This window comes from Streptomyces sp. AB3(2024) (assembly GCF_041862025.1).
Classification (GTDB): domain Bacteria; phylum Actinomycetota; class Actinomycetes; order Streptomycetales; family Streptomycetaceae; genus Streptomyces.
Window position 1 is genome coordinate 1 of record NZ_JBGWAB010000043.1, and the last position, 54,356, is coordinate 54,356.

47 protein-coding genes are annotated in these 54,356 nt (G+C 73.5%); 22 read left to right on the forward strand and 25 right to left on the reverse strand.

The window, feature by feature from the left end:
• Nucleotides 1-137: 137 nt before the first annotated feature.
• Together ACEPPI_RS18655 and ACEPPI_RS18660 are read right to left on the reverse strand one after the other, a co-directional pair.
• Nucleotides 138-1,010 (reverse strand): alpha/beta fold hydrolase, encoded by an 873-nt coding sequence (locus tag ACEPPI_RS18655; RefSeq protein WP_373916351.1) that lies wholly within the window; start codon nt 1,008-1,010, stop codon nt 138-140.
• A 276-nt stretch (nt 1,011-1,286) separates the two neighbouring features.
• Nucleotides 1,287-1,979, reverse strand: coding sequence for a metal-dependent transcriptional regulator (locus tag ACEPPI_RS18660; protein WP_266840832.1), 693 nt, complete (start codon nt 1,977-1,979; stop codon nt 1,287-1,289).
• A 267-nt stretch (nt 1,980-2,246) separates the two neighbouring features.
• On the opposite strand from ACEPPI_RS18660, the gene ACEPPI_RS18665 reads away from it, so the two are divergent.
• Together ACEPPI_RS18665 and ACEPPI_RS18670 are read left to right on the forward strand one after the other, a co-directional pair.
• Nucleotides 2,247-3,002, forward strand: a complete 756-nt coding sequence (locus tag ACEPPI_RS18665) for an SIS domain-containing protein (RefSeq protein ID WP_373916352.1) — start codon at nt 2,247-2,249, stop codon at nt 3,000-3,002.
• 129 nt (nt 3,003-3,131) lie between these two features.
• A complete protein-coding gene (locus tag ACEPPI_RS18670; protein ID WP_373916353.1) occupies nt 3,132-4,391 on the forward strand; it encodes a serine hydrolase domain-containing protein in 1,260 nt (419 codons plus the stop codon).
• Here ACEPPI_RS18670 and ACEPPI_RS18675 read toward each other — a convergent pair.
• The 3 genes from ACEPPI_RS18675 to pdxH form a co-directional block, all read right to left on the reverse strand.
• Nucleotides 4,388-5,716, reverse strand: a complete 1,329-nt coding sequence (locus ACEPPI_RS18675; RefSeq protein ID WP_373916354.1) for a PAS domain-containing protein — start codon at nt 5,714-5,716, stop codon at nt 4,388-4,390. The genes ACEPPI_RS18670 and ACEPPI_RS18675 overlap by 4 nt on opposite strands.
• A gap of 131 nt (nt 5,717-5,847) precedes the next feature.
• The gene (locus tag ACEPPI_RS18680) at nt 5,848-6,453 is read right to left on the reverse strand and encodes a PH domain-containing protein (protein WP_373916355.1); all 606 of its coding nucleotides are present in this window, start codon (nt 6,451-6,453) and stop codon (nt 5,848-5,850) included.
• Nucleotides 6,454-6,857: 404 nt separating this feature from the next.
• Nucleotides 6,858-7,520, reverse strand: a complete 663-nt coding sequence (gene pdxH / locus ACEPPI_RS18685) for a pyridoxamine 5'-phosphate oxidase (RefSeq protein ID WP_266840823.1) — start codon at nt 7,518-7,520, stop codon at nt 6,858-6,860.
• 200 nt (nt 7,521-7,720) lie between these two features.
• Here pdxH and ACEPPI_RS18690 point away from each other — a divergent pair, with 200 nt between their 5' ends.
• Nucleotides 7,721-8,827 (forward strand): citrate synthase 2, encoded by a 1,107-nt coding sequence (locus ACEPPI_RS18690; protein ID WP_030241373.1) that lies wholly within the window; start codon nt 7,721-7,723, stop codon nt 8,825-8,827.
• A gap of 58 nt (nt 8,828-8,885) precedes the next feature.
• Here the strand turns inward: ACEPPI_RS18690 and ACEPPI_RS18695 are convergent, their stop codons facing one another.
• From ACEPPI_RS18695 to ACEPPI_RS18725, 7 genes are all read right to left on the reverse strand, one after another.
• Nucleotides 8,886-9,509, reverse strand: a complete 624-nt coding sequence (locus ACEPPI_RS18695) for a TetR/AcrR family transcriptional regulator (protein WP_373916356.1) — start codon at nt 9,507-9,509, stop codon at nt 8,886-8,888.
• Entirely contained in the window at nt 9,497-10,237 is a 741-nt protein-coding gene (locus ACEPPI_RS18700) for an enoyl-CoA hydratase family protein (RefSeq protein ID WP_373916357.1), read from the reverse strand. The genes ACEPPI_RS18695 and ACEPPI_RS18700 overlap by 13 nt, the downstream gene beginning before the upstream one ends.
• Before the next feature lie 216 nt (nt 10,238-10,453).
• Nucleotides 10,454-11,614, reverse strand: coding sequence for an acyl-CoA dehydrogenase family protein (locus ACEPPI_RS18705; RefSeq protein WP_373916358.1), 1,161 nt, complete (start codon nt 11,612-11,614; stop codon nt 10,454-10,456).
• A complete protein-coding gene (locus ACEPPI_RS18710) occupies nt 11,611-13,512 on the reverse strand; it encodes a biotin carboxylase N-terminal domain-containing protein (protein ID WP_373916359.1) in 1,902 nt (633 codons plus the stop codon). Before ACEPPI_RS18710 ends, ACEPPI_RS18705 begins: the two co-directional genes overlap by 4 nt.
• An 8-nt stretch (nt 13,513-13,520) precedes the next feature.
• Nucleotides 13,521-15,119: an acyl-CoA carboxylase subunit beta gene (locus ACEPPI_RS18715; RefSeq protein ID WP_373916360.1), complete on the reverse strand. Its 1,599-nt coding sequence runs from the start codon at nt 15,117-15,119 to the stop codon at nt 13,521-13,523.
• Nucleotides 15,116-16,846 carry an acyclic terpene utilization AtuA family protein gene (locus ACEPPI_RS18720; RefSeq protein ID WP_373916388.1) on the reverse strand — a complete coding sequence of 577 codons (1,731 nt, stop codon included), beginning with the start codon at nt 16,844-16,846 and terminating at the stop codon, nt 15,116-15,118. The genes ACEPPI_RS18715 and ACEPPI_RS18720 overlap by 4 nt, the downstream gene beginning before the upstream one ends.
• A 68-nt stretch (nt 16,847-16,914) precedes the next feature.
• On the reverse strand, nt 16,915-17,715 hold the full coding sequence (locus ACEPPI_RS18725) for a TIGR03084 family metal-binding protein (protein WP_373916361.1): 801 nt from the start codon (nt 17,713-17,715) through the stop codon (nt 16,915-16,917).
• A 336-nt stretch (nt 17,716-18,051) separates the two neighbouring features.
• On the opposite strand from ACEPPI_RS18725, the gene ACEPPI_RS18730 reads away from it, so the two are divergent.
• A complete protein-coding gene (locus ACEPPI_RS18730) occupies nt 18,052-19,665 on the forward strand; it encodes a CocE/NonD family hydrolase (RefSeq protein ID WP_373916362.1) in 1,614 nt (537 codons plus the stop codon).
• 12 nt (nt 19,666-19,677) lie between these two features.
• Here ACEPPI_RS18730 and ACEPPI_RS18735 read toward each other — a convergent pair whose 3' ends face one another.
• The 4 genes from ACEPPI_RS18735 to ACEPPI_RS18750 all read right to left on the reverse strand — a co-directional run bounded on the left by ACEPPI_RS18735 (nt 19,678) and on the right by ACEPPI_RS18750 (nt 25,210).
• Nucleotides 19,678-20,265 carry an isochorismatase family protein gene (locus tag ACEPPI_RS18735; protein ID WP_373916363.1) on the reverse strand — a complete coding sequence of 196 codons (588 nt, stop codon included), beginning with the start codon at nt 20,263-20,265 and terminating at the stop codon, nt 19,678-19,680.
• 63 nt (nt 20,266-20,328) lie between these two features.
• Complete coding sequence (locus tag ACEPPI_RS18740; protein ID WP_373916364.1) at nt 20,329-21,312, reverse strand: GlxA family transcriptional regulator; 984 nt, start codon at nt 21,310-21,312, stop codon at nt 20,329-20,331.
• Nucleotides 21,313-21,414: 102 nt separating this feature from the next.
• Nucleotides 21,415-22,407: a DMT family transporter gene (locus ACEPPI_RS18745; RefSeq protein WP_373916365.1), complete on the reverse strand. Its 993-nt coding sequence runs from the start codon at nt 22,405-22,407 to the stop codon at nt 21,415-21,417.
• A gap of 91 nt (nt 22,408-22,498) precedes the next feature.
• A complete protein-coding gene (locus tag ACEPPI_RS18750; protein WP_373916366.1) occupies nt 22,499-25,210 on the reverse strand; it encodes an FAD-binding and (Fe-S)-binding domain-containing protein in 2,712 nt (903 codons plus the stop codon).
• An 85-nt stretch (nt 25,211-25,295) separates the two neighbouring features.
• On the opposite strand from ACEPPI_RS18750, the gene serC reads away from it, so the two are divergent.
• The 3 genes from serC to ACEPPI_RS18765 all read left to right on the forward strand — a co-directional run bounded on the left by serC (nt 25,296) and on the right by ACEPPI_RS18765 (nt 30,810).
• On the forward strand, nt 25,296-26,414 hold the full coding sequence (gene serC, locus ACEPPI_RS18755) for a phosphoserine transaminase (RefSeq protein WP_373916367.1): 1,119 nt from the start codon (nt 25,296-25,298) through the stop codon (nt 26,412-26,414).
• 305 nt (nt 26,415-26,719) lie between these two features.
• Complete coding sequence (locus ACEPPI_RS18760; RefSeq protein ID WP_373916368.1) at nt 26,720-27,541, forward strand: hypothetical protein; 822 nt, start codon at nt 26,720-26,722, stop codon at nt 27,539-27,541.
• Nucleotides 27,542-27,726: 185 nt separating this feature from the next.
• Nucleotides 27,727-30,810, forward strand: a complete 3,084-nt coding sequence (locus ACEPPI_RS18765; protein ID WP_373916389.1) for a sacsin N-terminal ATP-binding-like domain-containing protein — start codon at nt 27,727-27,729, stop codon at nt 30,808-30,810.
• Between the two features lie 36 nt (nt 30,811-30,846).
• Here the strand turns inward: ACEPPI_RS18765 and ACEPPI_RS18770 are convergent, their stop codons facing one another.
• Together ACEPPI_RS18770 and ACEPPI_RS18775 are read right to left on the reverse strand one after the other, a co-directional pair.
• A complete protein-coding gene (locus tag ACEPPI_RS18770; RefSeq protein WP_373916369.1) occupies nt 30,847-33,306 on the reverse strand; it encodes an HAD-IC family P-type ATPase in 2,460 nt (819 codons plus the stop codon).
• A 203-nt stretch (nt 33,307-33,509) separates the two neighbouring features.
• Complete coding sequence (locus ACEPPI_RS18775) at nt 33,510-33,836, reverse strand: DUF2530 domain-containing protein (protein ID WP_373916370.1); 327 nt, start codon at nt 33,834-33,836, stop codon at nt 33,510-33,512.
• Between the two features lie 139 nt (nt 33,837-33,975).
• Here ACEPPI_RS18775 and ACEPPI_RS18780 point away from each other — a divergent pair, with 139 nt between their 5' ends.
• A complete protein-coding gene (locus ACEPPI_RS18780; RefSeq protein WP_373916371.1) occupies nt 33,976-35,403 on the forward strand; it encodes an NCS2 family permease in 1,428 nt (475 codons plus the stop codon).
• 20 nt (nt 35,404-35,423) lie between these two features.
• Here the strand turns inward: ACEPPI_RS18780 and ACEPPI_RS18785 are convergent, their stop codons facing one another.
• Complete coding sequence (locus ACEPPI_RS18785; protein WP_280917894.1) at nt 35,424-35,606, reverse strand: ribbon-helix-helix protein, CopG family; 183 nt, start codon at nt 35,604-35,606, stop codon at nt 35,424-35,426.
• Nucleotides 35,607-35,726: 120 nt separating this feature from the next.
• Between ACEPPI_RS18785 and ACEPPI_RS18790 the strand changes: the two genes are divergently transcribed.
• The 5 genes from ACEPPI_RS18790 (at nt 35,727) to ACEPPI_RS18810 (ending at nt 39,911) form a co-directional block, all read left to right on the forward strand.
• Nucleotides 35,727-36,164 (forward strand): MarR family winged helix-turn-helix transcriptional regulator, encoded by a 438-nt coding sequence (locus ACEPPI_RS18790; protein ID WP_030239287.1) that lies wholly within the window; start codon nt 35,727-35,729, stop codon nt 36,162-36,164.
• 25 nt (nt 36,165-36,189) lie between these two features.
• Complete coding sequence (locus ACEPPI_RS18795) at nt 36,190-37,542, forward strand: MFS transporter (RefSeq protein WP_373916372.1); 1,353 nt, start codon at nt 36,190-36,192, stop codon at nt 37,540-37,542.
• A 152-nt stretch (nt 37,543-37,694) separates the two neighbouring features.
• Complete coding sequence (gene thpR / locus ACEPPI_RS18800) at nt 37,695-38,249, forward strand: RNA 2',3'-cyclic phosphodiesterase (protein WP_373916373.1); 555 nt, start codon at nt 37,695-37,697, stop codon at nt 38,247-38,249.
• Between the two features lie 260 nt (nt 38,250-38,509).
• Entirely contained in the window at nt 38,510-39,352 is an 843-nt protein-coding gene (ddaH, locus tag ACEPPI_RS18805; protein WP_373916374.1) for a dimethylargininase, read from the forward strand.
• A gap of 34 nt (nt 39,353-39,386) precedes the next feature.
• Nucleotides 39,387-39,911, forward strand: a complete 525-nt coding sequence (locus ACEPPI_RS18810; protein ID WP_373916375.1) for a YbaK/EbsC family protein — start codon at nt 39,387-39,389, stop codon at nt 39,909-39,911.
• Here ACEPPI_RS18810 and ACEPPI_RS18815 read toward each other — a convergent pair.
• Together ACEPPI_RS18815 and ACEPPI_RS18820 are read right to left on the reverse strand one after the other, a co-directional pair.
• Complete coding sequence (locus tag ACEPPI_RS18815; RefSeq protein WP_373916376.1) at nt 39,839-40,906, reverse strand: MmcQ/YjbR family DNA-binding protein; 1,068 nt, start codon at nt 40,904-40,906, stop codon at nt 39,839-39,841. The genes ACEPPI_RS18810 and ACEPPI_RS18815 overlap by 73 nt on opposite strands.
• 181 nt (nt 40,907-41,087) lie before the next feature.
• Nucleotides 41,088-42,077 (reverse strand): aldo/keto reductase, encoded by a 990-nt coding sequence (locus ACEPPI_RS18820; RefSeq protein ID WP_373916377.1) that lies wholly within the window; start codon nt 42,075-42,077, stop codon nt 41,088-41,090.
• 168 nt (nt 42,078-42,245) lie between these two features.
• Here ACEPPI_RS18820 and ACEPPI_RS18825 point away from each other — a divergent pair, with 168 nt between their 5' ends.
• The 5 genes from ACEPPI_RS18825 to ACEPPI_RS18845 all read left to right on the forward strand — a co-directional run bounded on the left by ACEPPI_RS18825 (nt 42,246) and on the right by ACEPPI_RS18845 (nt 44,874).
• Nucleotides 42,246-42,452 carry a hypothetical protein gene (locus ACEPPI_RS18825; RefSeq protein WP_373916378.1) on the forward strand — a complete coding sequence of 69 codons (207 nt, stop codon included), beginning with the start codon at nt 42,246-42,248 and terminating at the stop codon, nt 42,450-42,452.
• A complete protein-coding gene (locus ACEPPI_RS18830) occupies nt 42,436-42,948 on the forward strand; it encodes a DUF6879 family protein (protein WP_373916379.1) in 513 nt (170 codons plus the stop codon). Before ACEPPI_RS18825 ends, ACEPPI_RS18830 begins: the two co-directional genes overlap by 17 nt.
• Complete coding sequence (locus ACEPPI_RS18835) at nt 42,945-43,778, forward strand: helix-turn-helix domain-containing protein (RefSeq protein WP_373916380.1); 834 nt, start codon at nt 42,945-42,947, stop codon at nt 43,776-43,778. The genes ACEPPI_RS18830 and ACEPPI_RS18835 overlap by 4 nt, the downstream gene beginning before the upstream one ends.
• Nucleotides 43,779-44,076: 298 nt before the next feature.
• Complete coding sequence (locus tag ACEPPI_RS18840; protein WP_373916381.1) at nt 44,077-44,298, forward strand: hypothetical protein; 222 nt, start codon at nt 44,077-44,079, stop codon at nt 44,296-44,298.
• A 114-nt stretch (nt 44,299-44,412) separates the two neighbouring features.
• A complete protein-coding gene (locus ACEPPI_RS18845; RefSeq protein ID WP_373916390.1) occupies nt 44,413-44,874 on the forward strand; it encodes a DUF2199 domain-containing protein in 462 nt (153 codons plus the stop codon).
• A 1,166-nt stretch (nt 44,875-46,040) separates the two neighbouring features.
• Here the strand turns inward: ACEPPI_RS18845 and ACEPPI_RS18850 are convergent.
• Nucleotides 46,041-46,733 carry a GDSL-type esterase/lipase family protein gene (locus ACEPPI_RS18850; RefSeq protein WP_373916391.1) on the reverse strand — a complete coding sequence of 231 codons (693 nt, stop codon included), beginning with the start codon at nt 46,731-46,733 and terminating at the stop codon, nt 46,041-46,043.
• A 76-nt stretch (nt 46,734-46,809) separates the two neighbouring features.
• Here ACEPPI_RS18850 and ACEPPI_RS18855 point away from each other — a divergent pair, with 76 nt between their 5' ends.
• Both ACEPPI_RS18855 and ACEPPI_RS18860 read left to right on the forward strand, forming a co-directional pair.
• Entirely contained in the window at nt 46,810-47,877 is a 1,068-nt protein-coding gene (locus ACEPPI_RS18855) for a WD40 repeat domain-containing protein (protein ID WP_373916382.1), read from the forward strand.
• A 111-nt stretch (nt 47,878-47,988) separates the two neighbouring features.
• Complete coding sequence (locus tag ACEPPI_RS18860; RefSeq protein WP_373916383.1) at nt 47,989-48,957, forward strand: helix-turn-helix domain-containing protein; 969 nt, start codon at nt 47,989-47,991, stop codon at nt 48,955-48,957.
• A 255-nt stretch (nt 48,958-49,212) separates the two neighbouring features.
• Here ACEPPI_RS18860 and ACEPPI_RS18865 read toward each other — a convergent pair whose 3' ends face one another.
• Complete coding sequence (locus ACEPPI_RS18865; protein WP_373916384.1) at nt 49,213-50,718, reverse strand: SPFH domain-containing protein; 1,506 nt, start codon at nt 50,716-50,718, stop codon at nt 49,213-49,215.
• A gap of 158 nt (nt 50,719-50,876) precedes the next feature.
• Between ACEPPI_RS18865 and ACEPPI_RS18870 the strand changes: the two genes are divergently transcribed.
• Nucleotides 50,877-51,404 carry a MepB family protein gene (locus ACEPPI_RS18870; protein WP_373916385.1) on the forward strand — a complete coding sequence of 176 codons (528 nt, stop codon included), beginning with the start codon at nt 50,877-50,879 and terminating at the stop codon, nt 51,402-51,404.
• Here the strand turns inward: ACEPPI_RS18870 and ACEPPI_RS18875 are convergent.
• Nucleotides 51,389-51,616, reverse strand: a complete 228-nt coding sequence (locus ACEPPI_RS18875) for a hypothetical protein (RefSeq protein ID WP_030239242.1) — start codon at nt 51,614-51,616, stop codon at nt 51,389-51,391. The two genes, ACEPPI_RS18870 and ACEPPI_RS18875, sit on opposite strands and share 16 nt — an antisense overlap.
• Nucleotides 51,617-51,654: 38 nt before the next feature.
• Nucleotides 51,655-52,572, reverse strand: coding sequence for a DUF3027 domain-containing protein (locus ACEPPI_RS18880; protein ID WP_373916386.1), 918 nt, complete (start codon nt 52,570-52,572; stop codon nt 51,655-51,657).
• A 315-nt stretch (nt 52,573-52,887) separates the two neighbouring features.
• Here ACEPPI_RS18880 and ACEPPI_RS18885 point away from each other — a divergent pair, with 315 nt between their 5' ends.
• Nucleotides 52,888-54,270, forward strand: coding sequence for an MFS transporter (locus ACEPPI_RS18885; protein ID WP_373916387.1), 1,383 nt, complete (start codon nt 52,888-52,890; stop codon nt 54,268-54,270).
• Nucleotides 54,271-54,356 lie beyond the last annotated feature (86 nt).

Sequence of the window (54,356 nt, forward strand, 5' to 3'; positions counted from 1 at the left end):
GCCCGGTGACACCACCCCCCGGATCATCAACCGCAACAAGGGGGGGAAGTCATGCCGGACCCGAAGGCCGGTAGCCCCATTGCGGAGCCACAAAAAAGGTAACGGGGGGGGGGAAGCCGTGACGTGACGGGCGGGCCTCAGGGGGCGGCGGCCGTGACGGACTCCAGGAACGGTTCCAGGGCGGCCCGCCAGGCGGCCGGCTGGTCGTAGTGGAGGTAGTGGCCGGCATCGGGGATCTCGGCGTACCGGCCGGCCGGGAGGACGCGGACCATCTCCTGGGCCTCCGCACGGCCCAGCTCGCCGTCGAGACCGCGGACGACCAGGGTGGGGCAGTTGACCTGGGCCAGCTCCTCCCAGTGGGCGTCGTGGACCCAGGTCGCGCGGGCCGTCAGCATCTGGTGGCGGGAGAACAGCGGGCGCCAGCCGTCCGGGGCACGGTGCATGACCTCGGCGAAGAAGGCACCGCGGCCGGGGTCGGGGCGCTCCACCCGGGGATCGTCCTCGCCGAACCAGCGGCGGGCGGCGTCCTGGGTGGGGAAGGGCAGTGGCCAGCGCCGGAACCATTCCTCCCATTCCTGCTGCGAGGCCTCACCGAGCGCGGAGGCCCGCATGTCACAGATGACCACGGCCTGGACGAGATCGGGGCGGCGGGCCGCGAGCTGCCACGCGGTGAGGGCGCCCATGGAGTGGCCGATCAGGACCACGGGGGCGAGGCCGAGCCGCTCGATGACGGCCTCGGCATCGGCCACGAAGGCCTCGCGGCCCAGGGCCCCGCGGAGATCGGTGCCGGCGGGCGGCCGCTCGCTGTGGCCGTGCCCGCGCTGGTCCAGGGCCACGACCCGGCGGTCCTCGCCGAGCCAGCGCGCCGTGCCGGCCCAGTGCAGGGCGCGGCCCATCAGGCCGTGGAGTAACAGGACCGGCGGATGCCGCGGCTCCGCGGGCGGTTCGCGGAACTCCCAGGCGGCAAGGCGGACGCCGTCGGCCCCCGTCACATCGATGCGCTGTACCACCGCAGATGCACCCCCTTCGCTCCCGGCCAGACTATCGAACCCGCATTCGAAACCGGGCGTCTCGCCGACAACACCGCTCTTTCGAGTGACCTTGCTCAAGGATTGGCGGCCGCTGCCGATGGAGATCCTTTCCACAGGGAGGCGGGCCGCTCGGGGAAGACGGTCCGAAGGGGATGACCTTGAGAGCTCGGGGCTCCAGGTCAACCGGGGGAGGACGGGTCCCGGCGCCGTGAGGCGCCGGGACCCTTCACACGACCCCGCCCCGTACGGCGGACGTCAGCGCTTGGCGACGAAGACGTGCGAGGCGATGTCGGCATCCAGCTCGGCGGCCTCGCCGCCGCTGCCGACCAGCACCCCGCCCGGGGACTCCGTCACGCTCACCACCGAACCGGGCTGTACGCCCGCCCGGCGCAGCGTGTACATCAGCTGGGCGTCGGTCTGGATCGGCTCCCCGATCCGGCGGACGACGACCGTCTTGCCCTCGCTGCCAGGGGCCAGCTCCGACAGGCTGACCATGCCGTCCTCCAGGAACGGATCGGCCTCGGCCTTCTCGCCCAGTTCCTCCAGCCCCGGGATCGGGTTCCCGTACGGCGACTCGGTCGGGTGGCGCAGCAGTTCCAGCACCCGCCGCTCCACCGCCTCGCTCATCACGTGCTCCCAGCGGCAGGCCTCGGCGTGCACCTGCTCCCATTCCAGGCCGATGACGTCGACGAGCAGGCACTCGGCGAGGCGGTGCTTGCGCATCACCCGCGTCGCGAGCTTGCGGCCCTCGTCCGTCAGCTCCAGGTGCCGGTCGCTGGCGACGGCCACCAGGCCGTCGCGCTCCATGCGCGCCACCGTCTGGCTCACCGTCGGGCCGCTCTGGTCCAGCCGCTCGGCGATCCGGGCGCGCATGGGGACCACACCTTCCTCTTCCAGCTCCAGGATGGTGCGGAGATACATCTCCGTGGTGTCGATCAGTCCGGACATTCGTGCCCCTCGGATTGCGTGCGCTGGCCCTGTCCCCAATTCTGACGCATCGGGCCGACAACCGTCCCGCGCCGAGCGTCAAGGCATGTACGGGACATCTCCCGGAAACCCCTGCGGTACTCCCCGGGAACGGCGCACGCACGCGCACCAGGGCTTTGGTCCACGGATTGACGTCCGTATTGACAGGCCCTTGGTCCAGACCGCACGGTGAGCGGCGGACACCGACGACGTACCCACCGCACCCCATTCTGGAAGGGCCTTCGGCGTATGAGCGAGAGCAAGCTGGCCGGGCAGTTCTTCGACGCCGCCATCGGCCTGCTGGAGCGGGTCCGGGACGAGGAGGGGGCCCGGATCGCCGAGGCCGGGGCGGTGATCGCGGAGGCCGTCGCGGGCGGGAAGCGGCTGTTCGCGTTCGGCGCCGGACACTCCTCGCTGCCCGCGCAGGACGTGGTCTACCGGGCGGGGGGCCTCGCCCTGATGAACTTCCTGGCCGTCCCCGGCACCGCCGGCGTCGACGTCATGCCCGCCACCCTGGGCAGCGCGCTGGAGCGGGTCGACGGCCTGGCCGGCGCGGTGCTGGACAGCAGCCCCGCCTCCGACGGCGACGTCCTCGTGATCATCTCCCTCTCGGGCCGCAACGCGCTGCCGGTCGAGATGGCCATGAACGCGCGGGCCATCGGCCTCAAGGTCATCGGGGTGACCTCGGTGGCCTACGCGACGGGCACCAAGTCCCGGCACGTATCGGGCACGTACCTCAAGGACCACTGCGACATCGTCCTCGACAGCAAGATCGCGGTCGGCGACGCCGAGCTGACGGCCGACGGCATCGACGCCCCCTTCGCCCCCGCCTCCACCGTGGTGACCAGCGCGATCATGCAGGCGGTCATGGCGGCGGCGGCCGGCGAGATCGCCGCGCGCGGCCTGGAGCCGCCGATGCTGCGCTCGGGCAACGTGGACGGCGGCCACGAGTGGAACGGCCGCGTGATGCGGGAGTACGGCGACCGGATCTTCTTCCGCCACTGAGGGGCGCGGGACGGGGCACGGCGCGGGACGGGAGCACGGGATGCCTGCGGGTCGCGGGTCGCCCGGGGCGGCGGGGCTTCCTACGATGGAGTGACCGCCGCTCGGGGCCCGTGCACCGGAGGTGCCCCCATGCGCCCGCCCCGCCCCGCACCCCGCGTCTCCCCCGTCCCCCGCACCCGTCGCGCGGTCGCCCCCGCCGCCTGCGCCGCCGCCCTCCTGCTGGCCCTCGCCGGTACCGGAACCGCCCAGGCCCCGGCCCCGGCCCCGGCCGCCCCCGTGACGGCCACCGCCCCCGCACGCGACGCCTTCGACCCCGCGACCGTCCACCGCCTCGACGCCGCGATCACCGCCGTCATGAAGAAGACCGGCGCCCCGGGCGTCACCGTGGGCCTGTGGATCCCCGGCCGCGGCGCGTACGTCAAGGCCTTCGGCGTCTCCGACACCAGGACCCGCGCCCCCGTGAAGACCGACATGTACACGCGGATCGGCAGCGTCACCAAGACCTTCACCGTCACCGGCGTCCTCCAGCTGGTCGACCGGGGCGAGGTCGGCCTCGACGAGCCCATCTCCGCGTACGTCGACGGGGTCCCCGGCGGCGAGCACATCACGGTGCGCCAGCTCGCGGGCATGCGCAGCGGGCTCAACGACTACACCGAGGACCCGGAGTTCCTCGACGCGCTGCGCGCCGACCCGCACCGCGCCTTCACCCCGCGGGAGGTCCTCGGCTACGCCTTCGCCCACCCGCCGAACTTCGCCCCGGACGCGAAGTGGCAGTACAGCAACACCAACACGGTGCTCCTCGGCCTGCTGGTGGAGAAGGTCTCCGGGCAGCCGCTGGCCGGCTACCTCCGCGAGCACGTGCTCGACCCGGTGAAGCTGTCCGCCACCGCCCTGCCGTCCGGCAGCGAGTTCCCCGAACCGCACGCCCGGGGCTACACGGACTTCAGCCCGGGCGGGGCCGTCACCGACGCCACCGACTGGAACCCGTCCTGGGGCTGGGCCGCCGGGGCGATGACCTCCGACCTGGAGGACCTGCGGGCCTGGGTGCCCGCGCTGGTCGGTGGAAAGCTGCTGGACCCGGCGACGCAGGCGCAGCGGATGCGCCTGCGGCCGACGGGCGTCCCCGACGTCTCGTACGGGCTGGGGATCGCCGAGTTCAGCGGCTGGGTCGGGCACAACGGCGAACTGCCCGGCTACGAGACGATCGCCGTCGGGCTCCCCGGGAACGAGGGCGCGCTCCGGGGCACGCTCGTGGTCCTGGTCAACTCCGACATCGACCGGGGCGGCTCGCTCAGCGGCCAGGTCGCGCGCGCCGTGACGACGATCGTCACCCCGGAACACGTCTGGGGCCCTCCCGCCCCCGCCCCGACGGGCGACAGGACTCCTTAGCCGGTGCGGTGGCCCGCTGCCAGGTCGAGGTCGGCCGCGACGCGGGCCGCCACCTCCTCCGCGTACAGGGCGTCCGTACGGTCGAAGGCGGGGCGGGAGGGGCCCCTGAGGAAGGTGAGGGTGCCCAGGGTGCGGCTGCGGCTGCGCAGGACCGTGCACAGCGCGTGCGTCGCCCCGGCCGGCCACCGGCGGGTCCGGGCCCAGTTCCCGTCCGGGTCGGCGCCGGGGGCGGGGGCGCTGGCCCGGACGGGGCCGATCCGGTCCAGGGCCTGGAACGCCGGGTGCGCCGCCTCGTAGCGGACCGGGATCGCGCCCGGTCCGGGCAGCAGCAGGGCCAGCCCGGACGGGGACGCGCCCGACCGGACGAGCCGCCGCCGCTCGGGCCCGTCCGCTTCCAGTACGTCGACCAGCGCGTGGTCCGCGAAGCCGGCCAGGGCGAAGTCCAGCCGGACGGCGGCCGCCTCCGCCGGGTCCTCGCACTCGGCGGCGGCCCGCCCCGCCCGGTGCAGCTGGTTGGCCCGGAAGCGCAACTGCCCGGTGTCCAGCTCGGCCTGCCGGGCCTCGGTGACGTCCTGGAACAGCCAGCCGACCCCCAGCGGCACCGGCTCCTCCGCGAGCGGCGAGGCCAGCCGCAGGAACCCGCAGCGCCAGCAGCGCCGCCGTACGCCCTCCGGGGTCTTCACCGACACCCACAGTTCCAGCGGGGCCGGCGGCGCCCCCTCGGCCAGGACGTGCTGGAGCGCGCCCTCCAGTTCCTCGACGCCCTGCGCCAGCAGCTCCCCGAGCGGACGGCCGAGCAGTGCGGTGCGCCCGGATCCGAAGGCGCGCGCGGCGTGCGTGTTGACCACCGCCGGGCGCAGGTCGACGTCGACGAGGACGACGCCCCAGGAGGCGTCGTCCATCAGCGCCTCGCTGAGGGCGATGGACCGTTCCAGGTCGATCTGGGCGTGCACCTCGCTGAAGGCGCAGTAGACGCCCGCCGGTTTCCCGTCGGCGCCCGGCACCCCGGCGGACTGGGTCCGTACGAGGATCCGCCCGCCCTCCTTGGTCAGCAGGGCGAACTCGTGGACCTGGCGGCCGGGCACGTGCCGGGCGGACATCAGCCGCTCCTGCACGTCGTCCGCGTCGGCGGCGCGCGCCGCCCATCCGGCGAACCCCCGGCGGCCGACCGCCTCGGCGGCGGTCCAGCCGAGGATCCGCTCGGCCTCGCGGTTCCAGTGGGTGATCACGCCGTCGGAATCGAACGCGCACAAGGCGGCGTCCATCCCGTCGAGCAGCGCTGCGAGCAGATCGTCGGCGGTATCGGAACGTCCGGAAGCACTCACCTGGCACCCCCTGCAGGTGTTCGCGTGTGCGGCACGTCAGATCATTGAACTGGAACGTGACCCACACCACACCCACTTCCCGGAATCATCCCGGAATGTCCGGTCGGGCGGTCCGGCCGCCACCGGGCCCGTCAGCCGCTGGTGATGACGATGACCAGCACGACGACGAAGGCCACGAAGAAGATCCCGCAGCCCCAGAGCATCCCCGCCATCATCCGGCCCTCGCGGACCACCTGCCGCTCCATGCGGGCCAGCGCCTGCGGATCGGAGGTCCAGTCCGTCCCGCGCAGCTCCTCCCAAGCGGCCCGCAGCAGGCCGATCTCGCGCGTGACGTCGACATGGTTGTCGTCCACGTACATGAGCTGGACGCGGCGGCCCGCGGAGTCGTAGGCGTACGAGATCACGCGCGGCTGGTTCTTGTTCATCGCGGCGCTCGGATTGGGCACGGCCCGGATCTCCTGGATCTCCTCCCAGGCCAGGCGGCGGCTCCCGGTGAAGCGGCGGACCCGCACGCCCTTGAGGTCGGCGGAGGTCGCGCAGCGCTTGGAGGCCCACACCAGCCAGCCGAAGAGGACCAGGACCACCGCGATGAGCACCAGTTTCACCCCGGCGGGCACGTCGTCCAGGTTGAGCACGGACAGGACGACGCCCGGCGTACCGATGCCGACCGCGACGTACGCGGCGGACATCTGCCGGGACCCGATCCGGTAGTCGCGCGGCAGCAGCTCGGCGCTCATGCACACCCCTCCCCCGATGGCGGAGAGCCAGTGTAGGGAGTAACCACCCCTGAAAGAAGGGTGGTTGAGGGGGTCGATCGGGCTCCGATAAATAGGGTTGAGGACCTCCGGCAGGAGGCCTAGGCTCTGCCGTACACGAGAAGGGAGGTGGTTCCCGAAATGTACGGAAACCGGACGCGTGAGGTGGCTGCGGGCTAAGCGCCCGTCGTCGCACGCACCCAGTGCGGTGCCCGGCGGGATCGCCGAGCGCCAATCCCAAGCAGTCACCCGACCCGCGGGCTCGCCGGTACGTCCGGCCGGCTCCTCTCACTGCAGGAGAGGAACCCGAGCCCGCGGGTCGTCTGCATGTCCCGCGCCGATCCCCCGTCGCGCCGATCCCCCGTACCGCCCGGATGGGCCCGCCCTCAGGGGCAGAGGCGCTCCACGTGCCACTTCCCGCCCTCCAGGGCGTAGCGCAGGCGATCGTGCAGCCGGTTCTCGTGCCCCTGCCAGAACTCCACCGCATCGGGTTCCACCCGCAGCCCGCCCCACTCCGTCGGCACCGGGACCTGCTCGCCCTCCGGGTAGCGGGCCTCCAGCTCCGCGTAGCGGCGGTCCAGCTCCGCCCGCGAGCCGATCACCCGGGACTGCTCGCTCGCCCAGGCGCCGAGCTGGGAGCCGTGCGGGCGGGAGCGGAAGTAGGCGGCCGTCTCGTCGCGGCCGACCCGTGAGGCGGTGCCGGTGACGACGACCTGCCGGGCGATCGGATGCCAGGGGAACAGCAGCGAGACGTACGGGTTCGCCTCGATCTCGCGGCCCTTGCGGGAGCCGTAGTTCGTGAAGAACACGAAGCCCCGCTCGTCGAACTGCTTCAGCAGCACCGTGCGGGAGCTGGGGCGGCCCTCCGGCGTGGCCGTCGAGACGACCATCGCGTTGGGTTCGAAGACGTGCGCGTCCGCGGCCTGCTGGAACCAGCGGGCGAACTGCGCCATGGGGGTGTCGGCGAGGCTCCCCTCCTCGACGATCTCGGAGCGGTACTGCTTGCGCATGACGGCGGGGTCAAGGTCCTGATCGGTCACGCGGGCCATCCTGCCGCAGGACGGCACCCGGGGGTGTGCCGTATGTCACGCTTCCGAACCCCAGGCGGAGCGGACAAAATCTTGGGGCCGGTCCGAGGGTCCCCGCACGGATGACCATCGGCCGTGCCGGGCATCAACGGGGATGACCGCGCCGGACCGCGAATCACGCCGGGAACCGCGCGTGTTCGCACTATCTGAGGAGCCGCCTGATGTCCGATTTCGTACCCGGACTCGAAGGTGTCGTCGCGTTCGAGACGGAGATCGCCGAGCCCGACAAGGAAGGCGGATCGCTCCGCTACCGCGGGGTGGACATCGAAGACCTGGTCGGCCACGTCTCCTTCGGGAACGTGTGGGGCCTGCTGGTCGACGGTGCGTTCAACCCCGGCCTGCCGGCCGCCGAGCCCTTCCCCATCCCCGTGCACTCGGGCGACATCCGTGTGGACGTGCAGTCCGCGCTGGCCATGCTCGCGCCGGTCTGGGGCCTGAAACCGCTGCTGGACATCGACGAGCGGACCGCGCGCGACGACCTGGCGCGGGCCGCCGTCATGGCGCTGTCCTACGTCGCCCAGTCCGCCCGCGGCCAGGGCCTGCCGATGGTGCCGCAGCGCGAGATCGACAAGGCCGAGTCCGTCGTCGAGCGGTTCATGATCCGCTGGCGGGGCGAGCCCGACCCCAAGCACGTCAAGGCCGTCGACGCCTACTGGACCTCGGCCGCCGAGCACGGCATGAACGCCTCCACCTTCACCGCCCGGGTGATCGCCTCGACCGGCGCCGACGTCGCCGCGGCGCTCTCCGGCGCCGTGGGCGCGATGTCCGGGCCGCTGCACGGCGGGGCGCCCTCGCGCGTCCTCGGCATGATCGAGGAGATCGAGCGCACCGGTGACGCCGTGGCCTACGTGAAGAAGGCCCTGGACAAGGGCGAGCGGCTGATGGGCTTCGGCCACCGCGTCTACCGCGCCGAGGACCCCCGCGCCCGCGTGCTGCGGCGCACCGCCAAGGAGCTCGACGCCCCGCGCTACGAGGTCGCCGCCGCCCTGGAGAAGGCCGCCCTGGAAGAGCTGCACGCCCGCCGCCCCGACCGGGTGCTGGCGACCAACGTGGAGTTCTGGGCCGCGATCATGCTGGACTTCGCGGAGGTCCCGGCGCACATGTTCACCTCGATGTTCAGCTGCGCCCGTACCGCCGGCTGGTCGGCGCACATCCTGGAGCAGAAGCGCACCGGGCGGCTGGTGCGGCCGTCGGCCCGCTACGTCGGGCCGGGGCGCCGCAACCCCGCCGACATCGAGGGCTACGCGGACATCGCCGAGACCGCCTGATCCGGCCCCCGGTTCGCGGAGGGCGCCGCACCCCGGTCGGGTGCGGCGCCCTCGTGCGTCACGTGAGCGCGTCCTCGACGATCCGGGACCACTGGGCGACCACCCGGGCCCGGCGGGCCGTGTCGTCGGTGAGGACGTTGGCCAGGCCGAGGCCCCGGGCCATGTCCAGGAGGCCCTGCACGGTCTCCCGTACGCCGGGCACCGACTCGTCCGCGCCCAGCAGCTCCACCGCGATCCGGTGCGTCTCACGGCCCACGCGGGCCTCCAGCTCGGTGACCCGGGGGCGCAGCTGCTCCTCGTTGGAGGCCGCGACCCACAGCTGGAGCGCAGCCCGGAAGAGCGCGCCCGTGTACAGGTCGACCAGAGCCTCGACGACCGCATGACGCGGGGCCGGGGCCGAGTGGAAGAGTTCGCGCAGGGCGGTGGAGCGCTCCTCGGAGACGTACTCCACGGCCGCCGTGAAGAGGACCTCGCGGGTCGGGAAGTGGTGCTGGGCCGCGCCGCGCGAGACGCCGGCGCGTTCGGCGACCACGCCGACCGTGGAGCCCGCCCAGCCGTGCTCCGCGAGGCAGGAGACCGCCGCCTCCAGGAGGTGGCGGCGGGTGACCCGGCTGCGGGCCTGCTTGGGTTCCTGGCGGCCTCGGGGGCTGCCGCTGCGGGAGTCGTCGGTCATCGTGCCCATGACGGGTCCCGGCGCTCGAAGCGGGCGGTGATGCCCTCGCGGGCCTCCGCGGAGGCGAAGAGGCGTGCGGAGAGGTCCGTCAGGCGTGCGCCGTCCCGCTCCAGGGTCTCCCGCAGCCCGGCGGTGACCAGGGCCTTGGTCTCGGCCAGGGCCTGCGGGGAGGCCTTGCGCAGGCCGTCCAGGACGGGCCGCAGCGCCGTGTCCACGTCGTCCGGGGTGTGGAGGGTGAGCAGGCCGATGCGGGCCGCCTCGGCGGCGTCGAAGGGCTCGGCGGTCAGGAAGTAGCGGGACGCGGCTCGGGGGTCGAGCCGCGGCAGCAGGGACATCGAGATCACGGCGGGGGCCAGGCCGAGGTGGGTCTCGGTGAAGGCGTACGAGGATCGCGGGCCGGCGGCGGCGATGTCGCAGGCGCCGAGCAGGCCGAGGCCGCCGGCGCGGACGTGGCCGGTGACGCGGGCGACGACGGGCTTGGGTAGCTCCGCGAGTTCGCGGAGCAGGCCGAGGAAGTCGGCCGGTTCGCAAGGGGACTTGAGGTCGGCGCCCGCGCAGAAGGTGGTGCCGGTGTGGGTCAGCACGACCGCGCGGGTGCCGGGGTCGGCCGCGGCGGTGGCGAGCGCCGCGCGCAGGGCGGCGACCAGGTCCGTGGAGAGGGCGTTGCGGTTGGCCGGGGAGTCGAGGGTGAGCGTGGTGATGCCGGTTGCCTCGGCGGCGTGCACGAGTGGGGCCATGTCTCCTCCGGAGGGGTGTGCGGGGTGCGGGTGCCCTGGCCGGGCGGGTCGGGGGGCCGGTGCCGGGGCGGGGTGTCGTCCGGGACTGCATGATTTATGGCGCCCCCTCCGCGTCAGAGTGTGCGGGCGGCACCTCGCGCCAACAAATCACGTTTTACGTCCCGGACGACACCCCGCCCCGTCCCCGCCCCCGGCCCGGGTGACCCCGGGACCGTGTCAGTAGGACTTGGGGAGGCCCAGGGTCTGGTGGGAGACGAAGTTGAGGATCATTTCCCGGCTGACCGGGGCGATGCGGGAGACGCGGGACGCGGTGATGAGGGAGGCCAGGCCGTACTCGCGGGTGAGGCCGTTGCCGCCCAGGGTGTGGACGGACTGGTCGACCGCCTTGACGCAGGCTTCGGCGGCGGCGTACTTGGCCATGTTCGCGGCCTCGCCCGCGCCCAGGTCGTCGCCCGTGTCGTAGAGGTGGGCGGCCTTCTGCATCATCAGGCGGGCCAGCTCCAGGTCGATGTGGGCGGCCGCCAGGGGGTGGGCGATGGCCTGGTGGGCGCCGATGGGCTGCTTCCAGACCTGGCGGGTGCGGGCGTAGTCCACCGCCTTGGCGAGGGCGTGGCGGCCCATTCCGATGGCGAAGGCGGCCGTCATGATCCGCTCGGGGTTGAGGCCCGCGAAGAGCTGTAGGAGGCCCGCGTCCTCGTCGCCGACCAGGGCGTCCGCCGGCAGGCGGACTTCGTCCAGGGTGAGCTCGAACTGCTTTTCCGCCGCCTGGAGTTCCATGTCGATGACCGAGCGGCCGAAACCGGGGGCGTCACGGGGGACGATGAAGAGGCAGGGCTTGAGGCTGCCGGTCTTCGCGTCCTCGGTGCGGCCCACGATCAGCGTGGCGTCGGCGATGTCCACGCCGGAGATGAAGACCTTGCGGCCGGTGAGGATCCACTCGTCGCCGTCGCGGCGGGCCGTGGTGGTGATGCGGTGGGAGTTGGACCCGGCGTCGGGCTCGGTGATGCCGAAGGCCATGGTGCGGGTGCCGTCGGCGAGGCCGGGGAGCCAGGCCCGCTTCTGGGCTTCGGTGCCGAAGCGGGCGATGACCGTGCCGCAGATGGCGGGTGAGACGACCATCATGAGGAGGGGGCAGCCCGCGGCCCCGAGTTCTTCGAGGACGAGGGAGAGTTCGACGATGCCGCCGCCCCCGCCGCCGTACTCCTCGGGGATGCTGACGCCGAGGTAGCCCAGCCGGGCGGCGTCCGCCCACAGCTCGTCGGGGTGGCCGCCCTCCTGGGCGATACGGGCGAGGTACTCCCGGCCGTACTTCTGGCCGAGGGCGGCCACCGCCGCGCGCAGGGCCTTGTGTTCCTTGGATTCGAGGGTGGAGCTCATCGTGGCGTTTCCTCCTGGACTACGGCGAGCAGGGCGCCGAACTCGACCTGTTGGCCGGTGGCGGCGTGGAGCGCGGTGAGCGTGCCGGAGGCCGGAGCGAGGATGCGGTGCTCCATCTTCATGGCCTCCAGCCAGAGCAGGGGCTGCCCGGCGGTGACGGCGGTGCCGGGGACGAGGCCCTCGGCGACGCGGACGACGGTGCCGGGCATGGGCGCGAGCAGGGAGCCCGGTTCGGTGCGGTCCTGTGGATCGGGGAACCGGGGGACGGGGACGAGGGCGTGGGCGCCTAGGGCGGAGTCGACGTAGACCGTGTTCGAATTACGTTTCACGTGGAACACGCGCCGCACGCCGTCGACTTCGAGGGTGACGAGCGTGGGCGTGGCGGCCAGGACGCGGACGCCGGGGTGGTTCACCGGGTGGTACTCGACCTCGTGCTCCGTGCCCGCCGAGGTGTAGCGGCGGGTGTGGGGCCGCGAGCGGAGGTTGCGCCAGCCGCCCAGGCGGGAGGCCAGGGGGGCGTCGGCCTCCGGGGCCGCGTCGGCCAGGGCGGCGGCGAGGGCGGCCAGGGTGGGGTCGGGGGCCTTCTCGGTGAGGGCGGCGAGGTGGCGGTCGTAGAAGCCGGTGTCGATGCGGCCGGAGACGAAGTCCGGGTGGCGCAGGGAGCCGACGAGCAGTTCGCGGTTGGTGGTCAGGCCGTGGATGCGGGCCCCCGCGAGGGCGTGGGCGAGGATCCGGACCGCCTCGGCGCGGGTCGGCGCGTGCGCGACGACCTTGGCCAGCATCGGGTCGTAGTGGACGCCGACGGGGTCGCCCGCGGTGAAGCCGGTGTCGACACGGACCCCTGTGGGGAAGTCGAGGGTGTCCAGGACCCCGGTCTGCGGGCGCCAGTCCCGGGCCGGGTCCTCGGCGTAGAGGCGGGCCTCCACGGCGTGGCCGGAGGGCTCCGGGGGCGTCACGGGCAGGGCCGTTCCCTCGGCGACGCGCAGCTGGAGGGCGACGAGGTCGAGTCCGAAGACGGCTTCGGTGACGGGGTGTTCGACCTGGAGGCGGGTGTTCATCTCCAGGAAGTACGGGCGGCCGTCCTCGGTGACGAGGAACTCGACGGTGCCGGCTCCCCGGTAGGAGACGGCGCGGGCGGCGGCGACGGCCGCGGTGTGCAGGGCGTCGCGCAGGCCGGCCGGCAGGCCGGGGGCGGGGGCCTCCTCGATGACCTTCTGGTGGCGGCGCTGGAGGGAGCAGTCGCGGGTGCCGAGTGCCCAGACGGTGCCGTGGGCATCGGCGAGGACCTGCACCTCGACGTGGCGGCCGCGTTCCACGTAGGGCTCGGCGAAGACCTCGCCGTCACCGAAGGCCGACAGGGCCTCGGCGGACGCGGCGTCGAGGGACTCCTTGAGGGAGTCCAGGTCGCGTACGACGCGCATGCCGCGGCCCCCGCCGCCCGCCGCGGCCTTGAGGAGCAGGGGGAGGTCCGCGAGGGTGGCGCCGGCCGGGTCGACGGGGTCGAGGAGGGGCACCCCGGCGGCGCGCATCAGCTCCTTGGCCCGGGTCTTGGAGGCCATGGCCTCGATGGCTTCCGGCGGCGGACCGATCCAGGTCAGACCGGCCGCGCCGACCTGCCGGGCGAAGTCGGCGTTCTCGGAGAGGAAGCCGTAGCCGGGGTGGACGGCGTCGGCGCCCGCGGCGAGGGCGGCCTCGATGATCAGGTCGGCGCGCAGGTAGGTGTCGGCGGGGGCGGCGCCGGGCAGCCGGACGGCCGCGTCGGCGTCGCGGACGTGCAGGGCGTCCGCGTCGGGGTCGGAATGGACGGCGACGGTGGCCAGGCCCAGGGCGCGGGCCGTGCGGAAGATCCGGACGGCGATCTCGCCCCGGTTGGCGACGAGGAGGGAGGTGATGGTCATCTGCGGGCTCACATCCGGAAGACGCCGAAGCCGCCACGGACGCCCTCGACGGGGGCGTTGTGGACGGCCGAGAGGCACAGGCCGAGGACGGTGCGGGTGTCGCGCGGGTCGATGACCCCGTCGTCGTACAGCCGCCCGGAGAGGAAGAGGGGGAGGGACTCGGATTCGATCTGGGCCTCGACGAAGGCGCGCATCCCGGCGTCCTGTTCCTCGTCGTAGGGGAGCCCCTTGGCGGCGGCGGACTGCCGGGACACGATCGAGAGCACGCCGGCGAGCTGGGCGGGGCCCATGACGGCCGACTTGGCGCTGGGCCAGGCGAAGAGGAAGCGGGGCTCGTAGGCGCGTCCGCACATGCCGTAGTGGCCGGCGCCGTAGCTGGCGCCGATGAGGACGGACAGGTGCGGGACGCGGGAGTTGGAGACCGCGTTGATCATCATCGAGCCGTGTTTGACCATGCCGCCCTGCTCGTATTCCTTGCCGACCATGTAGCCGGTGGTGTTGTGGAGGAAGAGCAGCGGGATGTCGCGCTGGTTGGCGAGCTGGATGAACTGGGCGGCCTTCTGCGACTCGGCGCTGAACAGCACCCCCTGGGCGTTGGCGAGGATGCCGACCGGGTAGCCGTGCAGGGTGGCCCAGCCGGTGACCAGGCTGGTGCCGTACAGGGGCTTGAACTCGTCGAAGTCGGAGGCGTCGACGATGCGCGCGATGACCTCGCGGGGGTCGAAGGGGGTCTTCAGGTCCGGCGGGACGATGCCGAGCAGCTCCTCCGGGTCGTGGAGGGGTTCGGCGGCCCGCGGCGGATCGGCGTACGGCTTGCGGTGGTTGAGCCGGGCCACGATGCGGCGGGCCTGGCGGATGGCGTCGTACTCGTCGAGGGCGTAGTGGTCGGCGAGGCCGGAGACGCGGGCGTGCATGTCGGCGCCGCCGAGGGACTCGTCGTCGCTCTCCTCGCCGGTGGCCATCTTGACCAGCGGCGGGCCGCCGAGGAACACCTTCGAACGGTCTTTGATCATGACGGTGTGGTCCGACATGCCGGGGATGTAAGCGCCGCCGGCGGTGGAGTTGCCGAAGACGACCGCGACGGTCGGGACGCCCTCCGCGGAGAGCCGGGTCAGGTCGCGGAAGACGGCCCCGCCCGGGATGAAGATCTCCTTCTGGGAGGGCAGGTCGGCGCCGCCGGACTCCACGAGGCTGATGCAGGGCAGCCGGTTGAGGCGGGCGATCTCGTTGGCGCGCAGAGCCTTCTTGAGGGTCCACGGGTTGCTGGCGCCGCCGCGCACCGTCGGGTCGTTGGCGGTGATCAGGCACTCGACGCCCTCGACGGTGCCGATGCCGGTGACCATCGAGGCGCCCACCGGGTAGTCGCTGCCCCACCCCGCGAGCGGGGACAGCTCCAGGAAGGGGGTGTCGGGGTCGAGGAGCAGCTCGACGCGCTCGCGGGCCAGGAGCTTGCCGCGGTCGCGGTGGCGGGCGGTGTACTTCTCGCCGCCGCCGGCCAGGGCCTTGGCGTGTTCGGCGTCGAGTGCGGCGAGCCGTTCCAGGGCCTCGGTACGGGCCAGGGCGTGCTCGGGGGAGCGGGGGTCGACGGTGGTGCCGAGACGGGTCATGGGCGGGTCCCCTCCGGGGCGGGCGGCGGCAGGAGGTGCGTCGGGATGTCGAGGTGGCGGGCCCGCAGCCATTCCCCGAGGGCCTTGGCCTGGGGATCGAAGCGGTGCCCGGAGGCGACCCCGGCGCCGAGGAGGCCGGGGACGGTGAAGTTGAGGGCGCGGAGGTTCGGCAGCTCGTGCCGGGTGACGGGGAGGGGGGCGGTCTCGGGGAGCAGGGTGCGGAGGCGGTCGGTGGTGAGGGTGTCCCTCAGCCACTCCCAGGCGGCGTCGCTGCCGACCCAGACGCCGATGTTGGCGTCGCCGCCCTTGTCGCCGCTGCGGGCCCCGGCCACGGCCCCGAGGGGGGCGCGGGTGGTCGGCCCTGGGGTGGCGGCGGGCCCTGCGGGGCTCTCCCCCACCCCGCCCCTTCCCGGAACCGGGGGCTGCGCCCCCGGACCCCCGTCCCGGGGCTCCGCCCCGGACCCGGCGGGGGCTCCGCCCCCGGACCCCCGCGCCTCAAACACCGGCGGGGCTGGAATGGGCCCACTCACCGGCACCCGGGTCCCGTCCGGGAGGACCGCCGTGTGCGGTACCCGGGTGGCGGGGATCGCCGCCGAGGTGAACACCCCGTACGGCTGGGCCGGTCCCGGCGGGGCCGTGACGTGGAAGCCGGGGTAGCTGCCGAGGGCCAGTTCGACCGCCGACGAGGTCAGGGCGCGCCCGACCCGGTCGGGGGACGGGTCGCGGACCACCAGCCGCAGCAGGGCGCTGGCGGTCTCCTCGGTGGCGGCGTCCTCGTGGTCGGTCCGGGCCAGGGTCCAGTCGGCGGACTCCACCCCGGCGAGCGGACCGGCCAGCTGTTCCCTCACCAGGGCGGCCTTGGCTTCGACGTCGAGGCCGGTCAGGACGAAGACGACCTCGTTGCGCCAGCCGCCGATGCGGGTGACGCCCACCTTGAGGGTCGGCGGCGGGGGCTCTCCGAGGACTCCGCTGATCCGCACCCGGTCCGGGCCGTCGGGGTCGAGGCGGACGGTGTCCAGGCGGGCGGTGACATCGGGGCCGAGGTAGCGGGGGCCCTGGGTCTCGTAGAGGAGCTGGGCGGTCACGGTCCCGGGGGTGACGGCCCCACCGGTGCCGGGGTGCTTCGTGATGACCGCCGAGCCGTCCTCGGAGACCTCCGCGAGCGGGAAACCGGGGCGGCGCACGTCATGGGCCGTGAAGAAGGAGTAGTTGCCGCCGGTGGCCTGGGTGCCGCACTCCAGGACGTGCCCGGCGACCACCGCCCCGGCCAGCCGGTCGTACGCGTCCGGCGCCCAGTCGAACCACCAGGCGGCGGGCCCGCTGACCAGGGCCGCGTCGGTGACCCGGCCCGTGACCACCACGTCCGCGCCCGCCCGCAGGCAGGCGGTGATCCCGGCGCCGCCGAGGTAGGCGTTGGCGGTGAGCGCGCCCTCCTCGTAGGGCATGAGGTCGTCGCCCTCGACGTGGGCCACGGCGACGGGGACGCCCGCCTTGGCGGCCAGTTCCCGTACGGCGTCGGCGAGGGCGGCCGGGTGGAGTCCGCCGGCGTTCGTGACGATCCGTACGCCCTTCTCGTGCGCGAGGCCCAGGCAGTCCTCCAGTTGCCGCAGGAAGGTCTTGGCGTAGCCGAGGCCGGGGTCCTTGAGGCGGTCGCGGCCGAGGATCAGCATGGTGAGCTCCGCCAGGTAGTCCCCGGTCAGGACGTCCAGCGGGCCGCCGGTCAGCATCTCGCGCAGGGCGCCGAGCCGGTCCCCGTAGAAGCCGGAGGCGTTGCCGATGCGCAGCGGGCGGCGGTTCACCGGGCTTCCCGCGGGGCGCGGCCGGAGCCGGCGGGGCCGGCGAAGGCCTGGGCGATGTCGAGCCAGCGGTCGGCGTCAGGGCCGGTGGCGGTGAGGGCGAGGTCGGCGCGGTGGGCGCGCTGGGTGACCAGCAGGCAGAAGTCCAGGGCGGGGCCGGTGACGCGCTGCGGGGCGTCGGCGGGTCCGTACGCCCACACCTCGCGGCCGTCCGGGGCGGTGAGTTCCACCCGTACCTCCGCTTCGGGCACGGGCAGTCCGCGCACGGCGTAGGCGTAGGCGCGGGCCCGTACGCCGATCCGGGCGACGTGCCGCAGCCGGGCGCCGGGAGTGCGGCGGACACCGAGGGCGTCGGCGACGTCCTGGCCGTGCGCCCAGGTCTCCATCAGGCGGGCGCTGGCCATGGAGGCGGCCTTCATCGGGGGCCCGTACCAGGGGAAGCGGGTGTCGGGCGAGGCGGCGGCGAGGGCCGCGTCGAGCGCGCGGCGGCCCTCGCGCCAGCGGGCGAGGAGGTCGGCGGGGGCCAGCAGGGCCCCTTCCTCGGCGCCCTCGTCGACGAAGGAGTCGGGGGCCTTCAGGGCCTCTTCGACCCTGCGCGCGAAGGCGTCGGGGTCGGTGAGGGCGAGCAGCGCGGCCTGGTCGGTCCAGTGCAGGTGGGCGATCTGGTGGGCGATGGTCCAGCCGCTCGCGGGGGTGGGAGCGGCCCAGCCGGACGCGGGCAACTCCCCCACGAGGGAGTCCAGTTCATCGCCCTCCTCCCGTAGATCGGTGAAGACGGCGGCGGCGGACGGATCGGGCACGGTGTGCTCCCCTCTCGACGTGAGGGGAAGCCTGGCAGCCTCCGTTTAAACAATCAAGCATGCTTGCATGATTTTTGCAGCGCCCGTCCGGTTCCCGCCACCACCCTCAAACCCGTTCGGGTGAGAGCGAGTTGACGCATTGACCGCGCCACCCGCCCGCTCCCCCGGCCGCCCCCGCACCCGGCCGGGGAGGCTTTCGGCCGTCCGCCGGGAAGCCCCCGGACAGCGCCGTCCGGCGCGCCGATACTGAACGCTCCGCCGCCCGCCCACTCGCGCAGCCGCATCCGCATCCGCATCCGACCACGTCCACGCCCATCGACGAAGAGGATGAACGCCTTGAACGCAGCATCCTTACCGCTCCACCCCGAACTCGACGTGACGGCCCTCGGCGCCTTCGCCGCTGCCCTGGAGAGCGGCGATCCCGCCGGGCTGCCGCCCGCCCGCGCCGCCGAGGTTGCGGCCGTCCGGGCCGTCGCCGTCTTCAGCCGGGGCAAGGTGGCCGGCGCGGGCGGAGACCTGCTCGACGCCGCGCTCTGGCGGCACACCGGATCCGGGCCGCGCCCGGTGGTGGTGATACCCGCCTCGTGGACGGACCAGGGCTGGGTCACGTACGCCGTCCAGGCGAGCCTCTTCGCGGCGCGCGGCTACGACGTCCTCGCCTACAGCACCCGCGGGTTCGCCGCCTCGGAGGGGCAGGTGGACGCCGCCGGGCCGCTCGACGTCGCCGACGCCGGGCACGCCCTGGACCACCTGCTGGAGCGCACGGCCGGGCCCGTCACCCGGATCGGCTTCCTGGGCCACTCCTACGGCTCGGGCATCGCCCAGCTCGCCGCCGCGCACGACGCCCGGGTGGACGCGGTCGCGGCGCTCGGCGCCTGGGGCGACCTCGGGGAGGTCCTCTACGAGAACTCCACCGCCCGCGCCGCCGCCGTCCAGGCCCTGTACGCGGCGGCGGCCCGCGCCCGGCTGGGCCGGCGGACCGAGCGGGTGCTGGAGAACGTCCTGGCAGGCCGGGACGCGGAGGAGAACCTGCGGTGGGCGGAGCAGCGCTCGCCCTTCACCCACCTCAAGGAGCTCAACCGCCGCCGGGTGCCGGTCTTCCTCTCCCTGGCCTGGCACGAGACCCTCTTCCCCGCCAACCAGACCCTGAAGGTGTTCGGCGAACTCACCGGCCCCAAGCGGCTCGACGCCTCCGTCGGCGACCACGCCGGCCGCGAGACGACCGGCCTGCTCGGCCTGCCGAACCGGATCTGGACCGACGCCCACCGCTGGTTCGACCACCACCTGCGGGACGTCGACAACGGCATCGCCGACGAGGGACAGGTGCTCGGCGAGGTGATGTGGACCCGCACCCTGGAACACCACCCCACCTGGAACTCCCTCACCCGCCGCATCCGCCGCCTGTACCTCACCGGCGGCGGGGAACTCGCCGAAGCGCCCGAGCCGGGCTGGACGGCCGGGGTGGTGTGCGGGGTGGAGACCCCGGTGCGGGTCGCCGACGAGGTCGTGCGCTCCGGATCCGCGGAGCTGGCCGGCCGGCCGGCGGTCTACCGGGCCGACGCCGTCGACCGTACGGTGGCCGCCGTCTGGACCTCCCCGCCGCTGCCGGAGACCGTCCGGCTGCGCGGCACTCCCCGGCTCCGGGTGACCTACCGCGCCGCCAACCCCGGATCCACGTTCGTGGCGTACCTGATGGACCTGGCGCCCGACGGCTCGGCGCACCTGGTCACGCACGCCCCGTTCAGCGACCTCCACTCGGCCCCGGACAGCCTGATCGGCGCGGACATCGCCCTCCAGGCCACGGCCTACGACGTCCCGCCCGGCCACCGCGTGATGCTGGTGCTGGCCGCCCGCGACCCCTTCTACGGGGACGCCAACCTCCCCCGCGCCACCCTCGCCTTCACCTCCCCCGAGCCCACCCCGTCCTTCCTGGACCTGCCCCTGCCCTGACCCCCGTACAGGTCAGGGAGCGAGGTCGGCGACAGTGGGGACGACGACGCCGAAGACGTCGGCGATGGTGGTCAGGGCCGCCGTCCGGAGGGCGGCGGCGGGGACGACCGTGCCGTCGGGCGCGGCCAGCGAGCGGGTGGCGGTCGCCTCGGCGACGACGGTGGGCCGGTAGCCCAGGTTGAAGGCGCCCTGGGCGGTGAAGGCGACGCACATGTGCGTCATGAACCCGGCCAGCACCAGGTCGGGGCCGGCGCCCAGGTCGCGCAGGACCTTCTCCAGGTCGGTGGCGTGGAAGGCGTTCGGCACCTGCTTGACCACGACCGGCTCGCCCTCCGCCGGCGCCACCTCGGCGCTGATGGAGCCGGCCTCGGACGCGAGGTCGTAGCCGCCGTCCGCGACGTGGACGACCGGCCTGCCTGCCGCGCGGGCGGCAGCGAGCAGCCGGGCCCCGGCGGCCAGGGCCGCCTCGGCGCCGTCGAGGGCCATGACGCCGCCGCGGTAGGTGTTCTGGAAGTCGATCAGGACCAGGGTGCTCTCGGCCAGGCGGGGCGGCGTGTTGTCGAGGCCGATGACGTCGCGCAGGCTCACGGAGGCGGTCATGGTGGGGTGTTCCTTTCGGTGGGGAGGCATGGCGGAGCCACGGGGCCCGCCTGCCGGGGGTGGTCAGGAGGCGGTGCGGAAGCGGCGCCGGTACGAGGCCGGGGTGATGTCGAGCTGCTTGCGGAAGGCGCGGTGCAGCGTTTCCACCGAGCCCATCCCGGTGGCCGCCGCGACCCGCTCCAGCGGCTCGTCGGTGGTCTCCAGCAGCCTGCGGGCCGCCTCGACCCGGGCGGCCTCCACGTAGGCGGCCGGACTGGTGCCGGTCTCCTGCCGGAAGATCCGGGCGAAGTGCCGTTCGCTCAGGCACATGCGCCCGGCCAGCGCGGCCGCCGACAGTTCCCCGTCGAGGTGCTCGGTGATGAACAGGCGCAGCTCGTCGATGTCCCTGCGTGCCGCCGCGGGCCGGCTCAGCGGCACGCTGAACTGGCTCTGGCCACCCTGTCGGCGCAGGTACATCACCAGCTGCCGGGCCACCGCGAGCGCCAGCTCCTCGCCGTGGTCCTCGGCGACCAGGGCGAGCGCGAGGTCCATGCAGGCGCTGATGCCGGCCCCGGTCCACACCCGGCCGGACCGGATGAAGATCGGGTCGGCGTCGACCCGTACCCGCGGGTGTTCGGCCGCGAGCTGGGCGGCGGTGGACCAGTGCGTGGTCGCCCGGCGGCCGTCCAGCAGCCCGGCCGCCGCGAGCAGGTGCGCGCCCACGCACACGGAGGCGATCCTGCGGGCGTGCGGTGCGGTGGCCCTCACCCACTCGACGACGTGCTCGTCGACCCGGGCCACCGGCCCGTCCGGGCCCGTCCGCACCGCGCCGGGCACCAGCAGGGTGTCCACGGCGGCCCCGACCTCGCCGAAGGTCAGATCGGCGACCAGACGCACCCCGGCCGCCGTGCGCACCGGGCCGGCGTCGGGTGCCGCGAGCCGGACCTCGTAGCCCGCGCGGCCCCCGCTCTCCCAGTTGGCCAGGGCGAAGACCTCGGCCGGTCCGGTGACGTCGAGCAGGTCGACGTCCGGGAAGACCGCGATGACGACGCGGTGGGAAGGGGACATGCGTCCATGGTCACGGGGCCGCCGGACGGCCGCAATGACGGCTCTCTGTCACATCCGGACACGGGCGGGCCGGCGGGCGGGCGCCCCGCACGTCGCCGTCGCCTACAGCGCCGCGCGCGCCTTCTTGCCGATCTGGGAACGCACCGCGCCCATGCTGGCGGCGATCACCAGGGCGATCGCGACGCCGTCGAGCACCGACATCGCCTGCCCCAGCACCAGCAGCCCGGCGCTCGCCGCGATGGCCGGCTCCAGGCTCATCAGGATCGCGAAGGTCGGGGCGGGCAGCCGGCGCAGGGCGAGCAGTTCCAGCGTGTACGGGAGCACGGAGGACAGCACCGCCACGCCCAGCCCGAGGGCGAGGGTGCTCGGCACGAGCAGGGCGGAACCCGCCTGCGCGACGCCCAGCGGCAGCGAGATGACGGCGGCCACCGCCATCGCCAGGGCGAGGCCGTCGGCCTGCGGGAAACGGCGGCCGGTGCGGGCGCTGAAGACGATGTACGCGGCCCACATCGCACCGGCCCCGACCGCGAAGGCCGCGCCGGCCGGGTCGAGGGAGCCGAAGCCGAAGCCGCCCCCGCCGTGCCCGGACAGCAGGACGACGCCGGCGAGGGCGAGGCCCGCCCACAGCAGGTTCACCAGGCGGCGGGAGACGATCACCGAGAGGGCCAGCGGGCCGAGGACCTCCAGGGTCACGGCCGGGCCGAGCGGGATGCGGTCGATGGACTGGTAGAAGAGGCCGTTCATGCCCGCCATGGCCACGCCGAAGGCGACGACCGTGCCCCAGTCCGAGCGGGTGTAGCCGCGCAGCTTCGGCCGGCACAGCACCAGCAGCACCAGCGCGGCAGCGGCGAGGCGCAGGGTGACCACGCCCGCGGCGCCCGCCCGCGGCATCAGGGTGACCGCGAGGGCCGCACCGAACTGCACCGCTACACCGGCCGAGACCACCAGGGCGACCGGGCCGAACCGGTTCCGGGCCGAGGCTGGGGCCGGGGCCGACGTCGAAGCCGGCGCGGCCAAGGTGGCGGGGGTCGTGGGGGCCGTGGTGGAAGCGGTGGTTCCGGGGGTGGCCGTCGAGGACGAGGAAGCTGCGGGCATGAATCCAGACTAAGGGCACGTAAGGACCAATCCTCCGTGTTTTGCCTTACAGCCACACGCTCTTAACGACGCGCCCGCCCACAGTTCCCCCTCACAGCGCCTCCGCCAGGAGCTCCGCCAGGTGGCGGGCCCGGTGGCCGGCGGACAGCTGCGCGATCTGGGTGCGGCAGGAGAAGCCGTCGGCGAGGACGGCCGTGCCCGGGGCGGCCGCCCTCAGGGACGGCAGCAGCTGTTCCTGCGCGCACGCCACCGAGACGGCGTGGTGGCCGGGTTCGAAGCCGAAGTTGCCCGCGAGGCCGCAGCAGCCGCCGCTGAGCTCCCCGCTCAGCCCCGCGCGTTCGCGCAGCCGCCGGTCGGCGGCGTCGCCGAGGACGGCGTGCTGGTGGCAGTGGGTCTGGCCGGCCACGGGCCGGTCCAGACGGGGCGGGCTCCAGTGCGGGGCGTACTCCTCCAGGGTCTCCGCGAAGGTGCGCACGGCCGCCGCGAGCCGGTGCGCGCGGGGGTCGTCGGGGAGCAGGGCCGGGAGATCGGTGCGCAGGGCGGCCGCGCAGCTGGGTTCGAGGACCAGCACGGGCCCCCGTACCTCCCCCACGGCGTCCAGGGTGCGGCGCAGCACCGTACGGGCCCGGTCCAGGCGGCCGGTGGAGACGTACGTCAGTGCGCAGCACACGCGGCGGGCGGGGACGGCGACGGCGAGGCCCGCGGCCTCCAGGACCCGGACCGCCGCGCGGCCGGCCTCGGGGGCCAGGTACTCCGAGAAGGTGTCGGGCCACAGGGTCACCGTCCCGGCGGGCGACGGCGTCCCGGCGGGGCCCCGCCCGCGCCACCACCGGGTGAACGGCACCGGCGCCAGCGGCGGCAGGGCCCGCTCCCGGGCCAGCCCCGGCAGCGGGATCCGGCGGGCGGCCGCGTTCGCGGCCCGGGTCGCGCGCAGGGCGGTGATCACGCGGAGCCAGTCCGGCAGGCCGCCCAGCAGGTAGTGGGAGGCGGGCCGCAGCCGGCCCGCCCAGTGGCGGTGCAGGAACTCCGCCTTGTACGCGGCGACGTCCACGCCGACCGGGCAGTCGCTGCGGCAGCCCTTGCAGGCCAGGCACAGGTCGAGGGCCTCGGCGACCTCCGGCGAGCGCCACCCGCCGGTGATCGTCTCCCCGGCCAGCATCTCGTGCAGGAGCCGGGCCCGGCCGCGCGTGGAGTGCCGCTCCTCGCCGGTGGCCCGGTACGAGGGGCACATCACCCCCGCCCCGCGGACCTCCGTGGAGCGGCACTTCGCGACGCCGACGCAGGTGGCCACCTCCCCGGCGAAGGGGGTCCGGGGCAGCACCGCGAAGCGGAGGTTCTCGTCGAGGCGGGCCGGGCGGACCAGGATCCCGGGGTTCATCCCGCCGGCCGGGTCCCACACGTCCTTGTACGCCGCGAAGAGCGCGATGACCTCGGGCCCGTACATGCGCGGCAGCAGCTCCGCCCGCGCCTGGCCGTCGCCGTGCTCCCCCGAGAGGGACCCGCCGTGGGCCACGACCAGGTCGGCGAGCTCCTCGGAGAAGGTCCGGAAGCGGGCCACGCCCTCCCGGGTGACCAGGTCGAAGTCGATGCGGACGTGGACGCAGCCCTCCCCGAAGTGCCCGTACGGGCTTCCGCGCAGCCCGTACGCCGCCAGCAGCGCCCGGAATTCCCTCAGGTACGCGCCCAGCCGCGCGGGCGGCACCGCGCAGTCCTCCCAGCCCGGCCAGGCCATGGTGCCGTCCGGCATCCGGGTCGCCGTGCCGGCCGCGTCCTCGCGCAGCCGCCACAGGGCCCGCTGCCCGGCCGGGTCGGTGACGAGCGCCGCGTCGAGGGCGTCGGCGCCGCGCAGCAGGGCCCGTGCGGCCCCCTCGTCGGGCATCTCCACGAACAGCCAGGCGCCGCCCCGGGGGAGCCCGGCGGGGGCGCGGACCAGGTCCTCGGCCATGCCCTCGACCGTGAGCGGCCGGTGGGGCAGCAGCCCGGCGGCCGCGTCCGCCGCCGCGCCCTCGTCGGCGTACCCGAGGACGACGAGCACGGGCGCGGCCGGGAGCTCCACGAGCCGGACCACCGCCTCGGTGACCACGCCGAGGGTGCCCTCGCTGCCGCAGAAGGCGCGGGCGAGGCCGGTGCCCCGCTCGGGCAGCAGCGCGTCCAGCCCGCCGTAGCCGGAGATCCGGCGGGAGAAACCGTGGGCCATGCCCGTGCGCAGCACCGCGAGGTTCCCCTCGACGAGCTCCCGCAGGCCCGCCGGGGCGCCCGCCCAGCCGCGGGCGAGGCGGTGCGCGGTGCCCCCGTAGGCGGTGACGGCGAGTTCGGCGACGTTGTCGGCGGTGGTGCCCCAGGCCACCGAGTGGGCGCCGCAGGCGTTGTTGCCGATCATCCCGCCGAGGGTGCAGCGGGAGTGGGTGGAGGGGTCGGGTCCGAAGGTCAGCCCGTGGGGGCGGACGGCGTCGCGCAGCCGGTCGAGGACCAGTCCGGGCTGGACGACGGCGGTCCGGGCGGCGGGGTCGACGGCGAGCAGCGCGTCCATGTGCCGGGTGAGGTCGAGGACGACGCCCGTGCCGGTGGCCTGTCCGGCGATGGAGGTGCCGCCGCCGCGCGGTACGACGGGCACGCCGGCCTCCGCGCACAGGGCGAGGGCGGCGGCCACGTCGTCGGCGTCGCGCGGGGCGACGACCCCGACGGGGACGCGCCGGTAGTTGGAGGCGTCCATCGTCGCGAGCGCCCGCGCGGCGGCCCCGAAGTCCACCTCCCCGCGCAGGTTCGCCCGCAATGTCCGTTCGAGTTCCCCGGGTGACGTCACGGCGCCCAGCCTGCCACCGCGCGGGTGCGTCTCATCGGGTGGACGCGCCTCCGACAGTCGGTCGGGGACCCGATACGCTCCGCTCGTGGCTGAGATCCAGATTCCCGCTGACATCAAGCCCGCCGACGGACGCTTCGGCGCGGGCCCCTCCAAGGTGCGGACCGAGGCGCTGGACGCCCTCGCCGCCACCGGTACCTCCCTGCTCGGAACATCGCACCGCCAGGCCCCGGTCAAGAACCTGGTCGGTTCGGTGCGCCAGGGACTCCGGGACCTCTTCTCCCTCCCCGAGGGCTACGAGGTGATCCTGGGCAACGGCGGCTCCACCGCCTTCTGGGACGTCGCGACCGCCGGTCTCATCGAGCGGAAGTCGCAGCACCTCACCTTCGGCGAGTTCTCCTCGAAGTTCGCCAAGGCCGCGAAGCTCGCGCCGTGGCTGGACGAGCCGTCGGTGATTTCCTCCGAGCCGGGCACGCACCCCGAGCCGGTCGCCGAGGCGGGCGTGGACGTGTACGCGTACACCCACAACGAGACCTCGACGGGTGTGGCGGCGCCGATCAAGCGCGTCGCGGGCGCCGATGCCGGGTCCCTCGTCCTGGTGGACGCGACCTCGGGCGCCGGTGGTCTTCCGGTGGACATCACCGAGACCGACGTCTACTACTTCGCCCCGCAGAAGTCCTTCGCCTCCGAGGGCGGCCTGTGGCTGGCGGCGTTCTCCCCGGCGGCCCTGGAGCGCGCGGCGCGCGTCCACGCGTCCGGGCGGCACATTCCGGAGTTCTTCTCGCTGCCGACGGCGATCGACAACTCGCTGAAGAACCAGACGTACAACACCCCGGCGCTGTCCACGCTGTTCCTGCTGGACCAGCAGCTGCGGTGGATGAACTCCCAGGGCGGCCTGGAGTTCACGACCGGCCGTACGGCGGCCAGCGCGCGCAACCTGTACGGCTGGGCGGAGGCGTCGAAGTACGCCACCCCCTTCGTGCAGGACGCCGACAAGCGTTCGGCCGTCATCGGCACGATCGACTTCTCGGACGACATCGACGCGGCGGCGATCGCCAAGGTGCTGCGCGCCAACGGGATCGTGGACACCGAGCCGTACCGCAAGCTGGGCCGCAACCAGCTCCGCATCGCGATGTTCCCGGCGATCGACCCGGCGGACGTGCAGGCGCTGACCGCGTGCATCGACTACGTGATCGAGCAGCTCTGACCCGGCGCGGCCGGGCCTGACCGGCATCCGGAGCCCCCGGCGACCACGTGTCGCCGGGGGCTCCGGCGTTCCGGGGGCGGGGCGGAGGGCGGGCGCTGTACGCCAACGGGACTTTGGTCCCGAAAATCGGGGCAAAGGGGCAGCAAACAGATCCTCCGCGTCTGCCCCGCAGCCTGCGGGTTCGCCTCGCGGGACCTTCGACAGGGGGCCCGCCGGGCCCGGAGCGCGGCCGCAACCGAATGACCTGGATGTCCCTCATGTCTGGTGTGCCGGGAAAGACCCCGGTCCGTTCAGGAGGACACCCCATGCTCAAGGCACTCGCCATCCCCGCCGTCGCCCTCGCTTCCGCACTGGCCCTCGGCAGCACCGCATCCGCCTTCGCGGCCACCGCCCCGACGGCTCCCGCCCCCTCGGCGACCGCGACCACCCCCGCGGCCGTCGTCGGCATGGACCTCCCCTCCGCCGTCAAGCCCGGCGACGCGATCGCCTTCAGCGTCCTCGCCCCGGCCGGGTCCCGGTTCGCCATCTCCTCCGCCGCCCTGGACGACGTACGGGTCACCGAGGGCAAGAGCGGCTGGACGGCCTCCGCCACCGTCGCCCGCGTCAAGGACGGCTCCTACGGCGTCTCCCTCACCGGCACCGGCCCCGACGGCGCGAACATCCGGGCCACCGCGCAGCTCAAGGTCGGCGCGGCCACCCCGAAGCCCACCCCGGCGCCGTCCACCGTCCGGCTCTCCAAGGACTTCGGCCGTCCCGGCGACAAGGTCGTCGTCACGGTCAGGACCTCCGCGAAGGACGCGTACGTCTCCTCGCGCGCCTTCGCCGGCGGCCACGTCGGCCTCAAGGGCGACGGCAAGGGCGCCTTCACCGGCACCGCGACCGTCGCGAACGACGTCACGACCGGCTACTACGGCGTCGACGCCTTCGCGGGCGGCACGAAGTTCGACACGGTGAAGTTCTCCACCGAAGCCGCGACCACCCCCGTGAAGCCGCACGTCGACCCGAACCTCAAGCCGCTGCGCCCCGCCGAGCACCAGAAGCCCAAGGGCTCCGTGAACACCGGCCAGGCCCCCGCCACCGCCGCCACCCCCGCCGCCACCGCCGGGACCAAGACCGGCCGTGGCTGAGCCCGCCCCCGTCCGCCGACCGCCACGGGGACTCCAACGTCGTCGTGTTCGCCCACCTGACGGGCACGGCGTAGGGGGTGCCCCCGCACGCGATACCTTCAGGCGTCCGGGGCAGGAGGTTCCCAGGACCGGCACATCTTGGAGGCAGCGGCGTGAACGTGCGAGTGACGGCGGCCCAGAGCGGCATGGACCCTTTCAGCACGGCCCGGCTGCGGCGCTCGGTGCTCGACGCGTGGGGCGCGGGCCCGGCCCGTTTCCGTGAGGACGCCAACGCCGAGGAGGACCTGGCGCTCGGCGGCTACCGCGACCGGCTCGTAGTCGAACTGGCCCAGAACGCCGCCGACGCCGCGGCCCGCGCCCGGGTCCCCGGCCGGCTGCGGCTCACCCTGCACCCCGCCGGACCCGACGGCCCCGCCGTGCTCGCCGCCGCCAACACCGGCGCCCCGCTGGACGCGACGGGCGTGGAGTCGCTCAGCACCCTGCGCGCCTCCGCCAAGCGCGAGGAGGCCCGGGACTCCGTCGGCCGCTTCGGCGTCGGCTTCGCCGCCGTCCTCGCCGTCTCCGACGAACCGGCCGTCCTCGGCCGCCACGGGGGCGTGCGCTGGTCCCTGGCCGAAGCCCGCGAAATGGCCCGCGAGGCCTCCGCGTTCAGCCCCGGACTCGGCGACGAACTGCGCCGCCGCGACGGGCACGTCCCCCTGCTGCGCCTGCCGCTGCCCGCCGAGGGCACCGCCCCCGAGGGCTACGACACCGTCGTCGTCCTCCCGCTGCGCGACAGCGCCGCCGAGGACCTCGCGCAGCGGCTGCTCTCCGGCGTCGACGACGCCCTGCTCCTGACCCTGCCCGGACTGCGCGAGATCGTCGTCGAGACCCCCGCCGACGGTGCCCGCACCCTGTACCGGCGCACCGAGGGCCCGTACACCGTCATCGAGGACTCCGCCTCCGGCACCCACCGCTGGCGCACCGTCTGCCACAGCGGCCCCATCGAGCGGGAACTCCTCGCCGACCGGCCCGTGGAGGAGCGGCTGCGGCCCGTCTGGACCGTCACCTGGGCCGTGCCCGTGGACGCCGACGGCGCGCCAGAACGCCCCCGCACCGCCCCCGTCGTCCACGCGCCGACCCCCACCGACGAACCGCTCGGCATCCCCGCCCTGCTCATCGCCTCCCTGCCGCTGGACACCGCCCGCCGCCACCCCGCGCCGGGGCCGCTGACCGACTTCCTCGTCGCGCGCGCGGCGGACGCGTACGCCGAACTCCTCGGCGCCTGGGACCCGGTGGGCACCGGCCTGGTCGACCTGGTGCCCGGCCCGCTCGGCAAGGGCGAACTCGACGGGGCCCTGCGCGCCGCCGTCCTCACCCGCCTGCCCCGCACCGCCTTCCTCGCCCCGGCCGCCCCCTCCGAGGAGCTGACCCGGCTGCGCCCCTTCGAGGCCGAGGTCGTCGAGGGCGCGGGCGCCGACACCGTACGGGTCCTCGCCGAGGTGCTCCCGACCCTGCTCCCCGCCGGCCTGGAGCGGCGCCCCGAGCTGCGCACCCTGGGCGTGGGCCGGCTGCCGCTCGGCGACGCCATCGAGCGGATCGCCGGCATCGAGCGCACCCCGGACTGGTGGCACCGCCTGTACGACACCCTCGCCGGGGTGGACCCCGACCGGCTGTCCGGCCTGCCCGTCCCCCTCGCCGACGGCCGCACCACGATCGGCCCGCGCCACGTCCTGCTGCCCTACGCCGACACCCCCGCGTCCCTGGCCCGCCTGGGGCTGAAGGTGGCCCACCCGGACGCCGCGCACCCGCTGCTGGAGAAGCTCGGCGCCCTCCCCGCCACCGCCCGCGCCGTCCTGACGACCCCGCAGGTCCGGGCCGCCGTGGCGGGCTCCCTGGACGCCGGCGAGATCTGGGACGAGGACTCCGACGCCCTGGACGCCGACGAACTGGCCGAGGTGGTCCTCACCCTGGTCCGCGACTGCGCCCTGGCTCCCGGCGACGAGCCCTGGCTGGGCGCGCTGGCCCTGCCCGACGAGGACGGCGAACCGACCCCGGCCGGTGAACTCCTCCTCGCCGGCAGCCCGCTGGCCTCCGTCCTGCGCGAGGACGAGATCCCGTACCTGGACGCCGAACTCGCCGAGCGCTGGGACGCCGACGTGCTGGCCGCCTGCGGCGTGCTGACCGTCTTCCAGCTGGTCCGCGCCACCGACGTGGTCCTGGACCCCGACGAACTGGAGCCCCGCGACGGGGACTTCGCCGAGCCGGACGACGCGGGGCTGCTCGACGCGGTCGACGTGTGGTGCGAGGACCTCCTCGACCAGCTGCCCGAGACCCCGGTGCCCCCGGTGGCCACCGAGCTGATCGCCGTCCGCGACCTGGACCTCGTCGACGACGACCAGTGGCCCCGGGCCCTGGCGATGCTCGCGCAGCCCCCGCTGCGCGACGCCCTGACCCAGCCGGTGCGGATCCTGCTCCCGGACGGCACCACGCAGTCCGTGCGCCCGTACACCGCCTGGTGGCTGCGCGACCACCCCGTGCTCGACGGCCGCCGCCCCGCAGGACTGCGCGCCGCCGGCGGCGACCCGCTCCTGGAGGGGCTCTACACCCCGGCCGACGCCAGCGGTTTCGAGGACGAGCAGGTGCTGCGCGCCCTCGGCGTACGCACCACGGTGACCGCGCTGCTGGACGAGCCCGGCGGCGCCGCCGAGCTCCTGTCCCGCCTCGCCGACCCGGACCGCGAGGTGACCGGCCGCCAGCTGCACGGCCTCTACGGGGCCCTGGCCGACCTGGACCCCGAGCAGGTCACCCTGCCCGACGAGCTGCGGGCGGTGGTCGACGGCGAGGTGGTCGTGGTGGACGCGGCCGACGCCCTCGTCGCCGACGCCCCGGACCTGCTCCCCCTCACCGGGGGCCTGCCGCTCCTGCCGGTCGCCCCGTCCCGCGCGGCCGACCTGGCGGAGCTCCTCCAGGTGCGCCGCCTCTCGGACACCGTCCCGGCGGAGGTGACCACCCCGGGCGAGGAGCACGAGGTGCCGCAGGCCGTACGGGTCCTCCTGGGCCCGGCCACGCCGCCGACGTACGTCGAGCACGAGGAACTGATCGCCGGCGGCACGGAACTGGACTGGCGCCGCACCCCGGACGGCACCCTCCACGCGGCCACCCTGGAGGGCGTGGCGGCCGGCCTCGCCTGGTCCGCGGGCCAGTGGCCCCGCCGCTTCGAGGTGGCGGCCCTCCTGGAGGACCCGTCCCGCACGGCGGAACTGGCCCGCGACCGCTGGTTCGACTAGGCACTCCCCGCCTGGCCCGCCCGGAGGCCGGACGGGTCAGGCGGGGAACTTCCGGGTGACCCAGCGGAAGACGCATTCGATCGCGAAGGCCGCGCCCGCCGCGATCGCCACCGCGATCCACGGCATCGTGACGCCCACCAGCTTGAGCTGGAAGAACTCCTGGAGCCACGGCACGACGAGGACGATCAGGAAGGCCCCGCCCATCGCGCCGACCAGCGCCACCCGCCACCAGGTGTACGGGCGGGCGATGATCGCCAGGACCCACATCGAGGTGAGGAACAGGGTCAGCGTCGCCGCGCTGGTCTCGGCCTGGAGGGCGTCCGGGCCGCTGTAGTGGGCGCGGGCGAGCAGGTAGGTGACGAAGGTGGCGACGGCCGCGATCGCCCCGCCGGGGATCGCGTACCGCATGACCCGCTTCACGAAGTGCGGCTTCGCGCGTTCCGTGTTCGGCGCCAGGGCCAGGAAGAAGGCGGGGATGCCGATGGTGAGCGTGGACAGCAGGGTCAGGTGGCGGGGCAGGAAGGGGTACTCGACCTGGGAGCAGACCACCAGGACGGCCAGGAGGACCGAGTAGACCGTCTTGGTGAGGAAGAGGGTCGCGACGCGCGTGATGTTGCCGATGACGCGGCGCCCCTCGGCGACCACCGAGGGCAGGGTGGAGAAGCTGTTGTTGAGGAGGACGATCTGCGCGACGGCGCGGGTGGCCTCCGAGCCCGAGCCCATCGAGACGCCGATGTCGGCGTCCTTGAGGGCGAGGACGTCGTTGACCCCGTCGCCGGTCATGGCGACCGTGTGGCCCTTGGACTGGAGGGCGGCGACCATCTCCCGCTTCTGCTGCGGGGTGACGCGGCCGAAGACGGCGTTCTCGTCGAGGACGGCGGCCATCCCCTCGCGTTCGGCGGGCAGCTTGCGGGCGTCGACGGTGTTCTGCGCGCCCGGCAGCCCGAGCTTCCCGGCGACCGCGCCGACGGAGACCGCGTTGTCGCCGGAGATGACCTTGGCCTTGACCTCCTGCTCCGCGAAGTAGCGCAGGGTGTCGGCGGCGTCGGGGCGCAGCCGCTGTTCGAGGACGACGAGGGCGGTGGGCCTGCTGCCGGTGGCCACGGCGGCGTCGTCGAGCTCGCGGGCCGAACGGGCCAGCAGGAGGACCCGCAGGCCCTGCTCGTTGAGGCCCTCGATCTCCTCCAGTGCCGGATCCCCGGCGGGCAGCAGCACATCGGGGGCGCCGAGCAGCCAGGTGTTGTTCTCGCCGTCGCCCTCGCTGAAGCTGGCGCCGCTGTACTTGCGGGCGGAGGAGAAGGGCAGGGACTCGGTACAGCGCCACTCGGCGCTGTCGGGGTAGGCGTCGATGATGGCCTGGAGGCTGGCGTTGGGGCGCGGGTCGGACTCGCCGAGGGCGCCCAGCACCTTCCTGACGTAGGCCTGGTCCGCGCCGCCGAGGGGGCGCAGCTCGGTGACGTCCATGCCGCCCTCGGTGAGGGTGCCGGTCTTGTCGAGGCAGACGACGTCGACGCGGGCGAGGCCCTCGATGGCGGGCAGCTCCTGGACGAGGCACTGCTTGCGGCCGAGCCGGATGACGCCGACGGCGAAGGCGACGGAGGTGAGGAGGACGAGCCCCTCGGGGATCATCGGGACGATGCCGCCGACGGTGCGGGCGATGGCGTCCTTGATGTTGTTCTGCTTGACGACGAGCTGGCTGACGATCAGGCCGATCGAGGTCGGAATCATCATCCAGGTGACGTACTTGAGGATGGTGGAAATGCCGCTGCGCAGCTCGGAGTGGACGAGGGTGAAGCGGGAGGCCTCTTCGGCCAGCTGGGCGGCGTAGGCCTCACGGCCGACCTTGGTGGCGGTGAAGGCGCCGCCCCCGGCGACGACGAAGGACCCGGACATGACCTGGTCGCCGGGCTTCTTGAGGACGGGGTCGGCCTCGCCGGTGAGCAGGGACTCGTCGATCTCCAGTCCGTCGGCCTCGCCGACGGTCCCGTCGACGACGACCTTGTCGCCGGGGCCGAGTTCGATGACGTCGTCGAGGACGATCTCGGAGGTGGAGATCTCCACGGTGGCGCCGTCCCGGCGGACGCTCGGTTTGGCCTCGCCGATGACGGCCAGCCCGTCGAGGGTCTTCTTGGCACGCATTTCCTGGATGATGCCGATGCCGGTGTTCGCGACGATCACGAAACCGAAGAGGCTGTCCTGGATGGGCGCGACGATGAGCATGATCACCCAGAGGACGCCGATGATGGCGTTGAAGCGGGTGAAGACGTTGGCGCGGACGATCTCGGCCGTGGAGCGGGAGGATCGGACGGGCACGTCGTTGACGTCGCCGCGGGCGACCCGTTCGGCGACCTCGGCGGTGAGGAGGCCGCCCGGCTTGAAACGGGGGGCGGGGGGCTTCACCGGGTGGACGGGATCCAGCTCGGCCCCCGCGTCGATGGCGGGGCCGGCGCCGGAGCGCTCCGGCCCGTCATGGTCGATCTTCGCCCGCTGCGTCATGCTTTCGACGGTAATAGGCGTCGGGACGGTTCACCCGCCGAGAAGTCGGAAGATCCGACTTCAGGATGAGTGGAATCGTCCCCTGGTCGGGGTCGGGGTCGGGGTCGGGGTCGGGGTCGGGGTCGGGGTCGGGGTCGGGGTGGAGGCCCGCGCGGGGGCGGGGGCCCGCGCCGGGGCCGGCGTCCGGGGCCGGCGTCCGGGCCCTACCGCCCGGAGCCGGGCGTGCCGGGAGCGCCGGGGGACGCGGGGTCCGGGCCGGGACCCTGGGCGGCAGCGGCCGCCTGCTCGGCGGCGTGGCGCTTGAGGGCGGCATCGCGGCCGCGGACGTACCAGATGCCGATGAGGCCGAGCCCGCCGCCGGCCGCGCAGGTCCACACCCACCAGAGCAGGTCCTGGTCCGCGAACCACCCGTAGAAGGGCAGCTGGACGAGGAACATGGCGAACCAGAGGATCGTGCCGCCGGTGATGGTGGCGACCACCGGGCCCTCAAGGGGCTCGGGCGCCTCGTGCTGAGCAGTCCACTTCGCCATGGAGACCAGTCTAGGTGGCCGGATTTGGGGTCTACGCGCGGAGATGGACTGCCCCTCGTTCATGTGTTCATACTGAAACGGTTTGCCTACGGCCGGTTTCGTTCGTATGAACCACCCAATCAACCCGTTTGAGGACCGCATGAGCACCTCGGCACCCGCCGCGGCCCCCACCACCCGCCTCGACCGCTACTTCAAGATCTCGGAGCGCGGTTCGACCGTGGCCCGGGAGTTCCGGGGCGGCTTCGCGACCTTCTTCGCGATGGCCTACATCATCGTGCTGAACCCGATCATCCTGGGCAGCGCGAAGGACATGTACGGCCACCAGCTCGACAGCGGCCAGCTCGTCACGGCCACCGTGCTGACGGCGGCCTTCACCACCCTCCTCATGGGCGTGATCGGCAACGTCCCGATCGCCCTCGCGGCCGGCCTCGGCGTCAACACCGTCGTCGCCCTCCAGCTCGCCCCGCGGATGAGCTGGCCCGACGCCATGGGCATGGTGGTCCTGGCGGGCTTCGTGGTGATGCTGCTGGTCGCCACCGGCCTGCGCGAGCGGGTCATGAACGCGGTCCCGCTGGGGCTGCGCAAGGGCATCGCGATCGGCATCGGCCTGTTCATCATGATGATCGGCCTGGTCGACTCCGGCTTCGTCACCCGCATCCCGGACGCCGCGCACACCACCGTCCCGCTCCAGCTCGGCAGCAACGGCCACCTGCACGGCTGGCCGGTCCTGATCTTCGTGGTCGGCGTGCTGCTCACGCTCACGCTGCTGATCCGCAAGACGCCCGGCGCGATCCTCATCTCCATCGTGGTCATGACCCTGATCGCGGTCGCCGTAGAGCTGCTCGCCGACCTGCCGGACCTGGCCTGGGGCCTGACCGTGCCGCAGTGGCCCGGCAACCCGGTGGCCGCGCCCGACTTCGGCCTCGTCGGCCAGGTGAGCCTGTTCGGCGGCTTCGGCAAGGTCGGCGTGCTGACCGGCGTGCTCTTCGTCTTCACCGTGCTGCTGTCCTGCTTCTTCGACGCGATGGGCACGATCCTCGGCGTCGGCGACGAGGCCAAGCTGACGCAGCCGGACGGCACCTTCCCCGGCATCAACCGGGTCCTGCTGGTGGACGGCCTGGCCGTCGCCGCAGGCGGCGCGACCTCCTCCTCCGCCACCACCTGCTTCGTGGAGTCCACCGCGGGCGTCGGCGAGGGCGCCCGCACCGGTCTGGCGAACATCGTGACCGGCGGCCTCTTCACCGTCTCGCTCTTCCTGACCCCGCTGGCCACCATGGTGCCCTCGCAGGCCGCCACCCCCGCCCTCGTGGCGGTCGGCTTCCTGATCCTGGCCGGCTCGGTCAGGGACATCGACTGGAACGACTTCACCATCGCCGTCCCGGCCTTCCTGGCCATGGTGATGATGGCCTTCACCTACTCGATCACCAACGGCATCGGCATCAGCTTCATCAGCTTCAGCGTGCTGCGCCTGGCGACCGGCCGGGGTCGCGAGGTCCCGGCCGCCATGTACGTCGTCTCGGCGGTGTTCGTCTTCTACTACGCGATGCCGGCCCTCGGCCTCACGTAGCCGCCCGGAGCGGCTCGCGGTCACGTCAGACCGTAGAACTTCTCCGTCTCGTCGACCGCGGTCTTGAACCGCTCGTCGAAGTCATCGCGAATGAGCGTCCGGACGACATAGTCCTGGACGCTCATTCCGCGTTTGGCGGCATGGTTCCGGAGCCGCTCCAGCAGCTCCCCGTCTATGCGCATGCTCAGCACATGTGTCCCCATGCCCGAAAGGGTCGGGCCAGACGGCCCGGACGCGTGTCGTTTTCCGCCGCCCACTCACCCGTACGAGTGACGACCCCCACCCGGTTTTCCTTAGGAAAAGTAATGAGTTATTCTAAGTACATGCCTGACCTCTCCCATGGCGACGATGCTGCCGCCGTGAACGACCTCCGCTCCGCCGTCATGCGGCTGGGCCGGCGCCTGAAGCACCAGCGCGTCGACGAATCGCTGAGCCCGACCGAGATGTCGGTCCTCGGCACCCTCGCCCGCTGCGGCCAGGCCACCCCCGGTGAGCTGGCCCGGCGCGAGCACGTCCAGCCCCCGTCGATGACCCGCATCGTCGCCCTGCTGGAGGCCAAGGGACTGGTCAGGCTGGAGCCGCACCCCGAGGACCGCCGCCAGAAGGTGGTCAGCCAGACCGAGGAGGCCGAGGCGATGCTCGAAGAGAGCCGTCGCAAGCGCAACGCCTTCCTGGCCGGGCTCGCGGCCGAGCTCACCGAGGACGAATGGGCCAAGCTCCGCGAGGCCGCACCCGTCCTGGAGAAGCTCGCGCACCTATAGGAACGACGCCAGGAGGCGAACGCTTTTGAGTACGGGAACCGGAGCAGACTCCGCACCCGGCCACACATCCACCCCCTCTATCGCGGCTCCCGCGGGCAGGAACTCCATGTTCAGCTCGCTGCGGATCCGCAACTACCGGCTCTTCGCGGCCGGCCAGGCAGTCTCGAACACGGGCACCTGGATGCAGCGCATCGCCCAGGACTGGCTGGTCCTCTCCCTGACCGGCTCGGCCTCCGCGGTCGGCATCACCATCGCCCTGCAGTTCCTGCCGATGCTCGTGTTCGGCCTCTACGGGGGCGTTCTCGCCGACCGGCTGCCCAAGCGGCCGCTGCTCCTGGCCACCCAGGGCGCCATGGGTCTGACCGGCATCGCGCTCGCCGTCCTCACCCTGGCCGGGCACGTCCAGGTGTGGCACGTCTACCTCGCGGCCTTCCTGCTCGGCCTGGTCACCGTCCTCGACAACCCGGCCCGGCAGACGTTCGTCTCCGAGATGGTCGGTCCCGCGCAGGTCGCCAACGCGGTCAGCCTGAACTCCGCCAACTTCCAGTCCGCGCGGCTGGTCGGCCCGGCGATCGCCGGCGTGCTGATCACCGCCGTCGGCTCCGGCTGGGCCTTCCTGCTGAACGGGCTGTCCTTCGCGGCGCCCATCGCGGGGCTGCTGATGATGCGGACGCGCGAACTGCACCCCGTCACGCCGCAGCCGCGCGCGAAGGGCCAGCTGCGGGAGGGCCTGCGGTACGTGGCGGGCCGGCCGGAGCTCATCTGGCCGATCGTGCTGGTCGGCTTCATCGGCACCTTCGGGTTCAACTTCCCGATCTGGCTGTCCGCCTTCGTCGGCGACGTCTTCCACGGCGACGCCGGCACGTACGGGCTGTTCAACACCCTGATCGCGGCGGGCTCCCTGGTCGGCGCCCTGCTGGCCGCACGCCGGGGGCGGGCGCGGCTGCGGGTGCTGGTGACGGCCGCGGTCCTCTTCTCCGCCCTGCTGCTGGTGACGGCGTTCGCACCGTCCTTCTGGCTGTTCGCGGTGCTGCTGGTGCCCGTCGGGATTTTCGGCCTGACCGTGAACGTGGTGGCCAACTCCAGCGTCCAGATGGCCACCGACCCCGAGATGCGGGGGCGGGTCATGGCGCTGTTCATGATGGTCTTCACCGGCGGCACCCCGGTCGGGGCGCCGCTCGTGGGGTGGATCACCGACACCTACGGAGCCCGCCTCGGCATGGCCGCCGGTGGCCTGGTCTCGCTCGCGGCGGCGATCGGCGTCGCGGTGGTCCTCTCCCGGGTCGGCAACCTCCGCCTGAGCGTGAACCGCCACGGGATCGCCTTCGTCCCCGCCGCCCGCACCGACCGCGCCCGCGCACTGGTCACGGCGGCGTAGCCCTTCCCCTGGCCGGGGCTCGACGGGTGCTCCCGGGCCCGGCCCCCGCCCCGGGGGCCGGACCCGGCCCGGCGCGGGCCCGGCACGGCGGGCCCGGCACGGCGGGGCCGGGATCGGGGCGGAGGCGGGGCGGGCGGGGATATCGTCGGGGCATGAGGCTGTTCGCCGCCGTGTTGCCGTCCGACGGAGCCGTCGAGGAGCTGCGGGCCGCGCTCGCCGGGGTGCCCCGCGGGGAGGGGCTGCGGTGGACCGCCGAGACGGGCTGGCACTTCACGCTCGCCTTCCTGGGCGAGGTCCCCGACCGGCTCCTCCCCGACCTGCACGCCCGCCTGGCCCGCGCGGCCACCCGTACCGAACCCTTCGCGCTGCGCCTGCACGGCGCGGGCCACTTCGGCGACCACGCCCTGTGGGCCGGAGCCGCCGGCGGCCTCGACGCCCTGCGGCTGCTCGCCGAGCGGGCCGACGCCGCCGCCCGGCGGGCCGGGATCCCGATGGAGCAGCACCGCCGCTACACCCCCCACCTCACCCTCGCCCGCAGTCGGGGCGCCGCCGACCTGCGGCCGTTCCTCGACGCGCTCGCGGGCTTCGAGGGCACGCCCTGGCAGGTCGACACCCTCAGCCTCGTCCGCAGCAACCTCCCCACCAGCGGTGTCCCCGGTGAGCAGCCCCGGTACGAGGTCGTCGAGGCCTGGCCCCTGACGGGCTGAGCCGGCCCGCGGCTCCCCGCCCCCGCCCCCGCCCCCGCCCCGTGAGGGACAGGGTTCCGGGACGGTTCACGTTCCGGTGGCCCGGACTTCGGGGCCCGGAATCCGTATTCCGGTGAAAAAGGAGCAGTAGAGGCGATCCCGGCATGCTCACGCCGAGTACCCGCCCGCCTCCGCCCGCTGACGCACCGTGCCCCGATGACGGCCGCCCACCCCATCCCGTGGGCGGCCCGGCCCCTCCAGTCACCCTTGAAGGAGTCCCCGTGCCGTTCACCGAGCCCGCCGCCACCCTCCCGGCCCCCTCCCGCGTCGCCACCCGGCGGAGGCTGCTGATGTGCCGTCCCCAGCACTACGACGTCACGTACTCGATCAACCCCTGGATGCACCCGGAGCACCGCACCGACACCGCCCTCGCCCTGCGCCAGTGGGAGCGGCTGCGCGACCTGTACCTCGGCCACCTCGTGGAGGAGATCGACCCGGTCGGCGGCCTCCCCGACATGGTGTTCGCCGCCAACGGCGCCACCGTGGTCGACGGCAAGGTCTACGGGGCCCGCTTCCGGCACGCGCAGCGCACCGCGGAGGGTCCGGCGTACCTCGACTGGTTCGAGCGCCGGGGCTACCGCGAGGTGCTGTGGCCCGAGTTCATCAACGAGGGCGAGGGCGACATCCTCACCGTCGGCCGCCGGCTGCTGGCCGGCACCGGCTTCCGCACCGATCCGCGCTCGCACGCCGAGGCCCAGGAGTTCTTCGGCCTGCCGGTGACGAGCCTGACCCTCGTCGACCCGGAGTTCTACCACCTGGACACGGCGCTGGCCGTGCTCTGCGACGACGAGGTCATGTACTACCCGGCCGCCTTCTCCGAGGGCAGTCGGTCCGTGCTCCGCACGATGTTCCCCCGGGCGATCCTCGCCACCGCCGAGGACGCCGCGGTCTTCGGGCTGAACGCCTTCTCCGACGGCCGCCACGTGCTGCTGCCGGAGGCGGCGACCGGTCTGCGGGCCCAGCTCAGCGAGCGCGGCTTCGAGCCGATCGGGGTCGACCTCTCCGAGCTCCTCAAGGCGGGCGGCAGCGTCAAGTGCTGCACCCTGGAGCTGCGCGACCGCTGAGTCACCGCCAACGAAGTTTCCGGAAAGGACCGTTGTGACCTCTGCGACCGCGATCGCGGACAGCTACACCCACCTGCTCGACCTCCTGGGCGACGGAGGGGCCGACTACCGGCTGCTCCACCACGCCCCGGAGGGCCAGACCGAACTCGCCAGCCTCATCCGCGGCCACCGCCTCGAAGAGGCCGCCAAGTGCCTGGTCATCAGAGTCGCGCTGGGACGCAAACGACGCCGCTACGTCATCGCCGTGGTGCCGGGACACCGGCGCGTCGACCTGGAGGCGGTGCGGGCCGCGTACGGGGGCACGAACGCCTCCTTCGCCGTGCGCGCGGTCGCCGAGGAGCTGACGGGCTGCGCGAGCGGTTCGATCATGCCGGTGAGCTTCGACCCGTCGGTGGAGGTGGTGGTCGATCCGGAGCTGCTGGAGCAGGAGGAGATCTGGTTCAACGCGGGCCGGCTCGACGTGTCGGTGGCGCTGCGCACGTCGAGCTACGTCGCGCTGGCCCGGCCCCGGCCGGCCCGGATCGCCGAGGAGCCCGCGCTGGTCCCCGCGGGCGGCTGAGCGCGCCCGGCCGCCCCGTCGGGGGCGCCGCCGCCCCCGTGGCTGAGGGTGACGTACAGGTACTCGTCGAGGACCTTGGCCAGCGGGAGTCCGGGCCGGCCCAGCCAGGCGGTCAGCGCGTCCTCGTCCAGGCCGCTCTCGGCGAGCGCGGCCCGCGCCCAGGCCCGGCCGGTGCGCAGGTGCCGGTCGAAGGCGGCGGCGTCCCGCGCGCCGTGCATGCGGGACGCGATCGCCGCGTCCCAGGGCATCACGGTGCGCGGCCGCAGCGCGAACAGGGCCTTGGCGGCGGCGGTCGGCCCGAGGGCGCGGCGGCCGAGCGGGAGCGCGGCCAGCTCCCCGTACGCGGCCGCGAGCCGGGCGACGTCCCGGTCGGCCAGGGCCGCGAGCGGGGCACCGGGCAGGCTGTGCCGGCCCCACCAGGCGTCGAGCCCGGTCCCCAGCGGATCGGGCTCGCCGTCCCGGGGGTAGCGGATGCGGCAGCCCCAGGCGTTGAGCCAGCGGTGCAGGGCGGTCCGGTGCGCGGCCCGGGACAGGTCGAGGCCCGGTGCGGTGTCCGCGGTCAGCGCCAGCCAGCTGCGGTCGACGCCGGGGAAGGCTCCGAAGACCGCGGCGGCCTCCCGCAGCCCGTCGAGGCCGGGCGCGGGCGGCAGCCCGTCCTCCAGGTGGGCGCGGGCCACCTTCGCCGGTACGCACATCCGCCAGGCGTCGGTGACCAGCTCGGCCAGCTCCCCGTGGCCGAGGGCGGACATCCGGGCGTGCACCCAGTTGTAGCGCAGGTCACCGGCGCCGGGCAGGGAGAACTTCGCCGGCTCGGACGCGACCAGCGCGGCCCGCTCCTCCTTGGGGAAGGCGAACCCGAGCTCGCTCTCGTCCCGGGAAAGGGCGAGGTAGACGATGCGCCCGATCCGGAACTTCACCCGGTCGCGGACGAGGTGTTCCTCGGTGCGCGGCAGCGCGAGCGCGAGCCGCCGTACGTCTTCCACGGTCACCACCATGGCGAAAGTCTCGCAGCCCCCGGCGCCGGGTGCGGGGGCGGTCGCGTTAGTCTCGACGGGTGGACCCGAAGACCAGAAACCGTGTCATGGCCGGTGTGCTCGTGCTGATGTTCGTCGTCGTCGCCGTGGCGGCCGCCGTCGGACAGTAGGACCCGCCCGGCGGCCGCCCCCGGCCGACCCGCTACCAGGCGAAGGCCTCCGGCGAAGCCCCCGGCCCCGGGAAGACCTCGTCCAGGGAGGCGAGGAGTTCCCCGGAGAGCTCCAGCTCCACCGCCCGCAACGCCGAGGCGAGCTGCTCGTCGGTACGGGGACCGACGATCGGTCCGGTGACGCCGGGCCGGGTCAGCAGCCAGGCCAGGGCCACCTCGCCGGGCTCCAGGCCGTGCTTGTCGAGCAGGTCCTCGTACGCCTGCACCTGCGCCCGTACCGAGCTGTTCGCCAGCGCGTCCGCCGACCGGCCGGAGGCGCTGCGCCCGGACTCGGCCGATTTGCGGATCGCGCCGCCCAGCAGGCCCCCGTGCAGCGGGGACCAGGGGATGACGCCGAGCCCGTACGCCTCGGCGGCCGGGATGACCTCCATCTCGGCGCGGCGCTCCGCGAGGTTGTAGAGGCACTGCTCGCTGACCAGTCCGAGCCGCCCGGTGCGGGCGGCGGTCTCGTTGGCCTGGGCGATCTTCCAGCCGGGGAAGTTGGAGGAGCCCGCGTAGAGGATCTTGCCCTGCTGGACGAGGACCTCGATGGCCTGCCAGATCTCCTCGAAGGGGGTCTGCCGGTCGACGTGGTGGAACTGGTAGACGTCGATGTGGTCGGTCCGCAGCCGCCTGAGGCTGTCGTCGACGGCGCGGCGGATGTTCAGGGCCGAGAGCCGGTCGTAGTTGGGCCACGCCGCGCCCTCGGGGGCCATCGAGCCGTAGACCTTGGTGGCGAGCACCGTCTTGTCGCGACGCCCGCCGCCCTGGGCGAACCAGGTGCCGATGATCTCCTCGGTGCGCCCCTTGTTCTCACCCCACCCATACACGTTGGCCGTGTCCACGAAATTCAGACCTGCGTCGAGGGCGGCGTCCAGGATTCCGTGGCTGGTCGGTTCGTCTGTCTGCGGACCGAAGTTCATCGTGCCGAGGACGAGTCGGCTGACCTTGAGTCCGGTGCGTCCGAGCTGCGTGTACTTCATGGGACCCAAGCCAACTGCTTCGAGTCCACTCAAGGCAAGAGCGGCCCGCGCAGCCCTCGATTTATGCGACAACGCGCATAGTCGCGTTGATGCATAGACGGCTGACCACTGCGCTCCGTACGGTCTTGGTGGCCGGCCCTGACCAGGGCCGCGAACCAGGGGGTTCACATGGCTCGTGAGGAACTGACTCGACTCACCGGCAACGGAAGCGGCGAATGCGGACAGGGCGACTGCCCCAACGTGTACCGCACTGCCTCCGGCTCCTTCATCGTGCAGGGAGACCTGTCCGATGCCTTCACACCGCCCGGCGGCGAGGGGCTCGTCGAGATCCCTGAGAGCGTCTTGAGGGAGGCCGTACGTGCTCTTGGATGGTGATGAGTGGCAGTCCAAGTTCCGCGACTTCAAGAGCGAGGCATGGCGGCTTGAGACCCTCTCCCAGTACCTGGTCCCGCAGGAGGCGGAGGAGTTTGCCGCCTTCAGGAACGGTGCGCGGTTCCAAGGGCCCTACGAGGACTCCTGGACGGCTCTGATTCGCAGGCACTCCGCTGCCGGGGGACGCGTCGGACGCGTGCATATCGTGTGCCGCCCGCTCTCGGACTACCTGCGCTTCGAGTTCGAGCGGTACTACCGACACCAGGCACCTGTCGGGGAAGACATCCGCATCCTTGATGTGACCAACCGGCCGAACCCGCTGCCGGACGTCCAGGACTTCTGGATGTTCGACCGCTCCACGGTCGTGCTGATGCACTACGAGGAGGATGGACGGCAGATCTCCCGCGAACTGTACGAAGGTGATCCCGCCCCCTTCATCGAGTACCAGCGCATCGCAGTGGAAGCGTCCGTCCCGTTCCTGGAGTACGTACGCGCGTGACGTTCGAGCCTGAGCGGATGGGCCAGTCCAGCCGGGAGCTGGCCGACAAGCTCCGCGACCTGCGCAAGCGGTCTGGGCTCTCCGGAGCCCGGATCGCGGCGCGCTGCAACATGTCCCAGTCCAAGATCAGCCGGATCGAGAACGGCAAGGTCCGGCCGTCGTTGGTGGACGTAGAGCAGATCCTGAGAGCGATCGACGCACCGACCGAGCTCGTCGCGGAAGTCTCTGCCCTGGCACGCACGGCGAACACCGACTGGCAGGACGCCCGGTCACTCCGGCGCAAGGGCCTGGACAAGAAGCAGTTCGAACTCGCCGGCCTGGAGACGGCCAGCACCGATCTCCGGTACCTCCTCCTGTCGATGATCACCGGCCTGCTCTCGACCCCCGAATACATCCGCGCCAGCCTGGCGCACATCCCCGGCGACCACTCGAAGGCCGTGGCGAAGAAGCTGGAGCGACAGGAGGTCCTCTACGACCGCTCGAAGCGGTTCACGTTCATCCTCACCGAGCAGGCCGTGCGCTGGCCGCTGGTACCGCCGGATGCGCTGGCCGTGCAGATCGACCGGCTGGTCTCATTGACGCACCTCCCCAACCTGCGCTTGGGCGTCATCCCTCTCGGTCCGGCGACGGCTCCGGCCCCGCTGAACACCTTCACCGTGTATGACGACCGCATAGCGACGGTCGAAGTGTCCACGGGCGTCCTGGTCCTGCGCGATCCGAGAGACGTACGCGCCCACCTTCAGGAGTTCGCTGTTTACGAGGATCTGGCCCTCTTCGGGGATGGCGCCCGGGAGCACCTCACCTCGTGGTCCGCGACCTGCCGTCGTTGATCTTTAGTCCACAACGCGAATGAAGCTGTGGAGCGGTCGCTTCTCCGGGAAACGATGACGTGCCGTCGAGCAGAAGTGATCCCTGGAAGGCGTACGCCATGAGCAGAGCGCAGACGACCATGTCGGGGCCGATGCACCTGTCGCTGCCGAACGTGCCGCCGAAACCGGCGGACGAGTGTGGGGTGTGCAGCGCCTTGGCCGCGCAGCGGCAGGAGGCTCGGAGCCGGGGCGATCTGTCGGCGGTGACCGATGCGGACGTAGAGCTCCGTAACCACCCGCACCGAGATCGGAGGCCGTGATGACGCGCTCGGTCCTGCGGTACGTGGAACACCGCATCAGCCGTCACCCGGGGACGGACGTGACCTTCGAGGCCGAGTGCCTGCGCTGCGACTGGCAGGCGCCAGCCTCGGACGACGGAGCAGCGGTGGACATCGAGTGCATGAGCCACACAGGCCGCACGGGACACCAAGGTTTCCGCCGCTGGTGCACGTCCTTCGCGTGGGTCGAGCGCACGGGATAGTCCACGGTCGCATCGTGGGAAGCCGTGCTTCGCGGCGAAGCTAGGCTCCCGCGCATGACGAATGATCTCGGTTACACCTGCTCATGCTGCGGCGAGTACCACGCGGAGCTTCCGATGGGCTACAGCACCACAGCTCCCGACGTCTGGGACGAGAGCTTCGAGGGCCGGCCCGACAGCCTGCTCTCCTCGGACCAGTGCGTCATCAATGCCGAGCACTACTTCGTCAGGGGTCTGATCGAGATACCGGTCATCGGCAGCGATGAGGTGTTCTCGTGGGGGGTCTGGGTTTCGCTCAGCCGGGACAACTTCTCCCAGGCTGCCGACGTGTGGAACACGCCGGGGCGCGAAGCGGAGAAGCCGTACTTCGGCTGGCTGACCACCGAGCTTCCGATCTACTCGCCCAGCACCATCAACCTGAAGACGAACGCTCACACCCGCCCGGTCGGCCAGCGCCCCTACATCGAGCTCGAACCCACCGACCACCCCCTCGCAGTCGAGCAGCGCACCGGCATCACTCTCGACCGCGTACGTCAGATCGCCGAAGCCGTCCTCCATAGCAACGGCGAGAACGGCTGACCGACACAGCTGTTCAGGTCGGCGGCGAAGGGGTGGGGTATGACCCCCTGAGGCTGACAAGGCAGGCCGCCACGTCTTGGCCGCTGAGCTCCTGCCACGGTTCCAGAGGCCGTCAGACAGCGGCGAAGGGAGGCGACTGCGAAGAACATGCAGTTCAAGCCGCCTCACCCCATCCGGCCGGTGGTCAGGAGGCTGCACAAGAGTGCAGCCCTTTGAGCTTGTCCTTCGCGGCTTCGCTCTTTTGGGGCGCGCAGCGCCCCACCTGGGTAGCTTCCTGGCCTTCGTCTTTGGGGCCCCTGCGGGGCCGTTCTGTCGAAGCAGGCTCGGGCGACGGCGGCCTGACGGCCGCCCTTGCGTCTGCCGCTGAGGGCGCTGCTGCGCCTCGCTCCCCTTCGCCGCTGCTCGGCATGACGCTTTGTGTTGTCGGCCCCGGCAGGGGCCCACTGTGAGGCCAAACAGATAAGAGAGGAAGCGTGCGTTTCCGCAGCTCAGAGGCGTTGCGGGTACACGTGAGGCGTGTGTGCGCTACACGCGGGAGCGGTGCCTATCGGTCTTGGTGGATGCGGCACGGGACCGGGGCACCCCTCCTCTTCTGGAAGAGGTGAGGAGGGACAACGAGGCAGGCGGCCCCTGACCGGGGTGACACGAGGTCCAGCCGCTTCGCTCGGATGACGGCATTGGTCGCGCTCTGGTCCGACAGGGGCTGGTTCTCCTTGCCCAGCAGGGCGGCCAACTTCCCCGGACCGAAGCTCGCGTGGCCCTGGCAGTCGGCCCACCCGAGGGCGGCGAAGTGGACGCGGTAGGCGAGCTGGTGCCGGGAGTCCCGGGCCATGCGCCTGTACTCGTGCTAGGAGACTCCGCCCCAAGGGCGGCCGGTGCCGAAGTGGATGGCCACTGAGCGCGGCTCCTTCCTGTGCGGCGCATGGGTGCGCCAGTTACCCCCGCCTGATGGCGGGACATGTGCCTCCCTTTCTTCGCGGGGGTGGACCAGCCACGGCCGGGATAGTCCTCACAGGGTGCCTCGCCCGTCTGGGGGCCGAAGTTCATGGTGCCGAGGACGAGTCGGCTGACCTTGAGTCCGGTGCGTCCGAGCTGCGTGTACTTCATGGGCCCCAAGCCAACTGCTTCGAGTCCACTCCAGGCAAGACCCCGCCGGTGTCGGCGTGTTACGGCTCGCGGGCGGGGCGGTAGGGGCCGCCGACGCCCCAGGCCTGGTGCAGGACGGCCGCGAACTCGCCCGCCAGGCGGTGTTCTCCGGAGGCGTTGGGGTGGGTGCCGTCGTAGGTGTCGTGGGCGATCTCGTACGCCTGCGGGCGCGCGGCCAGCAGGATCGGCGAGGCGTCGGTGGTGAGGTCGGCGACCGCCTTGGCGAGCAGTTCGTTGAACCGGGTGACCTCCGCCGCGAAGGGCGGGTCCTCCTGGGCGCGGACGTTCGGGATGACGGGCAGGAACACCATGCGGATCCCGGGACGCGGCCGGCGCGCCGCGTCGACGAAGAGGCGTACGTTGGCGGCGGTCTGCTCGGCCTTGGTGTAGAAGCCGAGGTCGATCAGGCCGAGGGAGACGAGCAGGACGTCGGCGCGGCCCTCGTGGGCGGCGGGGCCGATGAGCGGGGCCATGTGCTGCCAGCCCTCGCCCCAGCCGGCGAGGTGGCGGCGGGCGTCGGCGGGGAAGCCGGGGGCGGCGTAGGCGTGGCTGGTGCCCGCACCGGTGGCGGCGTCGTAGAGCGCGGTGCGCGGGCCGACGATCTCGAAGGGGCCGTCCAGGGTGGCGGTCAGGTGCTGCCACATCCGGTAGCGCCAGGTGTAGTCGCCGGCGCGTCCGATGGTCATGGAGTCGCCGACGAACATGAAACGCATCCGGTCATCATCGCGGATCACGCGACAGGTACTCCTGTGATGCCGGACACGCCCGGCGGGCTGGCAGGCTGGGGGGATGCGCCTGTTGCCCGTACGGACCGCCCTCCCCTCCGCCGCCGCCGTCCCGGCAGCCCTCCTGTGCGCGGCCCTGCTGGCGGGGGCCGCCGCCCCGGCCGTGGCGGCCCCGGCGGACGACCGGCCCGGTGCGTCCGGGTTCACCATCACCGATCCGCGGATCACGGAGTCGAGCGGGCTGGCGGCCAGCCGGATCCACCCGGGCATCTACTGGACGCACAACGACAGCGACGACGGCCCGTACGTGTACGCGGTGGACTCGGCGACGGGCCGGACCGTGGCCCGGGTGACGATGAGCGGCATCGGGACCCCCCGTGACGTCGAGGCCATCTCGCTCGGCCCCGACGGGCAGTTGTACGTCGGGGACATCGGGGACAACCGGGACGGCACCTGGGACCACGTGTGGATCTACCGCTTCCCGGAGCCGAAGGAGCTGCGCGACACCACCGTCAAGGCCGAGCAGTTCACGGTGACGTACGCCGACGGGCCGCGCAACGCCGAGGCCCTGATGGTGCATCCGGTGACGGGCCGGGCGTACATCGCCAGCAAGAACGAGCAGCGGGGCGGCCTGTACGAGGGTCCGGAGCGGCTGTCGGCGGACGGGCCCAACGTCTTCCGGCGGATCGCGGACGTGCCGTGGGTGACGGACGGGGCGTTCTCGCCGGACGGCGGGCACCTGACGCTGCGCGGCTACTTCACGGCCCGTACCTACCCGTGGAAGGACGGCCGGCCCGAGGGCGGGGGCGAGCGGGTGGACGCGCCGTGGCAGGGGCAGGCGGAGTCGGTGACGTACACCCCGGACGGGAAGACGCTGATGTTCGGGGCGGAGGGCGCGAACAGCAGGGTGGTGGCCGTTGCGGTGGCCCCGGCCGGGCCTGCCGCCGGGGGCGGCCCCTCCGCCTCCGGTCCGGCCCCCTCCGGTGCGCCGGGCGGCGGGAACGGGAACCGGGCGGACGGCGGGCCGGCCGGCGAGGGCGGCGGCTACGGCAAGGGCGTGCTCGTGCTGGCGGCCGCCACGGCCCTGGTCGTCGGGGGAAAGCGGCTGTTCAGGCGGCGGTCCGGCAGCTGAACGCGCGGGGAACCGGCGGGAGTCGGGCCGCGTCCCTGCCCACAGAACGGGACTGGTCATGTCCATGGCCGCCGTGGCGTGGTGGGAGGGGTACCGGAAATGAGAGCGGCGATGTCCTCGACCGCCGTGGCACCGCCGGACAGGTTCGACTGGTTCACGGACGTCGTGGCGCGCTCCCCCGCGCCGACCGCGATCCGCTGCGAGGACCCCGGCGGTTTCCGCGCCGACGCCGCCGTGCTGGACCTGGGCCCAGTCCAGGTCTCCACCTTCGACTACGCCCCGCTGCGCTCGCGCCGCACCCCGGGCCACATCCGCCAGGGCGACCCCGAGCAGTACCAGCTGGCCCTGGTCACCGGCGGCCCCGTGTGGATCACCCAGCACCGGGCCGGCTCGGGGCCGGTCAACGGCGACCTGGTGCTGTGGGACACCTCCCACCCCTACGAGGCGGGCACCCCCGGCGAGGACGACGTCCTGGTCCGCGCCGTCGTCCTGCAGATCCCCCGCACCGCGCTGCCGCTGCGCCCCGACCGGGTGGACCGGCTGCTCGCCCAGCGGATCCCGGCAGGCCGGGGCACGGGCGCGGTCCTGGCCCAGTTCCTCGGCTCGGTCGACGCCCATGCGGAAGGCTGCGGGGAACGGGAGCTGTCCCACCTGGGCACCGCCGCCCTGGGACTCGCGGCGGCCTGCCTCGCCGAACGCCTCGACGTGTACGACGACCTCCCCGCCGAGGCCCGCGAGGAGGTGCTGCTGCGGCAGATCGACGCCTTCATCGAGCACAACCTCGGCGACCCGGAGCTCACCCCCGGGATGGTCGCCGCCCGCCACCACATCTCGCTGCGCCGACTGCACCTGCTGTTCCAGGGGCGGCCGGAGGGGGTCGCGGCCTCCATCCGGCGCCGCCGGCTGGCGGGCTGCCGCGCCGACCTGCTGCGGCCCGCACTGGCCGGGCGGCCCGTCCACGCGATCGCCGCCCGCTGGGGGTTCACCAGCGCGGCCGTCTTCAGCCGCGCGTTCCGCCAGGCCTACGGGACCAGCCCGTCGGAACTCCGCCGGACGGGCCGGGCCGCACGGCTGCGGTAGCCGCTACCGCTGCCGCTGCCGCTGCCAAAGGAGAGCCGAGGGGTCCGTGGCGGGCCGGCGGGTCCCGCTGCGGGCCCCCTGGCGCCCCCCGGCAGGGGTGTTGCACGCAAGGTCAACGATCCTTGCGCGCAGCGCACGGGCCGGTGCCCGAACGCGCCCTAAGCTCGTTTTCCGGCCGCCGCCGGGGCAACCCGGCAGGGGCCGCCCGCCGGGCCCCACGGGCCCCGGGCATCGCGGCCCGGGGCCGGGCCGGGCTCAGGCCCGGTCGTCGATCGGGATCTGCTGGTGCGGGCCCTTGCCGTTCACGGGGGTGACGGCAGGGGCTTCCGGCGACGGCTGGGCCATCGAGGCCAGCATCTGCCGGGCCATGCCCAGGCCCGCGCCGCCCATCGTGAGGGCCTTCGCGAACATCTCGGACATCCCCTCGGCCCCGTTGAGCAGCACCATGTGCTCGACGTTCCCGAACGCTCCCGCGCCCGCCTCGACGATCGCCGGCCAGTTCTCGGCGAGCTGCTGCGCTACCACCGCCTCCTGGTTCTCCGCCAGCGCGGCGGCCCGCGCCTTGATCGCCTCGGCCTCGGCGAGACCCTTCGCCTTGGCCGCCTCCGCCGCCGCCAGACCGTTGGCCCGCGCCGACTCCGCCGCCGCGAGGCCCTTGGCCTGGGTGGCCGCCGCCTCCGCCTCACCGCTCGCCCGCGTCGCCGTCGCCGCCGCGAGCCCCCGCGCCTCGGTGGCCTGGGCCTCGGCGGACGCGGCCGTCCGCACCCGGGTCGCCTCGGCGGCCGCCGCCAGCTCCGTCTCCTTCGCCTTGGCCTGCGCCGCCGAGATGCGGGCGTCGCGCTCCGCCTCGGCGAGGGTCCTCGTCTGGTACGCCGCCGCGTCCGCGGGCTTGCGCACGTCGGCCTGGAGCTGCTGCTCGCGCCGGTGCGCCTCCAGCTCCGCGACCCGGGTCTCCTGGACGACGACCTCCTGCTTGGCCGCGGCCTCCGACAGCGGGCCCGCCTGGCGGGCCGTGGCCGCCGCCTTGTCCCGCTCGGCCTGGTAGCCGGCCTGGAGGATCTCGCTGTCGCGGGTGGCCTCCGCCATCCGCGCGAAGGCCGTCTGCTCGGCCTCGGTCGCCAGCCGGTTCGCCTCGGCCTGCGCGATGCGCGCGTCCCGCTGCACGGCGGCCGCGTGCGGCATCGCCAGGTTCTTGATGTAGCCGGTCGGGTCCTCGATCTCGTGGATCTGCAGCGAGTCCACGATCAGACCCAGCTTCTCCATCTCGGTCCCGCAGGCCGCCCGCGTCTGCCCGGTCAGCTTCTCCCGGTCACGGATCATGTCCTCGACCGTCAGACCGCCGACGATGGACCGCAGATGGCCCGCGAAGACGATGTGCACCCGCTCGGGCATCATCTTCTGCTGGTCCAGGAAGCGGCGCGCGGCGTTGGCGATGGACACCATGTCGTCGCCGATCTTGAAGATCACGACGCCCTTCACCCGCAGCGGGATGCCCTGGTGGGTGACGCAGTCCACGTTCAGCTGGGTCTCGTTCAGATCCAGCGAGAGCTTGCGGACCGCCTGCACCCCGGGCAGCACCAGCGTTCCGCGCCCGGTGACGATCCGGAACCCCATGCCCTCGCCGATGCCCTCGGTCTTGTGCGTGGAGCCGGAGATGACGAGTGCCTCGTTCGGTTCGGCCACCCGCCACATGAGCTTGAACAGGCCGATCAAGGCAATGATTGCGGCGAGCACGATTCCCGCCACGACGCCGATAGCCATCGGCAACGCCCCCTTATCGCGGTGCCGTTCGACACCGACGAGGGCGAGTCTGCGCCCGGCCGGACTGCCGGAGAAGTGGCGGGATCATTCTTGTCGCCATCTTGATACGCACGGACGGCGCGGACCCGGCCGGCCGGTGGACATGACAGGGTGGGCGGATGACCGCGCATCCTTCCTGGCCCCCCTCAGACCTGCTCGCGGCGCGGGAGCGCCTCTACGGTCCCTGCGGGTTCGACTGCTCGCCGCCGGTCCCCGAGGCCGAGAGCGCCGCGTACGACGCGTGCGCGTTCACCCTGGACGGCCTCGCCGTCCGCTTCCGGTCGGCCAGGACGACGCCCACCAAGGCGGGCCAGTTCGTCACCGTGTGGAAGAGGTCCCCGGGCGGAGGACCCATCGCGCCCTTCGACGTGTCGGACCCGGTCGACCTCTTCGTGGTCAGCAGCCGGGACGGTGACGGCTTCGGCCAGTTCGTCCTGCCCGTCGGCGTGCTCCGCCGCCGGGGCATCGTCTCGGTGGACGGCGCCGGGGGCAAGCGGGCCTTCCGGGTCTATCCGCCGTGGGTGACCACCACCAGCCGGCAGGCGGAGCGTACGCAGGCCTGGCAGCTGGAGCACTTCCTGTCGCTGGACGGCCCCGTCGACACCGCCCGCGCGCGGGAGCTGTACCGCGCTCAGCCGGCCGGATAGGCGGCCATCACGTACACCGTGCGCGGCGGCAGGTGCTCGACGACCGTCACGAGGGTTCCGACCGTCAGCAGGCCCTCGCCCGGGGCCGGATGGGCGAGGAAGTGCTCGGCCCCGCCCCGGATCCGCACGATGACCTCCCCGACCAGGCCCGGCCCGACGGTCCCCGTCACCCGGCCGGTCATCCCCACCATGTCAGCGTCCGTCTCCCCCATTCCCCGAGGGTACGCGGGGAACGGGTCCGGGGGACGGGTCAGGAGTGGCCGAGGTCGGCGGACGGGAGGTCCGCCTCCGGCACCGAGCCGATGCCGGCGGGCCGCAGCGGGAACTCGTCCGTCGCCATCGAGTCGAGCACCGGCGGCGCCGGCCGGAGCGGCTTCGGCATGACGGCTGCCTCCGAATGGCCCCCGCACCCGTAGGAGAGGGACACCAGCCGGCCGTCGGCCGGCCCGAACTCGTTCGCGCAGATCCCGAAGGCCTGGCCCAGCGAGCCGCCGATCGCGACGAGGAAGCCGCAGGAGACGCACGACGCGGGCGCCGCCTGCGCCATCGGGGTCTTCGCGCCGAAGGACTCGTCCCAGCGGTCGGCCGCGCTGTGCAGCCCGTACCGCGAGAGCACCCGCGCCCGCCGCATGCCCAGTTCCTCGGCGACGGCCGTGATGGAGCCGCGCGCGGGGACGACCACCCGGTCGGTGACGTCGGCGTCCTCGGCCTCGACCAGTTCGGCCATCTCGGTGGAGACCACCGCGTTCGGCGGCGGGACGTCCTCGCCCGAGTAGCCCGGCTCCAGCCGCAGGTCGTCCGCGTCCGTCGGGAGCAGGTCGCCGGGGCCCATGTCCCCCGGACGCAGCCGCTCGCTCCACGGCACCCACTCGGGTGCCTGCAGGGCGTCCTCGCCGGGCAGCAGCACCGTTTCGTTGAGGGTGACGTTCTTCGCGCGGGAGGCGCGGGTCACGGTGACGGCCCAGCGCCAGCCGCGGTAGCCCGGTTCCTCGCACTCGAAGAAGTGCGTGACGACCCGCTCGCCCTCCGCGAAGGCGGAGACGTGCTCGCCCACCACGCCGGGGAAGGCGGCCTCCTCGGCCGCCGCGCGGGCGAGTTCTACCGCCTCGACGCACAGGCGGTCAGGGGTACGCGGGGTACGGCTTCGCGTCGTCGTCGCAGCACTCACAGGTCTCGTTCTCTCCTACGCCGTCTCACGAGTGCGCCGTCCGTACTGTCGTCCACAACGACCCGTCGGTCTCGTCCGTACGTAGCGCGGGCGGAGCGGACCAGAGGGCCGCGTCGACGTCCGCGCCCGATCGGCCTCGGGCGCACCCCACTGCGATCCATTCTGCGGGATCGCGAAGAGGCGCGCGGCCAAGAGCAACCGCCGGTGGCGCGCTACGCACGCTACCTCCTCCGAAGCCTTCGGCCCACATGCGAGGTCCGATTCGCGGACATCCCGGTGGCCCGCGACGCGCCGGGACGGCTCCGGGAGGGCCGAGTGGGGCACTATGGCCACGTGGCACCCGTACGGTCGTCCGTCGACGGCTCGGGACCGGCCAGACGGGCCGGCCGGGCCGTCGGGCGTGCCCTGCACCTCCCCATCACCGGTACGGCGCGGGGGATCCGGCGCGCCACGCACGCCCACGGGGCGGGTGAATCGGGCCTCGGCCGGCTGATCGAGCTGCACGCCATCAACGGCGCCGGCGATGTGATGATCACCGTTGCGCTGGCCTCCACGGTGTTCTTCTCCGTTCCCACGGACGAGGCGCGCGGCCGGGTGGCCCTGTACCTGGCCATCACCATGGCCCCGTTCACCCTGCTGGCCCCCGTGATCGGGCCGCTGCTGGACCGGCTGCCGCACGGGCGGCGGGCGGCGATGGCGTGCGCGATGCTGGCGCGGGCCCTGCTGGCGGTGATGATGTCCGGCGCGGTGGCCACGGGCGGCCTGGAGCTGTACCCGGCGGCGCTGGGGGTGCTCGTCGCGTCGAAGGCGTACGGGGTCGTGCGCAGCGCCGTGGTGCCGCGGCTGCTGCCGCCGACGTTCTCACTCGTCAAGGCGAACTCCCGGGTCACTCTCGCCGGCCTGCTCGCGACGGGCGCCGCCGCGCCGGTGGCGGCCGGGCTGCACGCGATCGGGCCGCCGTGGCCGCTGTACGGGGCCTGCGCGATCTTCGTGTGGGGGACGTTCGCGGCGTTCCAACTGCCGCACAAGGTGGACGAGGCGAAGGGTGAGCGGCGGGCGCGGCTGTCCACCCACGAGGCGCACTCGAAGCGTCCGGGGCTGCGGACGGTCAGCCGGCCGGTGCTGTGCGGGCTGCTGGCGAACGCGGCGATGCGCGCCCTGTCCGGGTTCTTGATCTTCTTCCTGGCGTTCCTGCTGCGCGAGCACCCCCTGGCGGGGCAGAGCGCGGCGGTATCGCTCGGGATCGTCGGCGTGTCGGCGGGAGTGGGCAACGCGGCCGGGACGGCCGTGGGCGCGTGGCTGCGGGCCCGGGCCCCGGAGGCCATCATCGCGGCGGTGCTGTCGGTGACGCTCACGGTGGCGGTGCTGGCGGCGGTGCTGTTCAGCGGGCTGCTCATGGCGGTGCTCGCCGGGACGGCGGGGTTCTGCCAGGCGCTGGCGAAGCTGTCGCTGGACGCGATGATCCAGCGGGACGTGCCGGAGGAGGTGCGGACGTCGGCGTTCGCGCGGTCGGAGACGGCGTTGCAGGTGGCGTGGGTGCTGGGCGGCGGGATCGGGATCGTGCTGCCGCTGAACGGGGTGCTGGGGATGGCGGTCGCCGCGACGATGGTGGCCGCCGGCACGGTCATGGCGCTCCGCGGCCTCCTGGCGACCCCACGCCCCCACCGTCCGGGCTCCGCCCGCCCCCGCGTGGCCTGACGGTCCCGTGCGGCCCGGACCGGGGCGCGGTCGGCCCGCCGGCGGCCGGGCGCGGGGTCCGGGGCGGCGCCGCGGGAGGGCCGGGA

Coding starts and splice junctions, on each gene's coding strand:
- ACEPPI_RS18705 (WP_373916358.1), bottom strand. CDS start 11,614: ATGAGCTCCACCCTCGAATCCAAGGAACACAAGGCCCTGCGCGCGGCG.
- thpR (WP_373916373.1), top strand. CDS start 37,695: ATGAGGCTGTTCGCCGCCGTGTTGCCGTCCGACGGAGCCGTCGAGGAG.
- ACEPPI_RS18790 (WP_030239287.1), top strand. CDS start 35,727: ATGCCTGACCTCTCCCATGGCGACGATGCTGCCGCCGTGAACGACCTC.
- ACEPPI_RS18745 (WP_373916365.1), bottom strand. CDS start 22,407: ATGCCCGCAGCTTCCTCGTCCTCGACGGCCACCCCCGGAACCACCGCT.
- ACEPPI_RS18840 (WP_373916381.1), top strand. CDS start 44,077: ATGACGCGCTCGGTCCTGCGGTACGTGGAACACCGCATCAGCCGTCAC.
- ACEPPI_RS18720 (WP_373916388.1), bottom strand. CDS start 16,846: ATGCTGACCGGCGGCCCGCTGGACGTCCTGACCGGGGACTACCTGGCG.
- ACEPPI_RS18700 (WP_373916357.1), bottom strand. CDS start 10,237: ATGGCCCCACTCGTGCACGCCGCCGAGGCAACCGGCATCACCACGCTC.
- ACEPPI_RS18715 (WP_373916360.1), bottom strand. CDS start 15,119: ATGACCCGTCTCGGCACCACCGTCGACCCCCGCTCCCCCGAGCACGCC.
- ACEPPI_RS18870 (WP_373916385.1), top strand. CDS start 50,877: ATGACCGCGCATCCTTCCTGGCCCCCCTCAGACCTGCTCGCGGCGCGG.
- ACEPPI_RS18670 (WP_373916353.1), top strand. CDS start 3,132: ATGCGCCCGCCCCGCCCCGCACCCCGCGTCTCCCCCGTCCCCCGCACC.
- ACEPPI_RS18680 (WP_373916355.1), bottom strand. CDS start 6,453: ATGAGCGCCGAGCTGCTGCCGCGCGACTACCGGATCGGGTCCCGGCAG.
- ACEPPI_RS18825 (WP_373916378.1), top strand. CDS start 42,246: ATGGCTCGTGAGGAACTGACTCGACTCACCGGCAACGGAAGCGGCGAA.
- ACEPPI_RS18770 (WP_373916369.1), bottom strand. CDS start 33,306: ATGACGCAGCGGGCGAAGATCGACCATGACGGGCCGGAGCGCTCCGGC.
- ACEPPI_RS18845 (WP_373916390.1), top strand. CDS start 44,413: ATGGGCTACAGCACCACAGCTCCCGACGTCTGGGACGAGAGCTTCGAG.
- ACEPPI_RS18665 (WP_373916352.1), top strand. CDS start 2,247: ATGAGCGAGAGCAAGCTGGCCGGGCAGTTCTTCGACGCCGCCATCGGC.
- ACEPPI_RS18875 (WP_030239242.1), bottom strand. CDS start 51,616: ATGGGGGAGACGGACGCTGACATGGTGGGGATGACCGGCCGGGTGACG.
- ACEPPI_RS18760 (WP_373916368.1), top strand. CDS start 26,720: ATGCTCAAGGCACTCGCCATCCCCGCCGTCGCCCTCGCTTCCGCACTG.
- ACEPPI_RS18775 (WP_373916370.1), bottom strand. CDS start 33,836: ATGGCGAAGTGGACTGCTCAGCACGAGGCGCCCGAGCCCCTTGAGGGC.
- ACEPPI_RS18735 (WP_373916363.1), bottom strand. CDS start 20,265: ATGACCGCCTCCGTGAGCCTGCGCGACGTCATCGGCCTCGACAACACG.
- ACEPPI_RS18865 (WP_373916384.1), bottom strand. CDS start 50,718: ATGGCTATCGGCGTCGTGGCGGGAATCGTGCTCGCCGCAATCATTGCC.
- ACEPPI_RS18695 (WP_373916356.1), bottom strand. CDS start 9,509: ATGGGCACGATGACCGACGACTCCCGCAGCGGCAGCCCCCGAGGCCGC.
- ACEPPI_RS18860 (WP_373916383.1), top strand. CDS start 47,989: ATGTCCTCGACCGCCGTGGCACCGCCGGACAGGTTCGACTGGTTCACG.
- pdxH (WP_266840823.1), bottom strand. CDS start 7,520: ATGGCCCGCGTGACCGATCAGGACCTTGACCCCGCCGTCATGCGCAAG.
- ACEPPI_RS18710 (WP_373916359.1), bottom strand. CDS start 13,512: ATGACCATCACCTCCCTCCTCGTCGCCAACCGGGGCGAGATCGCCGTC.
- ACEPPI_RS18690 (WP_030241373.1), top strand. CDS start 7,721: ATGTCCGATTTCGTACCCGGACTCGAAGGTGTCGTCGCGTTCGAGACG.
- ACEPPI_RS18855 (WP_373916382.1), top strand. CDS start 46,810: ATGCGCCTGTTGCCCGTACGGACCGCCCTCCCCTCCGCCGCCGCCGTC.
- ACEPPI_RS18785 (WP_280917894.1), bottom strand. CDS start 35,606: ATGGGGACACATGTGCTGAGCATGCGCATAGACGGGGAGCTGCTGGAG.
- ACEPPI_RS18820 (WP_373916377.1), bottom strand. CDS start 42,077: ATGAAGTACACGCAGCTCGGACGCACCGGACTCAAGGTCAGCCGACTC.
- ACEPPI_RS18850 (WP_373916391.1), bottom strand. CDS start 46,733: ATGCGTTTCATGTTCGTCGGCGACTCCATGACCATCGGACGCGCCGGC.
- ACEPPI_RS18780 (WP_373916371.1), top strand. CDS start 33,976: ATGAGCACCTCGGCACCCGCCGCGGCCCCCACCACCCGCCTCGACCGC.
- ACEPPI_RS18815 (WP_373916376.1), bottom strand. CDS start 40,906: ATGGTGGTGACCGTGGAAGACGTACGGCGGCTCGCGCTCGCGCTGCCG.
- ACEPPI_RS18740 (WP_373916364.1), bottom strand. CDS start 21,312: ATGTCCCCTTCCCACCGCGTCGTCATCGCGGTCTTCCCGGACGTCGAC.
- ACEPPI_RS18765 (WP_373916389.1), top strand. CDS start 27,727: ATGGACCCTTTCAGCACGGCCCGGCTGCGGCGCTCGGTGCTCGACGCG.
- ACEPPI_RS18660 (WP_266840832.1), bottom strand. CDS start 1,979: ATGTCCGGACTGATCGACACCACGGAGATGTATCTCCGCACCATCCTG.